The sequence below is a fragment of the Streptomyces sp. NPDC028368 genome (assembly GCF_055565615.1).
This window is the reverse complement of sequence record NZ_JBVHTY010000005.1, coordinates 29,687-85,750: the sequence shown is the minus strand read 5'-3', so window position 1 is coordinate 85,750 and position 56,064 is coordinate 29,687. Positions and strand designations below refer to the sequence as shown.

The window sequence follows — 56,064 nt, the reverse complement described above, 5'->3', positions numbered from 1 at the left end:
GCTGGTGGTGAGGGTGCTGCGGCCCAGCGCGTAGTTGATCGTCGAATCCATCTGCAGCGGCATGTTCCTGGCGAGCCGGTTGTCGATGACCCGGGCGACCTTGCCCATATCGGCCGGCCGGTCCGCCTCGGCCTGCACGATGCTGGCGACCACCACCGTGCGGTAGGACGCGATGCGGTCGTCGGCGAGCCGCTGGTTGGCCGTGTCGACCATGTACGCGAGCAGGGACGCCGGGGTGGTGTCCTGGCGGATCGGGTACGTGGCCGGGAAGAGGTAGCCCTCGGGGTTCCCCTTCGCCTCGTCCGGCAGGTTCAGGTGCGCGGTCTTGGCGGCCTTCGCGGTGCTGCCCTTGGCCAGATGAAGCAGCTTGTCGGCGGCGGCGTAGATCTGTGCCGCCCGCTGCCCCTCCGGCACGGTCAGCTGCGCCTCGGGCTGCCGCCCGCGCAGCAAACGCGGCACGAACAGCACGGCGAGAACGACAAGAACACACAAAACGGCAACGATAATGAGCCGGCCGCCACGGGAAAGCCGTGGTCCGGACCGGCGAACGGTGCGCTGAACATCGCTCATGGGGGCACCGTAAGCCAGTCGGCGGGCTTACTGGGACGACCACCCCCGGGATCGCTACCAACGACAGGTACCGGATGCGGACGGGACACCTGATGTTCACCGGGGCGGGCGAGTGCCGGGGGCGGCGAGCACCGGTGCAGGCCGGTACTGGTGCGGGCTGGGACCGGCGGCCGGGCCCGCGGTGCGTGCCCGGCGTGCGCCGCCCCCTGCACCCCCAAGGCCCCAAATATCCCCAAAGGCGCCAAGCGCCCCCTATACCCCCTACACCCCCTACGCCCCCTCCCCGATCCTCCGATCGCGCCCCGCCCCCATGCCCAGCAGGGCGAGACCGGCGCAGACGGCGAGGAGCAGGAGGATCGGGACGGTCCAGCCGTCGGTGGCCTGGTGGACGGCGCCGAGGACCAGAGGGCCGGCCGCGGCGAGGAGGTAGCCGCCGGTTTGGGCCATGCCGGAGAGACGGGCGGCGGTGTGGGCATCGCCGGAGCGCAGAACCATCATCGTCAGGGCCAGGCCCAGCGCGCCGCCCTGGCCGATGCCGAGGAGCGCCGCCCACAGCCAGGCGCCGGCCACCGGGGCCACCAGCAGTCCGACGACACCGCAGGCCATCAGCGCGGAGACGGCCACGCCCAGCAGCCGCTGACGGCGCATCCGTCCCGCGAGCATCGGCACCACGAACGAACCGGCCATCTGCACCAGCGTGCTGAAGGCGAAGACCAGTCCCGCCTGGCCCTTGCCCATCCCGTGATCGGTAAAGATCGTCGGCATCCAGGCGATGGAGACGTATGCGATCAGCGACTGCGAGCCCATGAAGAGGGTCACCTGCCAGGCGAGCGGGGAGCGGCTGAGCTTCGGCCCGTTGTCGACGGCATGGACGGGTGTGGCCGCGGCCGCGCCGTGCCGGCCCGGCATTGCCTGAACGGCATGGGAGGTACCCCCATCCCGCCGTGCGATGACCGTCTGCGGGATCCACACCACCGCGGCGACGGCGGCCAGCAGCGACCAGGAGACCAGCGAGCCCTGCCAGCCGCCGAGCGCGTTCTCCAGCGGGACGGCGGAGGCCGCCGAGACCGTGGCGCCCAGGATCATCGCGGTCGAGTACAGCGCCGTCATGCCCGCCGCCTGCTCCGGGAAGTCCCGCTTGATCAGGCCCGGCATCAGGACATTCAGCAGGGCTATGGCGGTGCCGACCACCGCGCAGCCGGCGAACAGGGCGACGACGGGCGGCGCGATCCGGAGCACGATGCCGCCGCAGAGCAGGACCAGGGCGCCGCACAGCACCGCCTCGGTCCCCCATCGGCGGGCGAGTTTCGGGGCGGCGATGGAGCCGAGGCCCATGAAGATCAGCGGGATGGTCGTCACCAGGCTGCCGGCGGTCGCGGCGAGGTGGAAGTGCGCGGCGATCTCGCTGAGCAGCGGTGAGACCCCGGCCAGCGCCGCCCGCATATTGAGCGCGGCAAGAACGATCCCGGCCAGGAGGAGGACCGGGTGGGCCCGTAGCCGGCGGCGGGCCGCGGCGACCGGCGGCGCGGCGGCCAGGTCCTCCTCGGCGTCTATCAAGGGTGCTTCGGACAGGGGCCCTGACATGCGTGTGTACCTCGCCAAGCTTGGTGTTTTACAAGGGAGTTGAAGGGGGCCAAGGGAGTTGAAGGGGGCTGAGGGAGCGGGAGGGGGCTGGGGGAGAGGGAGGGAGCTGGGGGGAGAGGGAAGTGCGCCCCTAGCGGGTGGCGAGCAGGGCTTCCACGGCGCGCTTCGGCTTCTCCAAAAGCGCGCGGGTGGCGCGCTCGGCGCCCTCCGGATCGCCTGACGCGATGGCGTCCAGCACGGCACGGTGATCGCCGTGCACGATCTTCGGCATCTCGTGATCGTCGAGCGCGCTGACCAGGGCCTCCCGTACCGAGCTGCTGAACCACCCGTAGGTGGCGGTCAGCGCGGTGTTGTGCGCGGCCTCGACGACGGCCCGGTGGAAGGCGATGTCGTGATCGGCGTACAGCTCGAGGCTGCCGACGTCGGGCTGTCCCTCGGCGTCCGCCAGCTCGGCCTGGGCGTCCAGTGCGGCCCGCATCCGCTCCAGGTCGGCGGGCTCGTGCCGCAGCGCGGCCAGCCGGGCGGCCTCGGCCTCCAGGGCGATCCGCAGTTCCAGGACGTCACGGATGCCCGCCCGCTGGACGCCGCGCATGATCTCGCCGGGGTCCGCGGTGGAGACCACGAAGGTGCCCTCGCCCTGTCGGGAGCGCAGCATCCCGGCGTGTACGAGTACCCGGACCGCCTCGCGGACGGTGTTGCGGCCGACCTGGAGCTGTTCGGCCAGGGCGTGCTCGGTGGGGATGCGGGCCCCGACCTGCCACTCACCGGCGGTCAGCTGGGACCGCAGGGCCTCGACGACGGTGTCCACCAGGGATTTCCGTCCCGCTGCCTGCAGCGCCATGTTCGTCCGACCGTCCTTCGCGTTCGCTGCCAGTTCCCGGCCCGGCTCAAGGCCAGTTGCCCAGTCATCCTACAACTGATGGATTCACTGTACACATACCCGGTCGTGGAGCCACGGCACGGATACGGATACGGATACGGGCACGGGCACGGGGGTGGGGCGGGTGCGGCCACCGCCCCGCGACCGTTCCGGCAGCTCCGCACCCGCCTCGCGCGATACGGCGCGGCGCCCACCCCGCGCGACGCAGCTCCGCCCCCGGAGAGCGAGTGGAGAGCCGAAGCGGAGCGAAGCGATGGGGGTCCCTCCCGCGCCTCAAGGGCGGGGGGAGGAGAGAGAGCGCCGGACGCCGCCCCCCACGCTCACAGCCCGATATCGCGCTCCTGGATGTCCGCCAGCGACTCCCGCCGTACGAGCAGCCGGGCGTGTCCCCCGGTGACCGCGACGACCGGCGGGCGGCCGACCAGGTTGTAGCCGGAGGCCATGGAGAGGTGGTAGGCGCCCGCAACGGGGACGGCCAGGAGGTCGCCGGGGCGGATGTCCGCCGGCAGGTGGACGTCCGAGGCGAGGATGTCGCCCGCCTCGCAGTGCCGGCCGACGACCGTGACCGGCTGCGCCGCGGCGGATGAGCGGCGGCCGACCAGCCGGGGCGCGTAGCGCACCCCGTACAGCGCGGGCCGTGGGTTGTCGCTCATTCCGCCGTCCACCGCCACGAAGGTGTGCCCGCCGGTCTGCTTGACGGCCAGCACCCGGTAGAGGACGACGCCGGCCGGTCCCGCGATGGCGCGGCCCGGTTCGATGGCGAGCCGGGGCACCGGGAGTCCGGCCGCCGCGCAGCCGCCGGTCAGTTCGGCGCGGATCTTGGCGCCGAGGCCGACGATGTCGAGGGTGGGCTCGCCGGGGCGGTAGGCGATGCCGTGGCCGCCGCCGAGGTCCAGTTCGGGCAGTGTGATGCCGTGCTGTTCATGGATGCGGGCCAGCAGTCCGACCAGTCGCCGTACGGCCGACAGATACGGCTTGACGGTGGTGATCTGTGATCCCAAGTGGCAGTGCAGGCCCACCAGTTGGAGGCGCGGCTGGCCCAGCACCCGGGTGACGGCGTGCTGCGCGGAACCGTCCGCGAGCGACAGTCCGAACTTCTGCCCGTCGGTCCCGGTACGGATCTTGGCGTGGCCGCCCGCGGCGATCCCCGGTACGACCCGGATCAGGACCTTCTGGCGGGTGCCCGCCGGGACCGCGGCGGCCAGCCGGGCGATCTCCGAGGTGCTGTCGATGACGATCCGCCCGACGCCCAGCCGCAGCGCGGTGTGCAGGTCGTCCGGGCTCTTGGCGTTGCCGTGCAGCACGATCCGCTCGGGCGGGAAGCCGGTGGTGACGGCCAGCTCCAGCTCGCCCGCCGAGCAGACGTCCAGGCCCAGGCCCTCCTCCCGGACCCAGTGCGCCATGGCGCGGCACAGAAAGGCCTTGGCCGCGTAGAAGACATCGGTGTCGGGGAAGGCCCGCAGGTAGGCGCGGCAGCGGCGGCGGACCTCGTCCTCGTCCAGGACGTACGCGGGCGTCCCGTAGCGGTCGGCGAGCTCGGTGAGCGGGACGCCGCCGACGGCGAGATCGTCGTCCAGCAGGGGGGTGGTGGACGACGGCCATATGGTCGGCGCGGCGGCCGGCGGAGCGGTGCGCTCCGGTACGTCGGGCTCCGGTACGCCGGGCTCCGTTACGCCGGGCGCCGGTACGGCGGTCAGCGGGGGTGCCGTGTGGCTCAGGGTGTGGCTCATGATCGGGTGCCCTCCCTCAGACGGCCTGCAGGGACCGGGTACGGGACATTTCCGGGACGAACCGCGGATCGACGGTCAGACCGGCCGCTCCGACGGGTTCGGCCAGCGCGCGCAGCGCGGGCTCGGAGAGCCGCACCCAGGGCTGGTCGCTGCCGAGGGCCGCGGTGAGCCGCTGGGGCGAGGTGAAGGCGACGGCGGTACGGCAGCCGAGCGGGGTGCGGAACAGGCGGGCCGTGCAGCCCGCGGGGCCCGACCGGACGGGGACGAACAAAGGCCCGGCCGGGATCCGATCGGAGGGCTCGGGGTCTTCCGCGTAAACGGGGTGGGGGTGGGACACGGCGTGCTCCTCGGGCAGAACAGCGGCCCCGGACCGGTGGAAAACGCTTACGCCGGGGCTCGGCACTGACGCTATGCCCGGCATACGGGCGTCCTTCCCGGTCACTGACGCATCATTGACGGCTTGTCGACGGGACTTGACGCGATGCTGCCGTTGGGTGGCCGGGAGGCAGACGAAAGGCCCTGGGAGAAGGCGTACGGATCCGCTGTCCCCCCTCCGTGTACTGCGGCGCTTGACCTTGACACTGTGGAAAGGCATCCACTGGAGGACGTCATGTTCACCATCGGAGATTTCGCCCGGTACGGCCGCGTGTCGGCCCGCATGCTGCGGCATTACGACGCCATCGGGCTGCTGCGCCCGGTCCGTACCGACCCGGTCAGCGGCTACCGCTTCTACGAGGCCGCCCAGCTCGCCCGGCTCAACCGCATCATCGCGCTCAAGGACCTCGGATTCAGCCTTCAGCAGGTGCGGGCGATCCTGGACGAGCAGGTCAGTGTGCCGGAGCTGCGCGGCATGCTGCGGCTGCGGCGGGCGGAGCTGGAGGCCGCGATGGCGGCGGCCGGGGCGCGGCTGGCGCGGGTCGAGGCGAGGCTCCGGACGATCGAGAGCGAGGGACACATGTCTGCCGTCGATGTGGTGGTCAAGCGCACCGGAACGGTTCTGCTGGCCGAACTGAGCGGGACCGCGGCCGGCTACGGGCCCGAGGACATCGGGCCGGTCATCCAGCCGCTGTACGCGGAGCTGTGCCGGCGTCTGGAGCGGGCGGGCGTGACGCCGGCGGGGCCGGGGCTGGCGTACTACGAGGATGTATCGGCAGAGGCGGCAGAGGCGGCAGAGGCGGCGGAAGCGGAGGAGGCGGTGGAGCCGGAACCGGCGGCGGAGACGGAGAGGGCGGCGCAATCGGCGGCGGGCGGCGATGCCATCGTCGTCCACGCCGGGTTCGTGATCACGCCGGAGGCCCTGGCCAAGGCGGGGGTGACGGCCGGTGACCCCGGCCTCGGCTTCGACGTCGTCACCCTCCCCGGCCTGGACCGCGCCGCGACCGTGGTGCACCGCGGCCCGATGAGCCGGATCATGCCGACCGCCCAGAACCTGGCGCACTGGATCGACGCCAATGGCTACCGCTCCGCCGGCTACGCCCGTGAGCTGTATCTGGAGTGCCCGCCCGACCAGGAGAAATGGGTCACCGAGATCCAGGAGCCGGTGGTCGAGGCGGCGCCCGGCGCCTGACCCCTGACGCCGCCCAGCGCCTGACGCCGCCCGCCGCCCGGAAACCTGTCGGCGGTCCGCCACCGACCGGCGGACCGACAGCGGGCCGTACGGTCCCCGGCCGTACGGCCGCCGTACGGTCCCCAGCCGTACGGCCCGTCTGCGCGGCCTCGGCGGCCTCGGCTTTTGCACCCCGCCCGCTACACCCCCGCCTCCACCGAAGCCGCCCCCGCAACCGCCTCCGCCTCCGCCTCCGCCTTCGCGTCCGCCGGGGCCGCCACCGCCGTCTCCCGCTCCGAGCGCCGTACGACCGCGAGCACCAGCACCCCGGCCGCCACCCCCACCAGCCCGGAGATCAGCGCGATGTCGGTCAGCCCCGAGACGTACGCGGCACGAACGGCGGACAGCGGGGCGCCGGGCGTCAGGCCGTGCAGCGCATCGGCGAAGACCGTCCCGAGGACCGCGACGCCCAGGGCGAAGCCCAGCTGCCGGAAGGTGTTCACCGCGCCGCTCGCCATACCCGCCCGCTGCGGGGGCGCCGCGCCGAGCGCCGCCGAGACCAGTACCGGCATGGCCGCCCCGACGCCCAGCCCGCTGACCGCGAGTCCGGGGACCAGCGCGGCCCACCCGGCGCCGTCACCGAGCAGTGCGGTGTGCAGCAGCGCGCCCGCGCCCACCAGCAGCAGGCCGATACCGACCGGGAGCTGTGGCGCGATCCGCTGCAGCAGACGGCCGCCCGCCGCGCCGACCACCAGGGACATCAGCGCCAGCGGCAGCACCGCCAGCCCCGCCTGCACCGGGCTCAGACCCAGCACGTTCTGCGTCCACAGCCCCACGAACGTCAGATACGGGAAGGCCGCCGCCTGCAGCAGCAGGGCCGCCGCCATCAGGGCGGCGAACGAGGGGCGGCGCAGCAGCCGCAGATCCAGCAGGGGCTGCGGTACCCGCCGCTCCACGATGACGAACACCAGCAGCGCCACCGCCGCGGCCGCGAGCGAGGCGAGCGTGCCGCTCTCCGTCCAGCCGTGCTCGCCGCCGCGCATCAGCCCGTACGTCAGCGCGGTGGCGGACACGGTGAAGGACGCGGCGCCCGGCCAGTCGATGCGCGCCGTCCGGTCGCCGTGGGACTCGCGGAGGTGGCGCACCGTCAGGTACGCGGCGATGGCGGTCAGCGGCAGATTGACGAGGAAGATCGCCCGCCAGTTCAGATATTCGGTGAGCAGACCGCCCAGTACGGGGCCGACCGCGGCCGCCGCGCCGCTCGTACCGCCCCAGATGCCGAACGCCACGCCGCGGTCGCGGCCCTGGTAGGCGGCCATCAGCAGCGGGGTGTTGGTGGCGAACATCGCCGCCGCGCCGATGCCCTGGACGGCGCGGGCCGTGATCAGGACGCCCGCGCCGGGCGCCAGCCCGCAGGCCAGCGAGGCGAGGGCGAAGAGGGTCAGCCCGGCCACGTACAGCCGGCGCCGCCCGAGGAGGTCCGCGGCCGAGCCCGCCACCATCAGCAGCGCGGCCAGCGACAGCGCGTAGATGTCCAGCACCCACTGGAGTGAGGTGAAGGAGGTGCCCAGGCCGTCGGATATCCGGGGCAGTGCGGTGTTCACGATCGTCACATCGACCAGCAGCATGAAATTGCCGAGGGTGATGGCGACCAGCGGCCACCACTTCCCGCGCGAAGGGCTCGCGCCCATGATTTCCTCCGTTGAAGCCTGCAAAAGGGACTGGGTCACGGTCCGCTGTTCACCCCCCGGGCTCCCAGCCAGCGCGCTTCCGGCGGCGCAATCCGACACGCGCTAGCCTCGAACGGTGAAAACCGACGCGACGGCCGCGGGCCCCGCCACCGGATTCGACGCCCTCGACCGGCAGCTCATCCACGCCCTGCAGCTCGACGGCCGGGCGCCCTTCAGCCGTATCGCCGCCGTGCTCGGCGTCTCGGACCAGACCGTCGCCCGCCGCTACACCCGGCATCGGGGCACCGGGGCGATCAAGGTGCTGGGGCTGGCCGACGCGCGGGCGCTGGGCGAGATCGAGTGGCTGGTACGGGTGCAGTGCGCGCCGGATGCCGCGGTGCCCGTCGCCGAGGCGATGGCCCGACGGTCGGACACCGCCTGGGTGAGCCTGATGTCCGGCGGTACGGAGATCGGGGCGGTCTGCCGCGCGGCGAGCAGCGAGCACAGCGACGCGCTGCTGCTGCAGAAGCTGCCGCGGACGCCCAGCGTCGTCGGCGTCACCGCGCACTGTCTGCTGCACGAGTTCTTCGGCGGCTCGCAGAGCCTGGTCAGCAAGTCGGGCGCGCTGAGTGACGAGCAGATCGCCCGGCTGAGTCCGCCGCCGCCGGATCCGTCCGCCGCCCCGGTGACGCTCTCCGACGCCGACCGACGCCTCTTCGACGCGCTCGGCCGCGACGGCCGTACCCCGCTGGCCGAGCTGGCCGACACCACCGGCTGGTCGCCCACCACCGTCCGCCGCCGCCTCGCCGAACTGCGCGGCGACGGCGTCCTCTACTACGACATCGACTACGACCTGCGGCTCTTCGGATACGGCGTGATGGTCGCCCTGTGGCTGTCCGTCAAACCCGCCGAACTCGACGCCACCGGCCGGGCGTTGGCGTCCCATCCGGAAGTCGCCTTCGCCTGCGCCACGACCGGGCCGAACAATCTCTTCGCGTCCGTGCTGTGCGAGGACGTCCGCGCGCTCTACACGTATCTGACGACGCGGGTCGCGGCGCTGCCCGGCGTACGGACGATGGAGAGCGCGCCGCGGATCCGGCACATCAAGGGCGCCGGGCCGGTCATGGCCGGCGGGCGGGCGGCGGGGCGCCGCCGATGAAACCCGTACTGCCCGGAAGACGGCTGCGATGGCCGGCCAACGCGCTACGCCGGTCGACGGCCTGGGTGCTGGGCTGGGTACGGAGCACCCCAGGAACCCACATCTGGCTGCTGATCATCGGCATCACCAGCCTCGTGATCGCCTCCGCCTCCGAAGGCCTGGAGCAGTTCCTCCTCCACCGCACCAGCAGCAACATCCACGAGCTGAACGAACATCCGCTCCCCTCGCTCCTCATCAGCGGCTTCTGGATCGAGCGCCCGGAGTCGTTCCTGCTGTATGTGGTGATGTTCGAGCTGCTGCACGCCAACGTCGAGCGCTGGCTGGGCAGCTGGCGCTGGCTGCTGATCGTCGGCGCGGCGCATGTCGCCGCCACGCTCGCCAGCCAGGAACTCGTTCTGCTGGCCATCGAGGGGCACCGGCTGCCGCGTTCGATGACCCATGTCGTGGACATCGGGGTCTCCTACGGGCTGGCGGCCGCCGCCGGTGTGCTGACGTACCGCCTGCGGGCGCCCTGGTGCTACGGATGGCTCATCTGCGTGCTGCTCTTCTTCGGCGTTCCGCTGCTGACCGGGGCGACCTTCACCGACTTCGGTCATGCCATCGCCCTCGTCCTGGGGCTGGTGGCCTGGCCGCTGACCCCGGCGGGCAGGTTGGCGCCGTACGAGCCCTCCGAGGAGCCCGAGGAACCAGAGACGCCTCAGGAGAAGGCCGGGGAGAAGCCTCAGGAGAGGTAGAGCCGCTCCAGCACGACCGCGATCCCGTCGTCCTCGTTGGAGACCGTGATCTCGTCCGCGACGGCCTTCAGTTCGTCATGGGCGTTGCCCATCGCCACGCCGCGCGCCGCCCAGGCGAACATCGCGATGTCGTTGGGCATATCGCCGAAGGCGACGGTGTCGACGGCCTTGACGCCCAGCCGGCGGGCGGCCAGGGACAGGCCGGTGGCCTTGGTCAGGCCCAGCGGCAGCAGCTCGACGATGCCGTGGCCGGACACCATCACACCCACCAGGTCCCCGGCGACCGCGCGGGCGGCCCGCGCCAGGGCGTCGTCGTCGAGGGTGGGGTGCTGGATGTAGACCTTGTTGAGAGGGGCCGTCCACAGCTCGCGCGGGTCGTCGATCATGACGTTCGGCAGCGGGCCTTCCTGGATGCGGTAGCCGGGGCCGACCAGCACCTCGCCCTCCAGGCCGTCCCGGCTCGCCGCCAGATACAGCGGGCCGGTCTCCGCCTCGATCTTGGAAAGGGCCAGGCCGGCCAGCTGGCGGTCGAGCGTCACCGACGTCAGCAGCCGGTGCTCCCCGGCGTGGTAGACCTGCGCGCCCTGCCCGCACACCGCGAGGCCCCGGTAGTCCAGGGCGTCGAGGATGTGCCGGGTCCAGGGCACCGACCGGCCGGTGACGACGATGTGCGCCGCGCCCGCCGCGGTGGCCGCGGCGAGCGCCGCACGGGTGCGCTCGGAGATGGTGTCGTCGCGGCGCAGCAGCGTGCCGTCGAGATCCGTCGCGATGAGCTTGTAGGGCAGGGGTGGAGTGCTCACCGTTCGACGGACTCGGGGCCGTTGTTCACGGGCTCGAGCCGGGTGCGGCCGCCCAGGTAGGGACGGAGCACCTCGGGGACGTGCACCGAACCGTCCGGCTGCTGGTGGTTCTCGAAGATCGCCACGATGGTGCGCGGTACGGCGCAGAGCGTGCCGTTCAGCGTCGCCAGCGGCCGGACCTTCGCCTTGCCGTCGGCGTTCTCACGCATCCGGACCGACAGCCGGCGCGCCTGGAACTCGTCGCAGTTGGAGGCCGAGGTCAGCTCGCGGTACTTGCCCTGGGTCGGGATCCACGCCTCGCAGTCGAACTTGCGGGAGGCCGAGGAGCCCAGGTCACCGGTGGCGACGTCGATCACCTGGAAGGGCAGCTCCAGGGCGTTGAGCCACTGCTTCTCCCAGTCCAGCAGGCGCTGGTGCTCGGCCTGCGCGTCCTCCGGGGCGACGTAGGAGAACATCTCCACCTTGTCGAACTGGTGGACCCGGAAGATGCCCCGGGTGTCCTTGCCGTACGTACCGGCTTCGCGGCGGAAGCACGGCGAGAAGCCGGCGTAGCGCAGCGGGAGCTTGGCGGCGTCCACGATCTCGTCCATGTGGTACGCGGCGAGCGGGACCTCGGAGGTGCCGACCAGGTAGAAGTCGTCCTTCTCCAGGTGGTAGACGTTCTCGGCGGCCTGGCCGAGGAAGCCGGTGCCCTCCATGGCGTGCGGGCGCACCAGGGCGGGGGTCAGCATCGGGATGAAGCCGGCCTCGGTGGCCTGCGCGATGGCGGCGTTGACCAGCGCGAGCTCCAGCAGCGCGCCGATGCCCGTCAGGTAGTAGAAACGCGAGCCGGAGACCTTGGCGGCGCGCTCGACGTCGATGGCGGCGAGCGCCTGGCCGATCTCCAGGTGGTCCTTGGGCTCGAAGCCCTCGGCGGCGAAGTCGCGGATGGTGCCGTGCGTCTCCAGGACCGTGAAGTCCTCCTCGCCACCGACCGGGACGTCGGGGTGGACGAGGTTGCCGAGCTTGAGCAGCAGCTGCTGCGTCTCTTCCTTGGCCTCGTCCTGGGCGGCGTCGGCGGCCTTGACGGCGGCGGACAGCTCGCCGGCCTTCTTCAGCAGCACGGCCTTCTCGTCGCCGGTGGCCTTGGGGATGAGCTTGCCGAGTGCTTTCTGTTCGGCACGCAGCTCGTCGAAGCGGATGCCGGACGACCTGCGCCGCTCATCGGCAGAGAGAAGCGCGTCGACGAGTGCGACGTCCTCTCCACGGGCACGCTGGGAGGCGCGCACACGGTCGGGGTCCTCACGAAGCAGGCGAAGGTCAATCACCCCACCAGGCTACCGGGGCCGTGCCCGGCCCTTCGACGTGATATTGCTGCGCGTTGCAATTTGTCCGTTTTAGGGTTGTTTATTCCATGACGGAATGCGGACCGTAAACCCTCGCGCAATTCCTCCACCGCCTTTGTCCACAGGGGTTGAGGGCTCGGCGCCCTTTATCCACAGGCTGTGTGCAAGATCTGTGGAAGTCGGAGGTGATCATTCCGCTCCCGGAATGTTCGGCTATGGATTCCTTGTCCAAACCCTCTTCTCGCGCTCTTTCGTGTGGGATTGCCTCGCTCTAAAGGATTGATCGTGGGAATTGTGCTGACGAGGCCGGAGTTGGGCGGCTGTGCAGCGATGTGGAGCACTGTGGAACGCCGTGAGATCGGTAGAGGGATTTGTCGACTCTGCCCGAATCGCGATACGGCTCGTGTCGACTTACCCACAGGTCGAGAACCGGCCCTGTGGATAACTTTGTGGACAGTGCGGCGGGCGCAGGAGCGGGCGCAGAAACAGGCGGAGAAAGCCGCGCGGAAACGGGAACGGCTTACGACCACGTCGTGGGTCGGGTCAGCCGCGCCCGTCCAGGCAGCGCGCCAGCCAGTCCGACGCCTCGGTGAACGCCGAGTCCGTCATCGCCGGCCGTACGGTCGCCGTGACCTCGTCCGCCCGCGGGTACGAGCCGAGGAACCGCACATCGCGGCAGATCCGCTTGAGGCCCATCAGCACCTCGCTGACCCGGCGGTCGGTGACGTGCCCCTCGCAGTCCACCGAGAAGCAGTAGCGGCCGATGCCCTCGCCGGTCGGCCGGGACTCGATCCGCATCATGTTGACGCCGCGGACCGCGTACTCCTGGAGCAGCTCCAGCAGCGCACCGGGGTGGTCCTCGCCCAGCCACAGCACGACCGAGGTCTTGTCCGCGCCGGTGGGCGCCGCGGGCCGGGCCGGGCGGCCGACCAGTACGAAGCGGGTCGCGGCGTTCTGCGCGTCGTGGATGTCGGTGACCAGCGGCTCGAGACCGTACGTCGCCGCCGCGAACTCACCCGCGAACGCGCCGTCGTACCGCCCCTCCTGCACCAGCCGCGCGCCATCGGCGTTGGAGGCCGCCGACTCCCATACGGATTCCGGGAGTTGGGACGCCAGCCACCTGCGCACCTGCGGCTGGGCGACCGGGTGCCCGGTCACCGTCTTCACATCCGACAGGGGGGTGCCGGGGCGCACCAGCAGTGCGAAGGCGATCGGCAGCAGCACCTCGCGGTAGATCATCAGCGGCTCGCCGGAAGCCAGCTCGTCCAGGGTGGTGGTCACCCCGCCCTCGACGGAGTTCTCGATCGGCACCAGCGCGGCCGCCGCCTCACCGCCGCGCACCGCGTCCAGGGCGGCCGGCACCGACACCATCGGCACCAGCTCGCGGGTCGCGGCTTCCGGAAGAGTGCGCAAGGCGGCCTCGGTGAACGTGCCCTCGGGCCCGAGATAGGTGTAGCGACTGGCCGACATGCAAAGGACTCCTCGCGTCATCGCGGGGGCGCCCCGCCGATCTCTCCCTGTCCTGCCACGATACCGAGCCCGTACAGGGCCCGGCGGGCGGTTTCACCGGACCGCCGGACGGGCCCGGCTCAGCCCTCCAGCAGCGGCCGGCCCACGTAATCGCCGGGCTCCGCCGCCGGCGGCACCGCATACAGTCCGCTCGCCTCGTGCCGCAGGAACGCCGACAGCGCGTCGCCGCGGTCCAGCTTGCGCTGGATCTGGGTGAAGGCGCGCAGCGGATCGGCCTGCCAGCAGATGAAGAGCAGCCCCGCGTCCGGTGCCCCGTCGTCGCGGAACCCGTCGTGGAAGGAGAACGGGCGGCGCAGCATGGCCGCGCCCTGGTTGGACTCCGGTGCCGCGACCCGGGCGTGCGCATTGGCGGGGATGACCGGCAGACCGTCGGCGCCGGTCGCGTCCAGCCGCATCGGGGTGGTCTCCGAACCGCCGGTCAGCGGCGCACCGTTGGCCTTCCGCCGCCCTATGACCTTCTCCTGATCGCCCGGCGAGCGCTTCTCCCACTCATCGAGCAGCATCCGGATCCGCCGGACGACGGCGTACGACCCGCCGCGCATCCACTCCTGGTCGGCGTCGCGCCCCACGAAGATCCGCTCGTCGAAGTCCTTGTCGGCGGGCTTGGGGTTGTTGGTGCCGTCGACCTGCCCCATGAGGTTGCGGGTGGTCATCGGGTGCGCCGTGGCACCCGGGGTGCGGTGGAAACCGTTCATCTGCCAGCGCAGCCGGGCGCTGCCGGCCGCGTCCTTCTGCAGCGCCCGCAGCGCATGGAAGGCGACCAGCGCGTCGTCGGCGCCGATCTGGATCCACAGATCGCCGTTGCTGCGTTTGGGGTCCAGCGCATCGGCGGAGAAGTCGGGCAGCGGGTCGAGCTGCACGGGGCGCCGCTTCGTCAGGCCCGTACGGCCGAAAAAGCTGTGGCCGAGGCCGAAGGTGACGGTCAGCGAGGACGGGCCCGCGTCGAGTGCCACCCCGGTGTCGGCGTCCGGCGCCCGCCCGGCCATCAGCTCCTCTGCCGTCCGCGACCAGCGGCGCAGCAGTGCGGCCGCCTCCTTGCGGCCGGTGCCCGGGGCCAGGTCGAAGGCGACGAGATGCCCGCGGGCCTGCAGCGGAGTGGTGATCCCCGCCTGGTGCCCGGCGCGGGCCGGCCGGAACGCGACCTCGGTCGAGCCGATGGTGGTCAGGTCCTTGGGGGCGGCATCCTCCGCGGCGGACCGCGCGGCCGAGACGCCGATGGCGCCACCGGCCCCGCCGACGACGAGCCCGGCCGCGCCCGCCGCACCGACGGTGCCGAGCAGCCGGCGGCGGGAGAACCCGGGGGGGAGCGAACCGTCGGCCTCCGGGGCGGCGGCGGGGGCCTCGGCGGGAGTGGGTGCCGGCACGGCGGCCTTGGGAGCCTTGGGGGACTTGGCGGCCGTGGAGGACTTGGCGGCCTTGGGGGTCTGCTTGCTCATCAGCCGATCTTCACGTTCCTGAACTCGGTCACCTGGTCGATGTCGGAGGTCCGTACGAGCAGCGAGAGCTGCCATTGCCCGGGAACCGGCAGCTGTACGCCGCTCGCGCTCCAGTGGCCCTTGCCGATGTGCCGGGGGACGACCGGGAGCGGGCCCAGCTTCCTGGCCTTCAGGGTGAAGGAGACCTTCACCTCGGGGACGTCCAGGGTCTTGCCCGACGGGTCGGCGATGCGCAGCCGCAGGGTGTTGCCGCTGCCGCTGCGCCCCGGGTCGAGGTCGAGGCGGGCGGTGCCCTTGCCGTGTGCGCCGCCGGTGTCGAAGGGGACGGTCAGCACCTGCGGCTGGTTGGCCGCGGCGGACTGCCCGGCCCCGCTCGCCTTGACCGCCTCCGCCGTGCGGGCCGGTTCGGTGGCGGTCAGCACCGTGGTCACCGCGAGCAGCACGACGGCCACCGATGCCTCGGCCAGCACGGACCGCCGCAGCCCGAGCCGCTCGGGGTCGGCGTCCCGGTTGCGCTTGGTGCGGGCGGTGCGCAACGCGACCTGCTGGCGGGCGAGTTGGACGGCTCGGGCGGGGTCGGGGGCCGGAACGCCATCGGTGCCGGCAGCGACATCGGCATCGGCATCGCCATCGGTGTCCGTACCGCTGTCGGCACCCGTACCGGTGTCGGCACCCGTACTGCCCTCGGCGTTCGTACTGCTCTCGGCGTCCGTACCGCCCGTACCGGCATCCGTGTCCCTGTCCTCCTCCGTCGTCCGGACCTCCCCCAGCCGCCCGGTCCACCGGCGTGACACCGACGCGATCCCGACGAGCACCACCACCAGGCCCGCCTTGAGCAGCAGCAGCCGCCCGTAGGAGGTGTCGGTCAGCGCCTGCCAGGTGCCGACCTGCCGCCAGGACTGGTAGATGCCGGTGGCCACCAGGACCAGCACGGAGCCGAACGCGATCCGCGAGAAGCGGTGTACGGCGGCGCGCTCGACGGCCGGGCCCCAGTACAGGGACACGACCAGGGCCGCCAGCCCGCCGAGCCAGGTGGCTACGGCCAGCAGATGCAGCACATCGACCGGCATCGCGACGGCGGTCTGCAGCCCGGTCGAGGCGTGCTCGGCCATCGCCCAGGTGGCGGCGAGCCCGGCGGCGACGATCACCCCGCCGATGGAGAGTCCGAGCGTGAGGTCGCCCCGCCGCTTGGCCTCCTCGACGGCGTCCCTCGTGCCCTCCCCTGTGTCCTCCCCCGTGTCCTCCCCCGTGTCGTCCTCCGGTTCCAGCGTCCGTGCGTACGCCCCGAACAGCACCGCGATGAACAGCGCCGCGGCCGCCAGCAACAGCAGCCGGGAGACCAGCGCCGCGCCCGGCTTGGTCAGCAGCACTTGCTGGAGGCCGCCGAAGTCGAAGATGTCGGCGAGCTTGCCGGACCCGGTGTACGGGGCGCGGAGCAGCAGCATCGCGATGGTGGTGCCGGTCAGCAGCGCCCAGCCGTAGACGACCAGCCGCTGTACGGACCGTACGAGCGCGGCGGCCGGACGGCAGCCGACGACGAAGGCCGCGCCGCCGGTCAGCAGCACGAAACCGGCGTAGGCCAGATAGCGGGCGATGCCGTAGAGCGCGCCCACCAGGCCGCCGCCCGCCTCCTGTTGGGGGAGGGCGGCGGAGGTCTTGGAGGGCGCGCCGACGGAGAAGGTGAAGGCGCCGGAGACCGGGTGGCTGTCGGCGGAGACCGCCTGCCAGGCGACGGTGTACGTCCCGTCGGCGAGCCCCGGCGGCAGCCCCGCCCCGTACTTGACGACGCTCCCGCTGCACAGATTGCGCAGCTTGCCGCGGTCCACCCGCTTGCCCTTCGGGTCCAGGACCCGGATGGAGTCGTCGCCCATCGCCACGCCCTCGGAGAAGGTCATCGAGACCTGTTCGGGGGCGCGGTCCACCACCGACCCCTGCGCGGGGTCGCTGCCGGTCAGCGCGGCGTGCGCGGAGGCCGGTGCGGCGCCGCCGAGCAGCGCGCCGAACAGCACCGCCACGACGGCCAGCAGGCGCAGCGCGGCGCCCCGTCGTGGTCCGGAGCCGGTGATGGCCACAGCCATGGTGATCGCTCCCTAGCTCGGTACGTAGTCGCCGGCCTTCACCGGGACCTCCACCTTTATCGGGTCGGAGGTGGCGAAGTGCAGCTCGATGGTGACCTTGTCGCCCTTGGCCGGCTTGTTCTTCAGGCCCATGAACATCAGGTGGTTGCCGCCGCGGCCGAGCCGGAGTTCGCCGTTGGCGGGCACGTCCAGCGAGGGGACCTGCTCCATCTTGTTGCCGGTCGTCCGGTGGATCGAGATGTCCTTGGACAGGCCGCTGGTGACCGAGGTCAGCTTGTCCGCGCCGCCGCCGGTGTTCTTTATGACGAAGAACGCGCCGGCCATGTTCTGGGTGACCGGCTGCGGCATGTACGGGTCGGCGACCTTGAGCTTCGGGGCGGTGTCACCGGCGCCGCAGCCCGCCAGTGCGAGGCTTGCGGTGAGGGCGAGGGCGGCGGCGAGGGTGGTGCGGCGGTTCACGGGTTCTGCCCCTTGATGATCTTCGGAAGTGCCTTGGTGTAGTTGTCGGAGGTCGCCTCCTGCATGCCCATCCAATGGATCTTGTCGTCCTTGGGGGAGCTCAGCAGAACCTGCGCGCCGTGCGTGGAGACGACATCGCCGTTCTTCTTCTTGACCGGCTTCTCGATGCCGATGTTCACGCTGCGCGCGCCGGCCTGAATGGCGGAGAACTTGCCGGTCAGGCCGATGAAGTTCGTGTTGATGCCGCCGAGCCACTTCTTGAGGGCGGCCGGGGTGTCGCGCTCCGGATCGGACGTCACGAACACCACCCGGAGATCGTTCTGTTCGGCCTTCGGCAGCTGCTTCACCGCGACGGCGATGTTGGCCATCGTCAGCGGGCACACGTCCGGGCAGTTGGTGTAGCCGAAGTAGACCAGGGTCGGGTGGCCCTTGGTCTTCTCCAGCAGGTCGTACTTCTTGCCGTCGGCGTCGGTCAGGACGAGATCCGGCTTCTCCATCGGAGAGTCGAGCGTGACGATCGGCTTGGCGGTCGAGCCGGAGACATCGGCGACGGGCTTGCCGCCGTCATTGCCGCAGGCGGTCAGGGAGAGGGCCGCGGCCGCCGCGAGGGCGGACGCGAGCATGGTCCTTCTGCGCATGAGTCCTTCTGCAAAGGGAGTGGGTGCGGGCCGGCGCGGGTCGGACGCCGGCCCGGTCGGTGTGATCAGGCGCTGCGGCGACGGCCGGCGAACAGGCCGAAGCCGATTCCTACGATGCCGACGACGATGCCGATGACGGCCAGGATGCGCGCCGTGGTGTCGCTGTCGGCCGCCTCCTGGCTCGCGGCCGTGGTCTTGCCGTCCTTGGCGACGTTCTTGGCACCGCTCTTGGCGTCCTCGCCGTGGCCGTCCCCGGTCGCCGCGGTGAGCTTGAGCACCGGCGCGGGGTTCTCCGGCTCCGGGGCGCCGTCCTTCGTCGGCTCGATCCAGCGCACGACCTCCTTGTCGTCGTACGTCTGCAGCGCCTTGAAGACGAGCTGGTCGGCGTCGTCGGGAAGCTGCCCGACGGAGAGCGGGAACTGCTGGAACTGGCCGGGCTGTACGCCCTTGCCCTCGGCGGTCCAGGTGATCTTCGAGGGGGCCTCGGTGATCTTCTCGCCCTCCATCTCGATCGGCTTGGCGAGCTTGGCCTTCTTCACCTCGACCTTCCAGCCGGGCACCGGCTCCGGCATGACGGACGCCAGCGGGTGATCGGTGGGCAGGGTGACCTCGAGCTTCACCGTCGAGGAGTCGTCGCGCTCATTGGGGACCTTGAAGTTGACGGTCGCGAAGCTGCCCTGCTCGGCGGTGCCGGGCTGCACGCTGACGTGCGCGAAGGCCGGGCCGGCGAGCAACAGCACGCTGCCCGCGGCGATGCCGCCCACGATCGGCAGCCGGCGGGCGAGGCGGCGGGAGGAGACGGCGGCGGGACGCGACATCTTCGACATAACGAAAACACTCCACAGGAAGGAAAAGGCACAGGTAAGTGCGGGTAACGGGTGCTGACCGGTGCGCATGCGGCGACGGCGCGAGGGCCCGTCCCCGTCCTGTGGGAGCGTGCTTCGCGTACGTCAGGCCGCGAGGGCAAGGGCGGGGGGCCCTCGCCTGACGACACTGTGGTGGAGCGTGAGGTGCTGCGGACCGGGTTTGTCATCCCCGTACGAAAGGGGGGCGCGCCGCGTTTCGTCGTGCGCGGCGCCGAGCCCGGTGAGCAGGGCGCGTACCAGCGTGAGCGCCGAGCGCAGAGCACCGGCCAGCGCCTGCGCCGCGATCTCACACGCCGCCGGGGCCGACAGCCGTACCAGCCGCCACAGCGCCGCCTCGCCACGCCGCAGCAGCCACCCGGCGGCGAGCGCCGCGAGCAGGTGGCCCAGCAGCATGGGCAGCGACGGCAGCAGACAGTGCGACATCACCGGGTCGCCGACCGCGCCTCCGGCCATCTGATGCCCGACGGAACCGGCCGGGCCGGCCGTACCGCTCATGCCGGCGGCGCCGCCGGAACCGGCGGGCGCCAGAGCCCCCCTGGCCACCGCCGTATCGAACCCGCCGGAGCCCAGGATCCGCCGCGCCTGCGAGCCGTCGAGCCGGCCGGTGCCCAGCCCGCAGGTGAGATGCCGTGCGAGGGTGACCGCCGCCTGATCGGACAGCCCCCGGAGGCCGCCGGCCTTCAGCGTCGCGGGCATCGCCATCGGGTGCTGCCCCATCGCGAAGAGCGCATGCAGCGCGAGCTGGCCCACGGCCAGCCCGGCCGCGATCCCCGGCAGCGAGCGTTCCCGCCCGGCCAGCGGGGCCGCGACGGCGAAGACGGCGGCGAAGGCGACGCCCAGCGTCCACAAGGGGACGGCGGCGAACGAGGCCATCATGTGCCCGGCCGCGGACAGCGCGACGCAGACCGCGGTGAAGACCGCGGCCCTCAGCAGCCGCAGATCGACGGCTGCGCGCGCGGTGGGGACGTGCGGGGCAGACATGGCGGCGACATCATCCCACTGCCGTCGCCCGCCGCCTACGGCAGGGCGCCGCTCAGCGCCGCGTCAGGGGGCGGCAACGGCGCCCGCCGGGGCGCGCGGGAGCGCGTGGGGGTCGGTACACCTCTGCCCATGCGCTCGTTGCCCGCATCCGCCGAATGAGCGGCGTCACGTCCTGGGCAGGCTTACGGACCTTGGGGTGCGGCAATAGGTATCGGTATGTCTAGCGGTGGCCAGGAGGCTGGAGCGATGAGCATCTGGTGGTCCCTCCAACTGCGACGCGAGGCCGCGAGCGTGCCGCTCGCCCGCCGTCTGCTGCTGGGCACGATGGAGACGGCCGGCGTCGACCCGGACATCTGTTACGACCTCTCGGTCGCCCTCTCCGAAGCCTGCGCCAATGCCGTGGAACACGGCGGCGACGCCGCCACCGGGGACTACCGCGTCACGGCCTTCATCGACGGCGACACCTGCCGCATCGAGGTGACCGACTCCGGCCCCGGCTTCCGACGCCCGCAGACCCCGGCCCCGCCCCATACCCCGGCGGACCGCACCCCGGCCCCCGTACCCACCCCCGCGCAGGCCCCCGCAGACGCTGAGGACGGCCGGGGGCTCTTTCTGATCGAGGCCCTCACCGACCACGTCCGCTACCGCAACCGCACCGGCAGACGCGGCGCCGTGGTGAGCTTCGACAAGATCCTCAAGTGGCGGGAGGGCGCGGCGCTTCCTCTGGCGTCGTGAGGCACACCCGACCACGGCCCGGCCCGGCCAACGGCCGCCCGCAGCCGGGCCCCGTGCGTGCGTTCAGGTCAGGAATGCGAGCAGATGCCGGTTGACCTCTTCGGCGTGCGTCCACAGCAGTCCGTGTGGGGCGCCGTCGATTTCGACGTACCGGGCGCTCGGCAGCATCGTGCGCAAGGGGCGGGCGGCGGCAGTGACCGGCAGGACGCGGTCCGCGGTGCCGTGCACGATCAGCGTCGGTACGTCGATGGCAGGCATGTCGCGGCGGAAGTCGGTGCGGCAGGCCGGGACGGCGTGCAGGCACACCTGCGTCGGCACGCTCTGCGCGGCGGTATGCGCGGCGCTCACCTCCTCCGCGCCGATCCGGCTGCCGAGCGTTTCGTCGAGGTTGTAGAGGTCGTGGAAGAAGGCGGCCAGATAGGCGTCCCGGTCCTCCTTGACCGCGGCAAGGACCCGGTCGACCAGCGCGCCGTCCACACCGGACGGGGCGTCCTCGGCCTTGAGGAGGTGCGGCCCCAAGGGAGCCAGGAACGCGGCCTTGGCGACCCGGCCGGAGCCGTAGGAGCTCAGATAGCGGGCAATGTCGCCGGTCCCCATCGAGAAGCCGACCAGCGCGGCACCCGTCAGGTCGAGGGCGGTCATCACCGCGTCGAGGTCCCTGGCCAGGGTGTCGTAGTCGTAACCGGACGGAGGGCGACCGGACTTCCCGAACCCGCGCCGGTCGTAGCTGATGACGCGGAACCCGGCTTCCAGCAGCGCGGCGGTCTGCCTCGCCCACGAGCGTCCGTCCAGCAGGTACCCATGAAGCAGAACAACGGGCACGCCGGCCCCTTGGTCCTCGTAGAAGAGCTCGACGGTGGAGCCTTCGTCCCCGCCCACGATGATGTACGGCACGGCCTGCCTCCGCTTGATCCGTGGCGGCCGGCTGACGGGACGCCATGTGTGTGTGCCGGGCGGCTTTCGTGTGCGGTGCCCAAGTCCCCGCGGCACACACGCTGTTGGCTCGCCCCCTGCCAGGCCCCCCTGCGTTACCCGGTGCCGCCCCGAGGGTCAGCCCGGCGGAAAGCCTGCCAGGTAGTGGGTGCGGAGGGCCTGGTGTCGGGCGGGGGTGGCGAGGCGGTCGGCGGTCCAGCGGAAGAAGTCGTCCTCCAGGGCGTCGATCGCGTCGTAGGCCGGGTCGAACGGATCGGGGACCGGTGCCCCGTAACGGAGGGTGAGTTCGCGGCCGTAGGGACGGGTGACCGTGAAGTGGCAGGTGCCGTCCGGCGATACGCCGAAGCGCACCGTCACCGTCGCGCAGTCCCAGTGCCGGTTCCCGTACTGCAGCCACAGCCTCCCCGATTCGGCGAAGAGGGCCGCCACGCGGCGGCCCTCTTCGGCCGGAGGGGCCGCAGGAGGCAGATGGACGAAACCGTGGCAGCGGCCGGTGGCCGGTGTGACCTGCCCCGTTCGGGGGTCCAGCGCCCACCGCCGGTCGTGCCGGTCGTAGTCCTGGAGGGTGAGGGGGTTGAGAGGGGCGTCGGGGGCGTCGCGGGGGGCTATGTGTTCGTCCGTCACTGATGTGGCTCCAGGCCGAGTTCACGGTCGACGGCCGGGCTGGTCCTGGTGGTGGCCTTGATGACCTCCTCCCAGCTGCCGTACTTGGCGTACAGCTGGTCCGCCGTGGGTCCCAGCGGGTTGCCGTACTTCTTCATATTGCGCTCCTCCAGGACCTTGACCGCCTCCGGCGACATCCCGGCCCGGGTGATGTCCTTCGCGTCATTGCGCATCGGCACCAGCACCCTGGCGATCTCCTCGTCGGACTCGCCCGCGGCCCGCATCTCGCTCTCCACCCGCTCCATCCGGTCCAGCAGGTGGTGGTAGCGAATCCGGACCTCGCGCGCCTCCGCCCGCTCCTGCGGCGTCATCTCGCGGATCCGGCACACGACGGGTTCCGGGCTGGTGCACGGTTCGGTGCCGGCGGCGTACGCGGAGGCGGCGGGGGTGTGGACCGTACCGGCCGCGAGGGCGGTGGAGGGGGAGAACAGTGCCGCGGTCAGCGCCGCGAGGAGGGTGAAGACGAGGAGGGCGGAGCGGCGCCGGCGCTCAACTGGCGGCGCGGAGGGGGGAGTTACTGGCATACCAGCATCTTTGCGGTGTGCGGCACGGGGGCGGGGGAGGCGCCGCGGCCACGTACGGGTGAACCTTGATCACCGGCAGGCGAACTCCCGTCGGGTGTCCGCCACTACGTACGACGGGGGACGGGTGCCGGACCCGGCCGTGGGGGCCGGAGCCGGAGGCGGGGGCGGCGGGGGAGAAAACTGGCCGTAGCGTCAAACCGGGCGAACATCGGCAGTCGACTATCTGGCCGGAAATCGCCCCTGCGCGGTGTTGTGCAGCGCCGTCTCGCAGCGTGAGGACCTCCCCCGCGGCGTCCCCTGTACCTGCGAGACCGGCGTGCACCAGGATTAACGCGAAGTTGCTCGCGTTAATCTGTCTCGGACAATACTTGGCGTGAACGCGCACTGCAATACGGAGGTGCCGTGACCACTGCGCACCAGGCCTCGGGGGAGACCCGCCCCGGGGGACGTACGGCGCGGACCCGACAAGCCGTACTTGCCGCCGTCTTCGAGGAGTTGGGCGAGGGCGGCTTCGCCGCGCTCAGCATGGAAAAGATCGCCCAGCGCTCGGGAATTCACCTCGCCACGCTCTACCGGCGCTGGCGCGGTGTCGAGGGACTGGTCTGCGATCTGCTGACCGGGCTGAGCGCCGGTGTGCCGCTGCCCGACACCGGCACGCTGCCGGGGGACCTGCGTGCGCTGGCCCGCTCGATAAGCGCCTTCTACGGGGACGAGCGGATGCGCAGCCTGATAGAGGCGGTGGTCTCGGCCGCGGCCCGCGACGCGCAGGCGGCCACCGTGCTGCGGAATTTCTTCGAGGAACGGCTGACGCTGGCCGGCCGGATGGTGAACCGGGCCGTCGAGCGCGGCGAGCTGCCCGCCGATACGGACCCGGAGATGGTGATGACGGGCCTCGGCGCGCCCTTCTACTACCGGATCCTGATCTCCCGCGGCCCCATCGACATGGCGCTGGCCGATTCCGCCGCCACCGCCGTCTGGGCGGCGGCCCGAGCGGGCGCGTACAAGAAGGCGGACACCCCGGACAGCCAGGAGACCCCGGACAGCCAGGAGACCCGGGATGACCAGGAGGTCGGCGACGGCCACGAGATCCCGGCCACCCCGCCCACCCCGGACACCCCGCAGACCGGGCACACCCCCCACCCCCCGGAATCGCACAACGGCCGGTGACCCCGCTCAGCGGGGCCACCGGCCGTCATCGCCGTGCGGCGGCTACTTCGCGAGCAGCCCCGCCATCCACTCCTCGACCTCGTCCGACCGCCGCGGCAGCCCGGCCGACAGGTTCCGGTTGCCGTCCTCCGTCACCAGGATGTCGTCCTCGATGCGGACGCCGATGCCGCGGTACTCCTCGGGCACCGTCAGATCGTCCGCCTGGAAGTACAGGCCGGGCTCGACGGTGAGCACCACGCCCGGCTCCAGCGTGCCGTTCACATACGCCTCGGTGCGGGCCGCGGCGCAGTCATGGACGTCCAGGCCGAGCATGTGGCCGGTGCCGTGCAGGGTCCAGCGGCGCTGCAGACCCAGCTCCAGGACGCGCTCGACCGGTCCCTCGACCAGACCCCACTCGACCAGCTTCTCGGTGAGCACCCGCTGCGCCGCGTCGTGGAAGTCACGGTAGGCCGCTCCCGGCTTGACCGCCGCGATGCCCGCCTCCTGGGCCTCGTACACCGCGTCGTAGATCTTGCGCTGGAGGTCGGAGTAGCGGCCGTTGATGGGCAGGGTGCGGGTGACGTCCGCGGTGTAGAGGGTGTGGGTCTCCACGCCGGCGTCCAGGAGGAGCAGGTCACCGGAGCGGACCTGGCCGGTGTTGCGGACCCAGTGCAGGGTGGTGGCGTTCGGGCCCGCGGCGCAGATGGAGCCGTAGCCGATGTCGTAGCCCTCGACACGGGCGCGCAGGAAGAACGTTCCCTCGATGTAGCGCTCGCTGGTGGCCTCGGCCTTGTCGAGGACCTTCACGACGTCCTCGAAGCCGCGCACCGTCGAGTCGACGGCCTTCTGCAGCTCGCCGACCTCGAACTCGTCCTTGATCACCCGGGCCTCGGACAGATACACCCGCAGCTCTTCGTCGCGCTCGGCGGTGACCTTGTCGTTGAGGGCGGCCTCGAGGGCGGCGTCGTGACCACGGACGACCCGGACCGGGCCGGTGGCCTCGGCCAGATGGCCGGTGACCTCGCGTACGTCCTTGCAGGGGACGCCGAGCAGCGCCTCGGCCTCGGTCAGGCTGTGGCGGCGGCCGACCCACAGCTCGCCCATGCCGTCGAGCCAGAACTCGCCGTTCTCGCGGTCGGAGCGGGGCAGGCGGTAGAGCGTCGCCTGGTGGCCGTCGGCCGCGTTCTTACGGGGTTCCAGGACCAGCACGCTGCCGTCGGTCTGGTCGCCGGTGAGGTAGACGTACTCCGTCGCGGCGCGGAAGTTGTACTCGGTGTCGTTGGAGCGGGTCCTGAGGGTGCCCGCCGGGATCACCAGGCGCTCGCCGGGGAAGCGCGCGGACAGTGCGGCGCGGCGGCGGGCGGCGTTCGGGGCCTGCTCGATCGGCTGCAGATCGTGCAGCTCGGTGTCGGCCCAGCCGCTCTTCATGCTCTCCGCGAGCTCGTCCGATACGCCCGGGTAAAGGCCGTTCTTGCGCTGCTTGATCGGCTGCTCGTCCTCGTCCGGGGTCTCCGGCGTGAGCTCGTCGGTCACAATGCCTCCTTTTAAGACTGAACCGTCATCCATCGTATGTGCGGACGGGAAACGGTCCAGGGGGCGGCGGGTGTGACCTCCGGCTACTCCTCCGGCTACTCCTCCGGCTACTCCTCGAAGCGCGCTGCGAGCAGCACCACATCCTCCTCCGACGTCGGATCCTCCAGCCCGCCGTGCGGCAGCATCGTGCGCAGGATGTGATCGGCGACCGCCTCCGGATCATGGCGGCTCGCCTTGGGCACGCTCGCGGCGGCGGCATGCAGCCGGGCGAACGCGCGGTCCATGGCCTCGCCGGTGCGATGCAGCAGCCCGTCGCTGTAGAGCAGCAGGGTCTCGCCGGGGGCGAGCTCGATCTCCACGCTCGGCGCTTCCCAGCAGGCGAGCATGCCCAGCGGCGCGGACAGCGTCGTCTCCACGAACTCGGTCCGCAGCTCGCCGAGCAGCAGCGGCGGACAGTGGCCGGCCCCGGCGATCACCAGCTTGCGGGGGAACGGGTCGTCGAGACCGGACGGCATCGGCGGCGCGGGCGGTCCGCCCGGTGCGCCGGGCGGCGGCTCGGTGAAGGCGAACAGCGCGGTGGCGCTGCGGGCGGGCTCGGTCAGCCGCAGCAGCAGCTCGAGATCGGAGAGGACCGCCACCGGATCCTCGCCCTCCATGACCGCGTACGCACGGAGCGAGGCGCGCAGCCGTCCCATGGCCGCCACCGCGCTCGGCCCGGAGCCGGTGACCGACCCGACGGCCAGACCCAGCGCGCCGTCCGGGAGCGGCAGCGCGTCGTACCAGTCCCCGCCGCCGCGCGGCCCGGTGCTGTGCCGCACCGCGAGCCGTACGCCGGGAACCCGCGGCAGCCGGCTGGGCAGCAGCTCCTCACGGAGCGTGGCGGTGTCCTGTTTGCTGCGGTGGAGTTCGAGGAGCCGGGCGAGGTGCTCGGCGGCGTGCGCGCGGTAGAGGCCGATGAGGTGGCGCTGGCGGTCGGTGGGGGCGGCGGGTTCGTCGTAGAGCCAGACCGCGGCGCCGGTTCTGCCGATGGGGGCGGCGGTGAGCGGGACCGCGTAACTGGCGGCGTACCCGAGCCGGGCGGCGACTTCGCGCAGACGGGGGTCGAGGTCCTTCTCACCGGGGATGTCGGGTTCGGAGATCTCGGTACGGGCGTCGCCGGCGGCATCCGTACGGGCGTCATCGCCGGCGCCCGGCTCCGGGAGGCCGTCCAGTATCCGCGCGTACGACAGGGCGCGGCGCGGGATGGTCTCGATGTGTCCGATGTCGGCGTGGCCGAGGCCGAGGCCGATGGTGGTCTCCGGGCCGAGCCCGTCGGCCGGCGCGAGCACGACCAGACCGCGGCGCGCGCCGACCAGGGAGGCGCCGGCCCGCAGCACTTCGTGCAGGGCCTCGTCCAACGTGCGGGTGCCCGCGAGCTGTTCGGTGAGGTCGTGCAGCGTACTGAGGTCCGAGATCCAGCCGGCGAGCCGGTCCTGTACGGCGGCGATGCGATCGACGCACGAGACGTCCGGGGAGCCGGGGCCGGAGCCGTCCGGACGGCCGCCCCGGGGGGATCCAGCGGCTTCGCAGGAGTCGCGGGGGTCGGGGGAGTCGGGAGAGTTGGCGGTGGTGTCCGAGGAGGTGTCCGCGGCGGCCTTCGGCGTGAGCGGATCGGCAGTGTGCGCGGGGGCGGGAAGTGCTGGTTCGATTCCAGCCACTTTCGGTACGTGAGGGATAGTCATGGCCGACGGCTCATGTCCGGCCAGGTATAACACCAGGTCAGGCCGCAACTTGTGAGGGAGTGCGGCATTTTGTTGAGTGATACTGCGCGGTACGTTTGGCCGCTCAATTTCCTCAATAGCATCGCAAACCCCCATGTCATGCTGCTCCGCTATCAATGCCTCCACATGTACACGCACCAGCGATGTGATGTCCAGCATTGTCCCGATGGGGTTTGTGGTGTCAACGAGGTCTGTAGATTGGCCTGAAAATAGCCCCCCAGGTGTCAATTTGAGGTCGACTGGCGGCCATCGACAGCGCGTCATATGCACGATGGCGGGTACGTACTCGGAAAGGTGCGGGGTCAGTTGAGCCTGCACCGGAACCCTCCAGCGGGCGCGGGCGTCTCATACGACGACGACCGCGACGCACTCCCAAGTGGCGGGATTGCACCACAGAACCGCAAGCGCCATACGTGCGCCACCCTCCGCCACGTTCCACGCTCGATGTACGGCGTGATGCGCTGCCTTGGTACACGCGGTGACAAGAGATCCACGTGACGTGATCGGCCCCGGGGTGCAGGACCAGGTAGTCAGGACCAGGCAGTCAGGACCAGGCAGTACGGGCCCCGACCCGGCCGCTTGAACGCCACACAGCGGCATGCGTGAAGCGGCACGTGAACCTGCGTGAAGTGGTACGTGTGCCGCGGCCTGTAGTGCGATGGACATAGCCCTCGGCGTTAACGGAAAGGAACGAGCGCTCATGCGCGAGATCCTCGGAAGGCGACGCAAGCCCCTGTTTCGGCGCGGTGGAAGGTCGGCACTGCTCGGTGCGGCGCTCCAGTGCGCCACCGAGTGGCGGTGGCCCGTACTCCCGGGTGTCGGTCTGCGGTCCGGCGGCCGGGGCGCCCGTCAGTGCAGCTGTCCCGATCCCGACTGTGTGGTGCCCGGCGCGCACCCCTTCGACCCCGGGCTGCTGGCGGCCACGACCGATGAGCGGATGGTGCGTTGGTGGTGGGCGAACCGCCCGGACGCCCCGATCGTGCTGGCCACCGGCGGCCGCGCGCCGTGCGCGGTGAGCCTGCCGGCCGTCGCCGGGGCGCGGGCGCTGGCGGCCCTGGACCACTTCGGCGTCCGGATCGGCCCGGTGGTGGCCACGCCCACCCGCTGGTCGCTGCTCGTATCGCCGTACGACCTGGCGGAGTTGGGCGAGCTGCTGCACTCCCAGGACTGGGTGCCCAGCTCGCTGCGGTTCCATGGCGAGGGCGGCTATGTGGTGCTGCCGCCGTCCGGGATCGCCGCCGGAAAGGTGCGCTGGGAGCGGCCGCCGGCCGCCGGACCGGCCGGGCCCTGGCTGCCGACGGTGACCACCGTCGTCGACGCCCTGGTGGCGGCGAGCACCGGTACACCGGACGGCGGCAGCCGGCTCGCCTATTAGGCAGCGGCCGGCCTCCGGCAGGTGGCCCAGCGGCAGGCCCCTGGCGGGTGGCTGGAAAGAACGCTCGGAGGGTTCACCCGTACGGGTGTGAGCGGCGCGGCCGACTACGGGAAACGGGTGTCCGGGAGCGCGGGGGCACCCTCGCGGCCCGATAGGTTCGGCGCACCGTCAGGCCGTCGTCGACGGCACTTCAATCGCTCCGCAGGTGAGTCCCATGCAGCGTGCGCCAAAAATCCGCCTGATCTCTCTCGCGGGTACAGCGGTGCTCGCCGCCGTCGTACCGCTGGCCGCCGCGTCGGCAGGTCCGGCGGAGACCGCCGAACGGGCCGGCGACGCGTTCCCCAAGCGTGCTGCCGGGCCCGCTGCCGTGGCCGGCAACAAGGTCGCGCACCAGGCCGCGAACAAGGTCACGAACGCATTCGCCAACGAGGCCGGCGGCAAGGCCGGCAACGGGGCGGCCGCTAAAGTCGGTAACGAGACCGAAAAGGCCGAAAAGGCCGCCGACAAGGCCGAAAATGAGGGTAATTCCCGCGACCCCCTCGCCGGTCTCGGCCTCCCCCTCCTCTCCGACGGCGGCCGTACCGCCCGCTGCGGACCCGAACTCGCCTCCCCCCAGGGGATCGAAGCGCAGACCTGTGTCCTCGCCGAGAAGGGCAAGACCTGGGCGCGGACGTACTACCGCAATCCCACCGGCGACCCGCTGCGGGCCGTACTGACGCTGCTGCGGCCGGACGGCCGGACCGTGCAGGTGCACTGCGAGGTGCCCGCGGCGGACGAGCCGGGGGTGTGTGAGACGCCGACCGGGGCGAGCGTGCGCGGGGGCCGGCTGCGGTACGGCGCGGTGGCGGAGATCGCGGACGCGGCGGGGGATCGGCTGCTGCTGCGCTCGGGGGGCAACTCGACGCCGGAGGCGGAGGGTTAGGACCTGCGGCGGCGGACTGAGCGCCGACCGGGTCCGGGCATGGAAGCGCCCGGTCGCTGGCGACGGGGGATGCACCAGCGACCGGGCTTTTAGAACCGTAACAAGAGATCGGCGGTTCGCAAATTCGATCGTGGATTTCCGGACGCCTATTTACCGGCGCGTAGAGGTAGTTGTGACCGGTGTCACTTCTGAGGCGTCCGGGGTTGCCACGGTCGGGGGCGGAGTCAGCTCAGGGTGATCTGCCGGTTGGTGAGGCCGCCGCGCGCCCGGCGCTCCTCGGGGGTCAGCGGGGCATCGGAGGCCAGCGCCTTGGCCAGCCGCTCGGCGAACGCCGCGGCCGGTCCGGCGACCTCGTCGGCGCCCATCGAGGACGGCAGGTCCCAGACCGGGACGACCAGGCCGTGGGCGCGGAACGAGCCGACCAGCCGGGTGCCTTCGCCGAGCGAGGCGGTGCCCGCGGCGTGCAGCCGGGCGAGCGCGTCCAGCAGCTGCTCCTCGGGGTGCGCGGTGACCCAGCGCAGATGGTTCTTCTCCGGGGCCTCGCACCAGTAGGCGCCCTCCAGGTCGGGGATCCGGGCGGTCGGGATGGCCGCGGCGTTGGCCCGCTCCAGAGAGGCGGCGACCTCGCCGGTGGCGTTCTCGGCGTTCTCCACCCAGAACTCGAAGCCGGTGTGGACGGCCGGCTCGAACGGCGCGTCCGGGTCGAGCAGGTCCTGCAGCCGCGGGCCGTCGGCGGCGGGCCGCCCGGCGGCGACCGGGCTGCCGGGCTCGGCCGTCAGTGCGCGCTGGAGGGTGTCGGCCAGGTCGCGGCTGATGTCGCCGGAGGAGGTGTCGTTCTGCAGGCCGAGCAGGACCGCGCCGTTGTCGCGGCGCAGCGCGGGCCAGGCCATCGGAAGCACGGTCGCCAGCGTCACCGACGGGACTCCCTCGGGCAGCCCGCCCTTGAGCGTCAACTCGACCGTGGCGGCGGGCACCAGCTCGCGCAGCGCCACCCAGTCGCATTCACCGGTCAGGCCCTCGAAGGGGCGCTGCACCAGCTCGGTGACGGCGTGCGCCGCCTGTCGGCCATGACAGGCCTTGTAGCGACGGCCCGAACCACACGGGCAGGGCTCGCGGGCGCCGACGACCGGCACCTCGCCGCCCGTTGTCTTCGGTGCTGCGGCCTGGGGCTGGGGACGGCGCTTCTTGGCCATGGCGGCGGTGTCTCCTGGTCGTTCCTGGGCGTCCGGATGCGCCCGGAGCCATGCAGAGACATGAGTCACGCACAGACATGCGCGGGCGCGTTTCGGCGCGAGCCTAGAGGAGCGCGTCCGAAATTGCGCCGCTTATGGCGCTGGGGCCGCCGCGGTGCCGCACTGCCGGTCGCCGCCCGCACCGGTTGGCCCAACGTCCCGGCCACGGATGATCCGGGGCCCGTCAACGGCGGGTCCGAAGCCCGTCGGCCCGTCCATGGTGGGTCCGAAGCCCGGTCGGCCCGCCCACGGCCCGCCCACGGCCCGCCCACGGCCCGTCTACGGCTCGTCGAAGTCCGCGAAGGCCAGCCCCGGTGGCAGGCCGCCGCCCAGACCCCCCGGGAATGCGGGCGGCAGGTCCACGCGCGTAGCGAACGAATCCTGAAGCGGCAGGGTCGCCCAGACCGTTACCTCGCCGTTGGCGGTGTCGCGGACCCCCCAGTCCTTGGCCAGCGACCGGATGATCGCCAGTCCGCGGCCGCCGTGCGCGGTGACCGAGGGAGTGGCCGGAAGTGGCCGGGTCGGGCCACCGCCGTCCGTGACCGCGACGGTCAGCCGGCCCTGGGCGTCGATGCGCCAGGATGCCCGGACGGACTCCTGCAGGGCGCCCCGTGAGGCGCCGCCCGATGCCCCGTTTCCGTAAATCGGTGAGCCGTTGTCGTATATCGGACGTGCATGCCGACACGAATTGCTCAATAGCTCGGAAAGGATAAGAACCGCGTCATCGACGACCGTGTCCTGAACTCCACTTGCCAACAGTTCGTCACGCATGCGCCGCCTGGCCATGCCCACACCCGCTGGACCATGGGGTACGGCCATGATCGACGACGTCGGCACCTCTTGTGCCACCACCAACGCCACCCCCGAGACCTCCTTTGCCCCACGCCACGGGTTGAATGCCCCAATGGACTGGACCGGAAACCGGCCAAGCGGCACACAGTGACGCACTCGACATCTTCGAATACGGGTCGAATGCGCCGGTGCACACCCTGTGAAGGGCTTTAGGTAAGGCCGAGTTGAGTTCGCACCAGTTTGGGGCGATTTGTAATCACGGCATCCACGCCCAGGTCGCGGCACAGCTCAACATCCGCCGCTTCATTGACCGTCCATACGTGCACGCGATGGCCCGCACGGTGCGCCTTGGCGACGTACTCCGGGTGCGCGCGGAGGATCCGGATGCCGGGGCCCGCGATGCCGACGCCGGGGGGCAGGCGGCCGTCGCGGTGCCGCGGGGTGAGGAACTGCATCAGGTAAACGCCGGGAATGTCCGGCGCGGCGGCCCGTACGCGGTGCAGTGAGCGGGCGGAGAAACTCATGACCCGGACCGCCGGCGTCTCATCGGCCGCCCTGGCCGGTTTTGTATGCCCGAACCGGTCGAGCAGCTCGACCAGACGCTCCTCCACCTGTCCGGCCCAGCGCGTCGGGTGTTTGGTCTCGATGGCGAGCTCGACCCGGCGGTCCGCGTCGGCGACCAGCTCCAGCAGCCGCTCGAGGGTCAGTACGGAGGTCCGCTCGGGATCCTCGTGCTGCCGGTCGGGCGCCTCGTTGGGGTCCAGCGTGTCCGGGCCGTCCGCGCCCTCTTTCCAGGACCCGAAGTCGAGGGTGGCGAGATCGGCCAGCTCGAGGGCGGAGACGGCGCCGCGCCCGTTGGAGGTGCGGTTTACCCGGCGGTCGTGCACGCACACCAGCTGCCCGTCGGCGGTCAGCCGGACATCGCACTCCAGGGCGTCCGCGCCGTCCTCGATCGCCTTGCGGTAGGCGGCCAGTGTGTGCTCCGGAGCGTCCTCGGAGGCGCCTCGGTGGGCGACGACGGAAATGACCGGCGGACTCGAACGGGCGTCCTGGGCGGGGCGTGCATAGTTCACCGAGTTATCGTGCCATCCGCCACCCGGGGGACGGTTGCGCGGTGCCCGACGGGCATCGCAGCGGATGCGCCCGAATTGTCCGGCATAAAGGATGAGGGGATAGTCACAGCCTCGGCTTACGGCGCTCTGACGCGCCGTGGGAAAGGCTGGAGACGGTGTCGTAGTGGTCCGTGCTGCCCGTACGGGCCGAATGGCCCCGTATGGCCCGTATGGCCCGCGTCGGCGGGATCCTTGATGCTGGGGGTCCGGGCCTCGCGGTTCGGGCCCTTGGGTTCCGTATCCCGGGGCATCAGCAATCCCAGGGCATCCGTATCCCCAGGACAGAAGAGGAACTGCCGGACAGCGAGACCACCGGACGAAGGAACCACCGGACACCCCGGACCCAGGAACCGCCGGACCGGGACGTCATGGCCCCCGAGGGCCCGTGGTCCGGCACAGTCGTGAAGCTGAGGAGAGAGCTGTGAGCACCGAGAACGAGGGAGCCGACGTCCCGTCGGAGGCCAAGCCGCCGACCGGGCCGCAGGCGTCGGACAGCGCCCCCGCGTCCGCCTCCGGCGCCCAGACTCCGGACGTCCCGCCCGTGCCGGCCGCTCCGCCCGCGGCACCCCCGCCGCCGGGCTTCGAGCCGGCCACCGGCGCGGGCCGGCCGGACGACACAGCCAGGATTCCTCCGGCACCCCTCGCGTCCGCGCCCGGCGGCAGCCCCTGGGAGCAGTCCCATGCACCCGGCGGACCGGGGCCCTCCCACCCCGACGCGACCGCGCAGATCCCTGCATATGCGACGGCCGGCCACGGCTCCTCCGGCGGCGGCTGGGGCCTCCACGGTGGCGGCGGTGACCCCTGGGGCGTTCCGGGCGGCCCGGCCCCCAAGCGGCGTAATGGCGGGCTGATCGCTGCCGTCGTGGCGGCCGCGCTGGTCGCGGGCGGTATCGGCGGCGGCATCGGCTTCTGGGCCGCGGGCCAGAACGACAGCAGCTCGACGACGGTCACCGCGACCGGCAACCCCGAGGCGCTGAACCGTAAGCCCACCTCGGTCTCCGGGATAGCGCAGAAGGCGCTGCCCAGCGTGGTGACGATCGAGGCGCAGGGCGCGACCGGCGAGGGCGGCACGGGCACCGGCTTCATCTACGACAAGCAGGGCCACATCCTCACCAACAACCACGTCGTCTCCAGCGCGGCCGACGGGGGCAAGCTCACCGCGACGTTCTCCAACGGCAAGAAGTACGACGCCGAGGTCGTCGGCCGCGCCCAGGGCTATGACGTCGCCGTGGTCAAGCTCAAGCACGCCTCGGGCGCCCCGCTCAACCCTCTTCCCCTCGGCAAGTCGTCCCAGGTCCAGGTCGGCGACGCCACCATCGCCATCGGTGCGCCTTTCGGCCTGTCCGGCACGGTCACCACCGGCATCATCAGCGCCAAGGACCGCCCGGTGGCCTCCAGCGACGGTGACGGCGCCAGCGCCTCGTACATGAGCGCCCTCCAGACGGACGCCTCGATAAATCCCGGGAACTCCGGCGGCCCGCTGATGGACGCCGGCGGCAATGTCATCGGCATCAACTCCGCCATCCAGTCGGCCGGCAACGGCGGCGGCATGGGCGGTGAGTCGCAGCAGTCGGGGAGCATCGGCCTGGGCTTCGCCATCCCCATCGACCAGGCCAAGCGGGTGGCGCAGGACCTGATCAAGAACGGCCGGCCGGTCTATCCGCAGATAGGCGTCCAGGTCGGCATGAAGGACACCGGCAACGGCGCCACCATCGCCCAGACGGGCAACAACGGCTCCGACTCGGTGACCCCGAACGGCCCCGCCGACAAGGCGGGCCTGCGACCCGGCGACACCATCACCAAGCTCGACAGCACCGTGATCGACAGCGGTCCGACCCTGATCAGCGAAATCTGGCAGCACAAGCCCGGCGACCACGTCACCCTCACCTACCTGCGCGGCGGCAAGGAGCACACCGCCCAAGTCACCCTGGGCCAGCGCACGGGCGACAAGTGACGCGCTAGTCTGATCCCGCGACACCGCACACCGGTGCCGCGAGGAGGCTTGCCCGAGCGGCCTAAGGGAACAGTCTTGAAAACTGTCGTGGCGGCAACGTCACCGTGGGTTCAAATCCCACAGCCTCCGCAGAGGTCGGCTATGTAGCTGGTCGAAAGGGGCGCCCTGTTGATACGGGGCGCCCCTTTCGCATGGGCTCAGCCGACGATGTCGCGGGAGTGGACCCAGCCCTTGGCACCGTTCTTCTCGGTGACGGGGTGCTCCGACTGGCCGTAGTGCCAGCGGTTACCGGAGGAGTTCTTCGTGCTGCACGTCACGTAGAAGCTGTCGCTGTTGTCGCCGCCCAGGGTAATTTCTTAATGTGCGGCTTGTGGGAGTTAGGTTTATTTCGCCCGGTTCCGTGGCCAGTGACCTGGCCTCGTCAGATATTGGGTTGCGGGATATCCGGTTGGGCTGGATGGTGCGATGGCGTCGGCTTCGATGTGGGCTCGGGGTCAGGATTTTCCTGGCAGGGTGGGTGTTCTCTTTTGGGGGAGGAGGTAAATGGATGAGTGAGTGAAGCGTGTGCGGTTCATAGTGCATTTGGGGCGGTGGAGTACTGTCTTAGTAAGAGGAATTGAGTGGGTTCGGGCGGAAGGGTGTGGGGTGGGGGTCATGGTGGTGATTCGGCGGGCTGGGGCGCGGGATGTCAAGAGGATCAGCCGGATGGTGCGGAGTTCCGGGGCCTATCAGGGGCCCTATGCGTCGATGGTTGAGGGATATCGGGTGGGGCCCGATTATGTAGAGGCGCATCGGGTGTTTGTGGCGGTGGATGAGGCGGACGCCGACCGGCTGCTGGGGTTTTATTCATTGATCGTGGATCCGCCGGAGCTGGATTTGATTTTTGTGGCGGACCATGCCCAGGGGGCGGGTATCGGGCGGCGCCTTATCGAGCATATGCGGGCCGAGGCGCGGCGGGCGGGAATTGACAGTGTGCGGGTGGTGTCGCATCCGCCTGCCGAGGGGTTTTACCGGAGTGTGGGAGCCCAGCGGAGCGGCACGGAATGGGCGAGGCCGCCGGTGGTGATGTGGGATCGGCCGGAATTTATGATCCCGGTGGGGAGTAATGAGGTGGGGAGTAATGAGGTGGGGAGTGGCGAGGTGGGGGAGAAGTAGGTCGGTGGGGGAGATTAGGTCGACGGGGAGGAGCGGACAGGTGGGAGTTATTCGGTATGGGTGTGTCGCGTTCGTTTGAGGAGTTGGTGGCCGAGGCTGACGCCGTATCGGTCGCGGGCTGGGACTTTTCGTGGCTGGCGGGGAGGGCTACCGAGGAGCGGCCTTCGTGGGGGTATCAGCGGGCGATGAGCGGGCGGTTGGCGCGGGCGTCGGCGGCGCTGGATGTTCAGACGGGGGGCGGCGAAGTGCTCGGGGCGGCGGAGACAATGCCGCCGGTGATGGTCGCCACGGAATCCTGGCCGCCGAATGTCGCCAAGGCCACCGCGCTGCTGCATCCGCGCGGCGCCGTTGTGGTGGCCGATGCGGACGAGCCGCCGCTGCCGTTCGCCGATGCCGCGTTCGACCTGGTGACCAGCCGTCATCCGGTGACCGTGTGGTGGGAGGAGATTGCGCGGGTGCTGCGGCCGGGGGGCACGTATTTCTCCCAACAGGTCGGCCCGGCCAGCGTGTTCGAGCTGGTGGAGTACTTCCTGGGACCGCAGCCGGAGGAGGTACGGCGGGTCCGTCATCCCGAGGACGCCAGGCGGAATGCGGAGGCGGCCGGTCTGGAGGTGGTCGATCTGCGTGCGGAGTCGCTGCGGACGGAGTTCTTCGATATCGGGGCGGTTGTCTACTTTCTGCGGAAGGTGATCTGGATGGTGCCGGGATTCACCGTCGAGCGATATCGGGAACGGCTGCGGGAACTGGACGAGTTGATCAGGCGGGAGGGGCCGTTCGTGGCCCATACGACGCGGTTTTTGATCGAGGCGCGTAAGCCCGCCGCTTCCGTGTGAGCCCACGCGCCCCCTCCCGCCCCCCTTCCCCTCGCCGCAGGTGAGCGGCCGTGCACCTCACCGCCGAGCCGCGGATGCGAGGGTCGCGAGCGCCTCCGGTTCGGACAGTCCCGTATGGCATGCGGCCTCGACGAGCCGGGCGGCCAGCTCCTGGCCCAGGCCCGCCTCGTGGGCGCGGCAGGCGGCCCAGAAGAGGCGGGCGTTGCGCTGGCCCCGGGGGGAGGTGCGGACGAAGCGTACGAGTGCCGGGCCGGGCTGCGGCGGGACGGCGGGCCGGGTCTCGCGGCGCTCAGGGGGCGTGGGCGTGAGGAGGGCGAGCAGGGCGTGCGGGGCGGGTGCGGGCACGCGGGGTGCGCCGGGTGCGAGGACGTAGCGGCCGCGAGCCGTGAGGGAGCCGGGGCCGACCAGATAGCCGCCGGCCCCGCGGATGTCGATGCCCGGGGCGAGCCGTCCGACGGAGTTGGGGACGGGGGGCGCCGGTGGGCCGGTGTACCAGAGGTGGCGGCCGCCGCTGGGGGTGCGGACCGTCACCGTCGGCGGCAGCGGGAAGCGGTGCTGTTCGGCGAGGAAGCGGAGGGCGGTGAAGGCGTCGGCGCCGTTCTTGGTGTCGAGGTCGACGCCGATGAGGTGGTGCGGCGGCAGGCCGCAGGCGATGCCGTATCCGGTGGCCCAGGGGGCGGCGGCGAACATCCGGCGGATGTCGAGCGGGTCCGTGCTCGCGTCGTGGACGCCGTGCCCGATCCGGCCGCAGGCGCCGCGGCAGGGCGGTGTCTCGGGGTGGCCGCGGTGCGGTGAGCGGACGGCGGGGTGCTTGGTGCGGGTCAGCGGGATGACGGCGTAACCGTGCGCGGCGGCGTGCAGGGCGTCGGCGAGGGCGGCGGCGTGAGCGTCGGGGTGCGGGCGCGATAGCGGGCGCAGGGGGGTCCGGAGCCCGGTGGGCGGTGGTTCGGCGGCGTTGCTTCGTGGCGTGCCCATGGCTCTATTTTCGTACGAATGTTCGAGAAAAGGAAGGGGGGAAGTGCGCTGGGTGGGGGGAAAGGGGCAGGTCACAAGGGTTTGGGGGCGCATGTGGGGGCGCTGGGGCGTGGAGATGGTTTATCCGATGTTCCTCATACTTGCGAGGGAATCGACCCTTCATGACGGGTTCGCCGGGGATTCGGTGGGCAATTCTGAGGTCGCGACGTCGAGGCACGCGCCGGGTGGTCGGCCAACCACCCGGTGAACAAACGGAGTTGGCGAACAGGTCAGATCCGGCACGTAGCAGATCAGATCCCGAAGTTGTGTTCCGTAGGAGGAATAAACATGGCAAGCACCCGTACTGCCCGCGTCATCGCTGTCGCCGCCGCCCTGCCCTTCGCGGCCGTTCTCTTCAGCGGCGTGGCGCAGGCCGACAACGGCAGCCTTGCGAACAACGGGTCGAACGCGGCCTCCGCCAGCCAGCAGGGGACCGGCGTCCTCGGCGACAACCACGGAAATTCGACCACCGGTCAGCAGGTTGCCAACGGTGCCGGCGCCTCCAATCAGAACAACACCGCAAGCGTGAACGGCTCCGGTTTCACGGCCATCGACCAGAGCAACGCCAGCGTCAGCTTCGGCAACAACATCGGCTGACCCTTCTCCGGGCTCCGGGAGAGCAGGGGATAGTCCGTCGCCGCCATGGGGAGCGGCGGCTGACCGACAGGTGATGCGAGGTCGGCGCGGCGGTTACGGGCTGCGCCGGGGTTCACTGCGCCGACCTTGACAGCGAGCGGGTTTCTGACGGACAGTCAGAAACCCGCTCGCTCGTTTCGTACGCCCGGACCCCTGCGCGCCGGCGTACGGCCACCAGAAGGGGAGGCCGCCGACGTGCACCTCGCCCCCACCGCGCGCCAGCAGCGGCTGCGCACCGAACTGCGCGCCTACTTCCGGGAAGTGCTGCCCGACGGACCGGTCGAGGACGCCGCCGGACAGCGCGCGGTGCTCCGCAGGATCGGAGCCGACGGCATGCTGGGCCTGGGCTGGCCGACCGCGTACGGCGGCCAGGGGCGCGGCGCCGACGAGCAGTTCGTCTTCTTCGACGAGGCCTACCGCGCGGGCGCGCCCGTATCGATGGTCACCCTCAACACCGTCGGCCCGACCCTGATGAAGTACGGCACCCGGCACCAGAAGGACTTCTTCCTGCCGCGCATCCTCACCGGCGAGATCGTCTTCGCGATCGGCTATACGGAACCGGAGGCGGGCACCGACCTCGCCGCGCTCCGCACCCGGGCCGTGCGAGAGGGGCCGGACTGGCTGATCAACGGCGGCAAGAGCTTCACCAGCAACGCCCACCAGGCCGACTGGATCTGGCTCGCCTGCCGCACCGACCCCGACGCCCCCAAGCACAAGGGGATCTCCCTCCTTCTCGTGCCGACAGATGCGTCCGGCTTCTCCTGGACCCCGATCGAAACGGTCGGCGGCCTGATGACCACCGCCACGTACTACGACGGCGTACGCGTCCCGGCCGGCAACCTCGTCGGCGAGGAGAACGCGGGCTGGCAGCTGATCACCCATCAGCTCAACCATGAGCGGGTCGCGCTGGCGGCGATCGGTATGCAGGCCGAGGACGCCTTCGACGCGGCGCTGGCATATGCCCGTACGCCCGGCCCGGAGACCGGCGAGCGTCCCGCGGACCGGCCCTGGGTACGGTCCCGGCTCGCCGAGGCTCACGCCAGGCTGGCCGCCACCCGGCTGCTGAACTGGCGGCTGGTCGGCGATGTCGGCGCCGGAACACTGAGCCCCGGAGACGCGAGCGGCGTCAAATTCGCCGGGACGGAGAGCACCGTCGAGGTCTACCGGATGTGCCAGGAAGTGGTCGGCGACGCCGCCCTCCTACGGGCCGGATCGCCGGGCGCCTTCGGGGACGGCGAGCTGGAGCGGATGAACCGTGCGGCGCAGATCAACACCTTTGGGGGCGGCGTGAGCGAGGTCCAGCGGGAGATCGTGGCGACGATGCGACTGGGGATGCGCAGGGGGCGGCGGTGAGCGGCCTCCAGGAGCGGCTGAAGGCCTTCGAGGGGCGGCCGACCGCCGCCGCCGGCCGCGGCAAGGACCCGGTCAACGAGCCGATGATCCGGCACTGGTGCGAGGCGATGGGCGACACGAACCCCGCCTACCGGGGCCCGGACGCCATCGCCCCGCCGACCATGCTCCAGGCCTGGACGATGGGCGGACTCTCGGGGAACGCGGACCGCTCCGGGGCGTACGGCGAGCTGTCCGGGCTGCTCGACGACGCCGGATACACCTCGATCGTCGCCACCGACTGCGAGCAGGAGTACCGGCGCCCGCTGCGCCCCGGGGACCACATCACCTTCGACGCGGTCATCGAGTCCGTATCGGAGCGTAAGACGACCAAGCTGGGGACCGGGTACTTCGTCACGACGCGGATGGATGTCCGGGTGGACGGGGACCCGGAACCGGTGGGGACGCATCGGTTCCGGATCCTCAAGTACGCACCGGCGGCGGCCCGGAAGCCGGCGGCGCGCCGCCCCCGCCCCGTCATCAACCGGGACAACGCCGGGTTCTGGGACGGCGTGGCACAGCGCCGGCTGCTGATCCAGCGATGCACGCGCTGCGGCACGCTCCGGCTGCCCTGGCTGCCCGGCTGCAACGCCTGCGCCTCCCCGGAGTGGGACACCGTCGAGGCGAGCGGCGAGGGCACCGTCTACTCGTACGTCGTGATGCACCATCCGCCCTTCCCGGCCTTCGACCCCCCGTACGCGGTGGCCCTGGTGGAGCTCGCCGAAGGGGTGCGGATCATCAGCAATGTGGTCGGCGTGCCGTACGACAAGGTGCGCATCGGGATGCCCGTACGGCTGGAATTCCTGCGGGTGGACGAGGAGTGGGAAGTGCCGGTGTTCAACGGGCTCGTGGGGAGCGGCGGCTGATGGACTTCACGCCTACCGAGGAACAGCGGGCCGCGAGCGCGCTGGCGGCGGAGATCTTCGCCGACCTGTCGACGCCGCAGCGCCTGGCCGCGCTGGGCACGGCCGCCGACGCCGAACTGTGGAAGGCCCTGTGCGCGGCCGGCCTGACGGCGGCCGTCGAGGACATCGGCCTGCTGGGGCTGGCGCTGGTCCTGGAGGAACAGGGCCGGACCACGGCGCAGGTGCCGTTCGCCGCGAGCTGCGCGTACGGGGTGCTGGCCGTCGCCCGGCACGGCACGGGCGAGCAACGGGAGCGGCTGCTGCCGGGGCTGCGGGAGGGGACCCAGGTGGCGACCGGTGCGCTTGTGGCGCAGCCCGGCGTACGGGCCGAGGCGGGCCGGCTGACCGGCGTGGTCCGGGCGGTGCCGTGGCTGCGCGAGGCCACCCATGTCCTGGTGGCGGACGCCCGGCGGGCGCTGTGGCTCGTCCGTACCGATGACGCCGGGGTGCAGCGGCAGCCGGTGGAGACGACCGCGCCGTGGTCGGCGGGCCGGCTCGGCCTGGACGGGGCGCGCGGCGAGCGGCTGGGCGGGGACGGCGCGTACGCCGATGTCCTGGCCACCGCCCGTACCGCCTTCGCCGCCCTGCAGGCCGGAGTGTGCGCGGGCTCCCTGGCGCGCGCGGTCTCCCACACCACCACCCGCGAGCAGTTCGGACGTCCCCTCTCCACCAACCAGGGCGTACAGCTGCGCGCCGCCGATGCGTACATGGACACCGAGGCGATCCGGGTCACCACGTACGAGGCGGCCTGGCGCCGTGACGAGGGGCTGGACGCCGCCGCGCACGCGCTGACCGCCGCCTGGTGGGCCTCCGAAGCGGGCCAACGCGTGGTGCACGCGGGCCAGCATCTGCACGGCGGCATCGGCGCCGACGTGGACCACCCCGTACACCGGCACTTCCTCTGGGGGCGGCAACTCGACGCCTACCTCGGCTCCGGCGCCGAACTCCTGGAAGAACTGGGTGCCTTGATAACCGAGGAGGACCGGGCATGAAAGCCGGTGACGAGCTGCCGCCCCTGGAGATCCCGATCACCCGCACCCTGATCGTCGCCGGAGCCGTCGCCTCCCGCGACTACCAGGATGTGCACCATGACGCCGAGCTCGCCAAGGCGAAGGGCTCGCCCGACATCTTCATGAACATCCTCACCACCAACGGCCTGGTCGGCCGGTACATCACCGATCACTTCGGCCCCACCGCGGTGCTCCGCAAGGTGGCGATACGGCTGGGCGCCCCCAACTATCCGGGCGACACGATGACGTTGACGGGAACGGTCACCGAGGTCGACGGGGACACCGCGCGGGTGCGGGTCACCGGCGCCAACGCCCTCGGCAAGCACGTCACCGGCACGGTGACCGTCAGCCTTCCGGAGGGTCCCGCATGAGCCTGCGCCGCCCCGACTCCCTCTCCGGCCGGGCCGCCATCGCCGGCATCGGCGCCACCGAGTTCTCCAAGGACTCCGGCCGCAGCGAACTCAAGCTCGCCGTCGAGGCCGTCCACGCCGCACTGGACGACGCCGGGCTCACCCCCGCCGACGTCGACGGCCTGGTCACCTTCACCATGGACACCAACCCCGAGATCACCGTCGCCCAGGCGGCCGGCATCGGCGAGCTGTCCTTCTTCTCCCGTGTCCACTACGGCGGCGGCGCGGCCTGCGCCACCATCCAGCAGGCGGCCCTGGCCGTCGCCGCCGGCATCGCCGACGTCGTCGTCTGCTACCGCGCCTTCAACGAGCGCTCCGGCCGCCGCTTCGGCTCCGGCGTACAGCAGCGCGAGCCGTCCGCCGAGGGCACGGCGCTCGGCTGGAACCTCCCGTACGGGCTGCTCACACCCGCCTCCTGGGTCGCGATGGCCGCCCAGCGCTACCTGCACACCTACAGCCTGACACCGGACGCCTTCGGCCATGTCGCCGTCACCGACCGCCGCCACGCGGCCCGCAATCCGGCCGCGTACTTCTATGGCAAGCCCATCACCCTCGCCGACCACGCCGCCTCCCGGTGGATCGTCGAGCCGCTGCGGCTGCTGGACTGCTGCCAGGAGACGGACGGGGGACAGGCGATCGTGGTGACGTCTCCGGAGCGGGCCCGCGATCTTCGTCATCCGCCGGCGCTGATCACGGCCGCGGCGCAGGGCGCGGGCCGCGCCCAGGAGCAGATGACCAGCTTCTACCGCGACGACCTGGCCGGACTTCCCGAAATGAACGTCGTGGCACGGCAGTTGTGGGCAACCTCCGGCCTCGCTCCCGCCGACATCGACGTGGCGATTCTTTACGACCACTTCACGCCGTTCGTGCTGATGCAGCTGGAGGAGTTCGGCTTCTGCGGGCCCGGCGAGGGCGCCGGTTTCGTGGCCGCGGAGGCGTTGCCGCTGAACACCCATGGCGGGCAGCTCGGCGAGGCGTATCTGCACGGCATGAACGGCATCGCGGAGGCGGTGCGGCAGCTGCGCGGCACTTCCGTCAATCAGGTCCCGGATGCGGGGCGGGTGCTGGTGACGGCGGGAACCGGGGTGCCGACGTCGGGACTGGTGCTGGGCGGGGACGGCTGACGGGGGCGCCGGCGTCCCTCCGGTCATGATCCAAACGACAGGCCCTAGGGGTAATGGCCGGCCCGTCCGCCCTAAGGAGGTGCCGTGTGCACCACCCGTACAACTTGAGGGGGATGGGCCTTCGGCACCTTGGGCCGATCCCTCACCCCCCGCCCCGCTTCTAGCGTGGAAGACATGACCACGCCAGTGTGCAAGGGCGCTTCGGCCGCCGCTGTGTTCCCGACGTTCTCGTCCTATGTACGGGCCCGGGGGCCGGTCCTGCTGCGCGCCGCGCGGTCGCTGTCCGCCAACCCGAACGACGCCGAGGACCTGCTCCAGACCGCACTCACCAAGACGTATGTGGCCTGGGAACGGATCGAGGACCACCGTGCCCTCGACGGCTATGTCCGCCGGGCGCTGATCAACACCCGCACCTCCCAGTGGCGCAAGCGCAAGGTCGAGGAGTTCTCCTGCGAGGAACTCCCCGAGCCGGACCCGACCCCGGCCCCCGACCCGGCCGAGCTCCAGGGGCTGCGGGACGCCATGTGGCGCGCGGTGATGCGGCTGCCCCCGCGCCAGCGGGCCATGGTCGTCCTGCGCTACTACGAGGACCTCAGCGAGGTCCAGACCGCCGAGGTGATGGAGGTCTCGGTCGGCACGGTCAAGAGCGCCGTGTCCCGCGCCCTGGCCAAGCTCCGGGAGGACCCGGAGCTGGCGATGATCGGGTAGGGCCGGGGGCGGCGCTCTCGCCGGTGGCCGGTGGTCGCCGCCCGATCACCCGCCCGCTACGTTGGCCCGATGGCCACACGCGAACTCCGAACCGACCGTCTGCTGCTTCGCCACTGGCGGGAGTCCGATCTCGCCCCCTGGGCCGCGATGAACGCCGATCCCGAGGTCCGCGCCTACTTCCCGGCTGTGCTCACGCGCGAGCAGAGCGAGGCATCGGTGGCCCGCTTCCAGTCCGATCTCGCGCAACGGGGCTGGGGCTGGTGGGCGGTGGAGGTCCTCGCGACCGGCGAGTTCATCGGGTTCACCGGGCTGGATCCGGTGGACGAGGGCCTGCCGTTCACGGGAGTGGAGGCCGGCTGGCGCCTGGCCCGCCCGGCCTGGGGCCACGGTTACGCCACCGAGGCCGCCACGGCCGCCCTGGCCTACGGCTTCGAGACCCTCGCCCTCCCGGAGATCCTCGCCGTGACGACCGCCACCAACCTCCGTTCCCAGGCGGTGATGCGCCGCCTCGGCATGACCCACGACCCCGCCGACGACTTCGACGACCCGGACGTCCCCGAGGGCCCGCTGCGGGCGATCGTGGTGTACCGGATCGCGGCCGAACGGCACCGGGCCCTCACCCGCGGGTGAACCGGCCGGTCACGTCCCGCAGTTCGACACGATCTGGAGCCTGCCCCATTTCGTCGAGGTGCGGGAAAAGGCGACTGACGCGCCGTCAACCGATCGACAGGAAACGGTACTTCGGTGAGCCGGGCGCCGGTATCCCGGGCCGTAACCAAACCCATAACCAAGCCCATGACCAGGTACGGAAAACCCACCCAACCCCACCAAACCCCAGCCGCCGTCACTCGCTCGGGTGATCCCGCGCCTCTGGGCTGGCTTTTGGCGAAGTCGCCGGTGCAGGCTCGGCAACGACAACCCCAGACATGCAACGGCCCCCGGCCGGGAGTGGCATCCCGATCGAGGGCCTGACCACCGAGGAAGTGAACCCTTCCGGATGGCTGAGAAGCAGCTTAACGCGCCCACGTCCGCGCAGTACGCAGTTCGTCGATCCCCCGGCGGGGTACGCAAGGTGACCGAATTCCAGGAGTCGGAATCCACGGTCATCGGCAATCACCTGGCCCAGCACAGTGCGCTGTCGGCGACCGCGATCGGGATCGCGACGCACATCCAGTCGCTGCCCGAGGGGGAGCCGGTCGACATCAAGACGCTCGCCGGGAAGTTCCATGAGGGGCGGGTGCGGATCGCTTCCGCGCTACGGGAGTTGGAGACGTACGGGTATCTCGAGCGGGTCCGGCAGCGCGTCGAGGGCGGGAAGTTCGTGACCGTGACGTTCTCGTACAACAACCCGGTGGCCACGCGGGCCCGGCGGGCCCGGGATGCCGCCGTGCAGGCCAAGTCGGCGGCCCGGTCGGCCCCGGCTCCCCAGGCAGCCCCGTCGACCCCACCGGCTCCGCCCCGTACGCCGGCCCCGACCGCCCAGGCAGCCCCACCGGCCCCAGCCCGTACGCCGGCCCAGGCCGCCCAGGCCGCCCCACCGGCCCCGCCCGCCGCACCCCGCCCCTTACGCCCCACAGCGGCGCTCCCCCGGCCCCGCACCCCCGAGCACCACGCCACGGCCTCCGCCCTGCTCGCCAACCTGCGCCGTGACGATCCCCGGCTGCTGCTCTCCGTACGGGACATCGACCGGCTCGCCCCGGCCGTGGCCGCCTGGCTGGAGCGTGGGGCCGCTCCGGATGCCGTACGCCGGGCCCTCACCACCAGCCTGCCCGACCCGATGCACCATCCAGCGGCCCTCGTCGCCCACCGCCTCACCGCGCTCCTGCCACCACCCCTCCCAACTCCCGCCCCAGCGGCGGCCACGACCGCGCGTCCGCACCCCCTCCAGACCTGCGACGGCTGCGACCGGGCGTTCCGGGCGCCGGAGCCGGGGCGTTGTCGCGCGTGCCGGGAGATGCCGGCAGCAGCGGCCACCGTCAGGGAGTGAGGGCGGCCCGGCGGCGCCGTCCTTTCGGATCCCGGAGCAGGAGACCGGCCACGATCACGGCCACGGCGGCCACCGCGGCCCACACGGGCCGGGACGGTCCCCAGGCCGGGGACCGCGGCGGGGGGAAGAGTTCCCAGCCGTCGGGGAGCGGGAGCAGCATCGCGGTCAGGATCAGCAGCAGCGCTCCCGGCGCGGCGACCATGCCGCCGCCGGAGCCGGCCGTGACCCGCAGCCCCGCCGAGGCAAGGGCGAGGACGACGAGGAGCAGCGCCCCGGCTTCGAGGGCGAGTCCGGATTGCGGCAGCAGGACGCGTTCCTCGGGGGTGACGGCGTGCCGGCCGAGAAGGAGCACCACGGTCCAGGCCGCGCCGGCGATGACGAGTGCGGCCGCGCTGCGCAGCGCGTGCAGCAGCAGGCGGGGCGTGGGGACCACCTCGGTCGTGCGGGCCGCCGGGTCGTCCAGCATGAAGGCCGCGCCGAGCACGATCAGGACCGTGGCCACGCGCAGCAGGAGCACGCCGTCGGTGAGGTGCAGCTGCGCGGACAGGGCGGCGGGCACACCCACCAGGAGGACCGCCGCGAGTGCCGCGCTCAGCAGGGGCGTCGTCCGTGCCGCACGCAGCAGCGGCGGGAGGAGGCTGAGGGGGAGCGGCCGCGCCCCCGGTGTCGTCGTGGGGCCCGATGTCGTGATCGGGCCTGGTGCCGGACTCGGAGCCGCCGTCGGCCCCTGGCTCGTCATCGGCACGCCCGGTCCGCCGCGGGCACCTGTGCCGGGGTGGGTACCCCGAGCAGCTTCGCGGCCCGGTCGGTCGAGGTGCGGGGGTCGGCGAGCTCTTTCCAGGAGGCCTGCACGCGGGCACCGATCTCGTCGGCGGGGCGTTGCAGCAGCCCCATCGCCAGTTCCTGTTCCCGGGTGTCAAAGCTGATGCCCGTGGCGGATTCCAGCACGAGGAAGCTGAAGCCGCCGGTGGAGCGGGTCGCCAGGTCCTGGAATGCCTGGTACCCGCCGTCGGTCGCCTGGCCCGCGAGCCAGAGAACGAGTACCCCGCGCGAGCCGCACACCATCCCCGTCGTCGCGGTGTGCGGTACGGAACCGGTGACCACCCGATAGGCGAACAGAGCGGAGAACTCGGCCACCGCATCGCCGGCCGCGTCGCCCCCCGCGCCGCCCTCGCTCCACCACGTACCGACCGGAACGGCGCGCTGTGTGCCGGCCCGCAGGTCGTCGGCGTCCCAGGCCGCCTGGGGGAGCGGCGCATTGCGGTGGGAGTCGGTGCCGCCGCGGAAGATGCGCTGGCGGACGGCGTAGCGGGCTTCGGCGATCTGGCGGGGAGTGCGGGCGAGGACGCCCCGCACGACCTTGTCCCAGTCCCGGGCGCGGCCTTGGAACTCGGGGAACGCGCAGTACGTGAGGGTGGTGTGGAGGGTGGTGCACAGCTGCTGGGCCGCCGGATGACCGGTGGCCTCGGCACGCGCCTGGACGACGTCCGCGGGGACGGGCTGTGCCTGCAGCGTGCCCGCGAGGGCGGCGAGCGCCGCGGCGGCCGCGGCGCACAGCCGCAGCGGCCCCGGGCCCGGCTGCGCGGCGGCCGGCGCATCGCGCGGGGTGCGCCGTAGCAGTGCGAGTGCCGCGCAGAGTCCGGCGAGGGCGAGCAGCCACAGCAGATGCCACCCGGCGGGCCGTCCCACCAGGTCCGACGGCAGCGGTGCGGCGAATTCGTCCTCGATGGCGACCACCGCGAACCAGCGCCAGGCGGCCGTGTTCTGCACCGCCGCGACAAAGGTGAACGCGGCCAGGCCGGCCAGGACGAGCGGCGCCACCGCGGGGGATGTGGTGAGCCGGGCGAGCAGGACGCCCAGGGCTCCGGCCAGGAGCACGGCGGCGGGAGCGGTCGCGATCTCCAGCCACTGGAGGGTGCCCACGGCGCCCGGCTTCGCCGCCAGATAGGCGATCCGGGCGAGGGCGAGCGCGGCGGTGAGTGCCACCGCGGGGAGCAGGGCCAGGAGATGGGCCGCGGTACGGGCGCGCGGGCCGAGGCCGAGCACCTCGTAGAGCGGCTCGACGCCGTGCCGGTGGCCGCGCAGTACGCCGAGGTTCGTGGCGAGCAGGGTGCCGATCGCGAGCAGGAGCAGCGGGATCTGCACAGAGCGGGACTCGTCCTGGAGGACCGGATAGCGGTTGGCCGCGTCGCCGGTGGCCGCCGCGTACGCCCAGAAGCCGAGGTAGGCGGCGAGGGCGGCGAGCAGCGCGGGATGCCGGAGCAGGCGCAGCGCTTCAACGCGGGCGAGGGGCAGGACGGCGGCCGGGCCGGGGCGGGAGCCGGCCGGGCGGGCGGCGGGGTCGCGAGGGCGGGTACGGGGGGCGGGCGCGGGGGAGCCGGACGCGCCGGTCGTGTGGGTGGTGCCGGTCGTGCCGGTGGTCTCGCTCATGCCGCTGTCTCCCGTGCGGCCGTCGCGTCGAGGAGCAGCAGGTAGCCGTCCTCCAGGGTGGGTTCGAGCAGGGGGACGCCGGGCGGCGGGGAGCCGATGTTGCGTACGGTGCCGACGCCGGTGCGCCAGCCCGCCAGCGCGCGGGGGTCGCGCTGCTCGCTGCTCCACACCCGGCCGTCGGCGACGGCGGCGAGCGCGGGCGGTTCGCCGTCGAACTTGACGGTGCCGCTGTCGAGGACGATGACCCGGCGGCAGAGCGCGGCGACATCCTCGGTCTGGTGCGTGGAGAGCAGGACCGTCCGGCCGTCCCCGAGATCGGCGATCAACTCCCGGAAGCGCAGGCGCTGTTCGGGGTCCAGTCCGACGGTCGGTTCGTCGAGGATCAGCAGCTCGGGGTCGCCGACCAGCGCGGCGGCGAGTGCCACGCGCTGGCGCATGCCGCCCGACAGCTGCTTGATCTTCTTGCCGCGGCGGTCGGGCAGCCCGACGGCATCGAGCACCCTCAGGACCTCGCGGTGCCGGGCCGTCCGGTCCTTCAGCTCCTTGAGGATGGCCACGTAGTCGACGAACTCAAAGGCCGTGAAGTGGGGATGGAAGCCCGGGTCCTGCGGCAGATAGCCCAGCCGGCGCCGGATCCCGAGCCGGCCTTCGGGGCTGCGCGGGTCCATGCCGAGGACGGTGAGCTCGCCGCCGTCGGGCAGCGCGGCGGTGGCCAGGGCGCGCAGCAGGGTCGTCTTGCCGGCGCCGTTGGGGCCCAGGAGGCCGGTGACGCCCGGCTCCAGGGTGAACGAAATGCCGTTCAGGGCGCGGAAGGAACGGTAGGCGACGGTGAGGTCCTGGGCGGATACGGCGGTTCGGGTCATGGAGCGGTCCCCCTGTTGTTGCGGTGGTCAAGGCCGGGCGGTCTTCGGGGCGAGCGGGTTCCGTGGGTGCGAGTGGGTTCCGTGAGTGCGAGCGGGAGCGGGGCGGGCGTGGCTGCGGGCGCTACGGAGGCCGGCGTTACGGAGGCGGGAGGCCGCGGTCGAAGCCGGCGCGGGTCAGCGCGATGACGGCGGCGGCGGCGAGGGAGGCCCCGGCCGCGGCCCACTGCCCGGTGCCGGAGAGCAAGGGGCTGTCCCCGTTCCCGTAGGTCAGCACCAGGGCCAGCGTCCAGCCGCCGCAGGTCACCCCCGCCGCCACCGCGGGGTCGAGCCGTGCGGACAGCGCCAGTGTGATCAGGGTCAGGGCCAGGGACGGCAGCAGCCAGCCGAGCGCCGTGAGCGCGGGACCGGGCAGCGCCACGGCGGCCGCACTCACCAGGGTGGCCGTCGTGCCGGCCACCGCGGCCGTGCGGATGAGCAGCAGCCGGAGCCCGTGCATCGGGGCGACCAGCGTCATCTCGTACATCGGATCCGAACGCGGCCCGAACGACGCGGCGACCCCGACGACCGGCAGGGCCGGCGCCAGGACGAAGAACGGCAGCGGTGCGGAGCCGGCGTGCCCCCACCAGGCCACCGCCACGGTCAGCAGCAAGGTCACCGCCGCCCCGATCAGCCAGGAGCGGCGCAGGGCCGGAGTGGCCGCGATCAGCCGGGCGGTGTGATCGGGGACCTTGCACCACAGCAGCGCGCGTTCGACGGGGCCGGGCCGCGGCACGTCCATGGTGGCGCGCAGCCGGGCCCACCCCGCATCCGTACGCGCCCGCCCGCCGAGGCCGCCGAGCCGGGAGCGGCAGTGCCCGCAGTCCGCGAGGTGCGCATCGGCGGGGGACAGCCAGGGCTGCGCCAACTCCCCGCGCGCGTAGGCCCGTAGCTCCCGGTCCTCGACGTGCGGGCCGTCCGGCGTCCGTGCCGCGCCGCTGCCTTCATTCATGTGAGTTCCTTACGGAGCCGTCGACGGGCCCGCATGGCGCGGGTCTTCACCGTGCCCGCCGGAATGCGGAGCACCGCGGCGGCTTCGGCGGTGGTCAGCCCGTCCACGACGGTTGCCTGCAATACGGCGCCGAGCTCGGCGGGCAGCCGGGCCAGCGCTTCGGCCAGTTCGCCGTGCGGCAGCCCCGCCAGCACCTCGTCCTCGGCGGACGGCTGGTCCGCGAACCGGAACCGGCCGAGGGCCTGCAGCAGCCGCTGCCGCGTGCCGTGACCGCGCAGCGCATCGGTGAGCCGGCGGGTGCCGATGCGCCACAGCCAGCCGGCGGCGTCCGCGCCGGGCTGTTCGCGGTAGCGCGCGGTGCCGCGCCAGATGGCGAGGAAGGTTTCCTGTACGACGTCGTCGACCACCGCGGCGTCGGAGCAGCGGTATTGGAGCCGGGCGACCAACCACGGCTCGTAGCGCCGGTAGAACAGCTCAAAGGCCCGGCTGTCGCCGTCCGCCACCGCGCACAGCAGCTCCGCGTCGCTGCTGTGCCGCTCGTCCATACCTGCCACATCCCTTCATCGGATGGGCGGCGGCGAACGGTTCACGGTGAGAGAAAAAATCTTGTACGGGTCACCGCCGCAGCGCGCCGTCCGGGCCGTGCGCAGGGCACGCATCGTTCCACATCGGATTCGCCGCGCGGCAGCCGGAGCGGAAATGGATGTGATCCGTCCGCAAAACCCCTCTCCAGGGAGTCATGGAGCCATCGATTCCGCTCATCGAACATATTCGCCGGAATACTTTCGTCCTCACCTTCTTCCTGAGTAACGTCCGTTTCAACTTGGGTCCGAGCAGCCCGAGTTCGGGCCCGACCAACCCGAAAACAAGGGGACGATCATGACCATTGACCGGAGAAATCTTTCCCGTTCCGCCGCTGTTCTGGTGGCGTCCGGAGCCATATTCGGGGGGATGGCCGTTGCGCCGGCGAGCGCGGCCTCCGCCTCCCCCGCGATCCAGGCACCTTCCTGCGTGAAGCTCAAGAGCACCTCGAGCTGGGCCACCACCACGACCCGCGCCACCAACAACTGTTCCTACACGGTCCGGGTGTACTTCAAGTGGGACCGGCACGTCGATGGCCCCTGCACGACCCTTGCCGCCTATGGCGGCTGGCGCTCCGAGACGGTAGCGATCACCGCGCGATTCGCGGGCCTCGGCGACTGCTGACCGGCGTCACAAAAAGATGCGGTGCGTTCCCCGAACCGCAATTTCGGGGAACGCACCGCACTGCCCCATCCAACCGTTCTTCTACCCGCGTGCGGGGTGGGCAATCAAATTGACCGGTGGCTCGTTGCGGTCGTTGCGGCCATTCAGTAAAGGTCGTCAAGTGCGGTGATGAGGAGCCTCAGTTCGCGGCCGCTGCGGCGGGACATGCCGAGTATTACCGCTTCCAGGAATTCCCGCGCTTCCAGAGGGCTGCCGCAGCATTCCCACACACCACATCCCGCGTCGTCGACCCAGAGTCGGTGGTAGGGATTGCGGACGAAATTCCGCCATTTCCGTACGGAATCCGCGGTGACGCCTGGCCAGAGGTAGCTGCGGGTCAGCTCGATCCTGCTGATCTGCGCCAATGCCGATGAGGAAAGCCCGTCGACAACGGGCCGGTAGGTGAGGTGACGGTGCCGGAGCCGCTGCTCCGTACGGACTCGCCCGGGGCGCCTACGCGGCATGGGCCTTTCTGTTGAAAGTCATGGGGCGATTCTGTCAGGGGGTCCCCGAGTCCGCTACGTCCCCCGGTTCACCAGCAGTCTGCCCACGGACTGTTCCAGCTCCGCGATGCGGTCGGCGAGGCCGGTGGGCTGGGCGCCTCCCGTGTCGCGCAACAGGACCTCGAGCTCGGTGAGCTGGCCGACGATCTCGGCGAGGCGGGCGGCTTCGCCGGGGGCGGTGGTGGCGAGGGCGTCCTGTCCGTGGGGGAGGTCGGTGTCCGTCGGCGGCGGGGGTTCCGTGGACTCCGATGCGGCAGGGGGCTGTGCGAGGGTCAGGGCCTCGGTGGACTCCGACGGCTCCGCGGGCCGCTCGCCGGCCGGGGGCACGGCGTCGCCCGCCCCGCCCGCGGTGTCCGCCCCGCCCGTAGTGCCCCTCGCGCCCGTCGCGCCCGCCGCGCCCGCCGCGCCCGCCGCGCCCGACATGTCGTCCTCCGATGTCAGCAGACGCTTCAACTGCTCCGCCTGCGCGGCCAGTTGGCGGTTCTTGCGATGCAGTTCCAGAAAGACATTGACCTTGGTGCGCAGCAGCCATGGGTCGAAGGGCTTGATGAGGAAGTCGGCCGCGCCGACCGTGTAGCCGCGGTAGGCGTAGTTGGGATCCACGGAGGCACCGGTCAGCAGGATGACCGGGACGTCCTTGGTCTGGTCGAGACCCTTGATGTTGGCGGCGGTCTCGAAGCCGTTCATGCCCGGCATCATGACGTCGATGAGGACGACCGCGAACTCCTCGCGCAGCATCGCCTTGAGCGCCTCCTCGCCCGAGCGCGCACGCACCACATGCCTGCTGAGCGAGCTGAGGACGGCCTCCAGGGCGACCAGGTTCTCCTCCATGTCGTCGACGATGAGGATGCCGGCGGTGCTGTCGGGTGTGGTGGTCATGTGGCCTCCCCCGTCGTGTCCCCGGCGTCGGCCCCACCGGCCGGCGTCTCGCGGGCGTCGTCTCCCTCGGCCGCCGTCTCGACCGCCTCGGCCGCCTCGGCCGTCTCAACTGTCTCGACGGCCTCGGCGTGCTCCGTTCGTACGGCTCCGGTACGGTCCTGCGGATCCAGCAGGCGGCAGATCACCGCCAGCAGCTGGTCGACATCGACCGGCTTGGGGATGTAGTCGTCGGCCCCGCTCTCGATCGCCTTTTCGCGGTCGCCCGGCATGGCTTTGGCGGTGAGCGCGATAACCGGCAGGTCCGCGAAGCGGGGTGCGTGACGGATCGCCTTGATCATCTCATAGCCATCCATTTCAGGCATCATGATGTCCATCAGGATCAGCGATACGTCGGGCGTCCGGTCCAGGACCTCGAGGCCTTCGCGGCCGTTCTCCGCGTACTTCACGCTGATGCCGACCCGGCCCAGTACATGCGTGAGGGCGAAGACGTTACGGATGTCGTCGTCGACGATGAGGATGCGGCGGTTGGCCAGCACCCGGCCGGGGCGGCCGCTCAGCCATTCCCGGAGCCGGGTGGTCTCCGGCCAGGTGATGTCCGAGCCGTCGGGGCGAAATGCGGTCCGGGGTGCCGTACGGGCCGCGGCTTCGGGCTTTTCGAAGACGTCCCCGATATCCCTGACGTCGATGCCCCCGGCGTCCCCGGCGTCCCCGGCGTCCGCGGCGTCCCCGGCGTCCGCGGCGTCCGCGGCGTCCGCCGGGGGTTTGGCGGGTGTGTCGGCGTCGGGTTCGGTGTCGGCCGGCTGCTCCGCGGCGAGCCTGGTCGGGGCGGGAACTTCACGCACGGTAGTGACGTTGTCACGTGCAGTGGGGAGGGTGGCCGGGGTCGAGGAGAGAGGGGAGGAGGTGCCGGTGTAGCGGGCGGGGACGAAGAGGGTGAAGGTCGAGCCGATGCCGGGCTCGCTCTCGGCGATGATCCGGCCGCCGAGCAGGGCAGCCATGTCGCGGCTGATGGAGAGGCCGAGGCCGGTGCCGCCGTACTTGCGGTTGGTGGTGCCGTCGGACTGCTGGAACGCCTCGAAGATGCCGTCGAGTTTTTCCGCCGGGATGCCGATGCCGGTGTCCTTGACCGCGAGGGCGATGACGACATCGGCGGTGCGCAGGGACTCCTCCTCGAAGCCTTCGGAGGGGACGCGCTCGATGCTGAGCTCGACGCCGCCGGTGGAGGTGAACTTCACGGCGTTGGAAAGGAGGTTGCGCAGGATCTGCTGGAGGCGCTGCTCGTCGGAGAACAGCTCGCGTGGCACGTTCTCGCCGACCTTGACGTCGAAGGACAGGCCGCGGTCGAGGGTGAGCGGGCGGAAGGTCGCCCGTACGTAGTCGACGAGCTTGTTCAGCGGCAGGGCCTTGGGGTGGACGTCCATCCGGCCCGCCTCGATCTTCGACAGGTCGAGGATGTCGTTGATGAGCTGGAGGAGGTCGGAGCCGGCGCGGTGGATGGTGACCGCGAACTCCACCTCCTGCGCGGAGAGCCGGCCGTCGGGATTGTCGGCCAGGAGGCGGGAGAGCACGAGCAGGGAATTGAGGGGGGTGCGCAGCTCGTGCGACATGTTGGCCAGGAATTCGGACTTGTACTGGGACGAGGTGGCGAGCAGGGCGGCCTTTTCCTCCAGCTCGGCGTTGGTGAGCTGGAGCTCGTCGGAACGCTGGCGCAGCTCGGCGGTCAGCCGCTGGGATTCCGAAAGGAGGGATTCGGTACGGGAGTTGGCGATGATGGTGTTGATGGAAACGCCGATGGTGTTCACGAACTGGTCGATGAAGGCGAGGTGCACCTCGCTGAACCTGCTGAACGACGCCAGTTCGATGACGCCGAGCACCTGGTCCTCGAAGAGGATGGGGAGGACGACGATGCTGGCGGGAGCCGCGGCGCCGAGGCCGGAGCTGATGGTGATGTAGTCCGCGGGGACGGCGTCGACGAGGATGCGCTTCTTCTCGATGGCGGCCTGGGTGATCAGCCCCCACCCGGGCGTGCCCATACGGAGCCGGGGCAGCGAGCGGCGGCCCTCGGGTTGCCCGGTGCCGTAACCGGCGATGAGCTCCAGCCCTTCGCCCGGCTCGGCGCCCGCCTCGGCCAGGAAGAACGCGCCGAACTGCGCGTTCACCAGAGGCGTCAGCTCGCGCAGGATCAGATCCGCGACCTCGACCAGGTCACGGTGGCCCTGCATCAGGCCCGCGATACGGGTGAGGTTGGACTCCAGCCAGTCCTTGGCGCGGGTGGTCTCGCGCAGGTTGGCCACCATGAGGTTGATGTTGTTCTTCAGCGCGGCGACCTCGCCCTGGGCCTCCACCGAGATGGAGCCGGACATATCGCCCTGGGTGACCGCGCTGGCGACCTCGGCGATCGCGCGGACCTGCGTCGTCAGATTCAGCGCCAGCTCATTGACGCTGGTGGTCAGCTTCTTCCAGGTCCCGTACACGCCCTCGACCCGGGCCTGGCCGCCCAGCTGCCCCTCGCTGCCCACCTCACGCGCCACCCGGGTCACCTCGGAGGAGAAGGAGGAGAGGGTGTCGACCATGGTGTTGATGGTGGTCTTGAGCTCCAGGATCTCGCCGCGGGCATCGACGTCGATCTTCTTCGACAGGTCGCCCTTGGCGACCGCGGTCGCCACCTGGGCGATGTTGCGGACCTGGGAGGTGAGGTTGTCGGCCATGGAGTTGACGTTGTCGGTGAGGTTCTTCCACACCCCCGACACGCCGTGGACCTGCGCACGGCCGCCGAGGCGCCCCTCGGTGCCGACCTCGCGGGCCACCCGGGTCACCTCGTCGGCGAACGCCCGCAGCTGCTGAACCATGGTGTTGACGGTGTCCTTCAGCTCCAGGATCTCGCCGCGGGCGTCGACGTCGATCTTCTTCGACAGGTCGCCGTTGGCCACGGCCGTGGTCACCTGGGCGATGTTGCGGACCTGGCTGGTCAGGTTGAGTGCCATGGAGTTGACGTTGTCGGTGAGGTCCTTCCAGACCCCGGATACGTCGCGGACCTGCGCCTGGCCGCCGAGGTTGCCTTCGGTGCCGACCTCGCGGGCGACGCGGGTGACCTCGTCGGCGAAGGCGGAGAGCTGGTCCACCATCGTGTTGATCGTCGACTTGAGCTCCAGGATCTCGCCCTTCGCCTCCACGGTGATCGTCTTGCCGAGATCGCCCTCCGCGACGGCGGTGGCCACCAGGGCGATGTTGCGGACCTGGGTGGTGAGGTTGTCGGCCATGAAGTTGACGCTCTCGGTGAGGTCCTTCCAGACCCCGGAGACGCCGCGGACCTGCGCC

52 protein-coding genes and 1 tRNA gene (1 of these 53 running past the window's edge) are annotated in these 56,064 nt (G+C 71.5%); 21 read left to right on the top strand and 32 right to left on the bottom strand.

The features are described from left to right. From mltG to ACZ4S3_RS13180, 5 genes are all read right to left on the bottom strand, one after another. On the bottom strand, positions 1-570 hold the 5' portion of the coding sequence (gene mltG, locus ACZ4S3_RS13200; RefSeq protein ID WP_467931817.1) for an endolytic transglycosylase MltG. Its footprint begins 255 nt before the window's first position; 570 of the gene's 825 nt are visible here — the first part of the coding sequence; its start codon is at positions 568-570; the stop codon falls past the left edge of the window. A 270-nt stretch (positions 571-840) separates the two neighbouring features. Next, entirely contained in the window at positions 841-2,154 is a 1,314-nt protein-coding gene (locus tag ACZ4S3_RS13195) for a CynX/NimT family MFS transporter (RefSeq protein WP_467931816.1), read from the bottom strand. 130 nt (positions 2,155-2,284) lie between these two features. Further along, the gene (locus ACZ4S3_RS13190; protein WP_467931815.1) at positions 2,285-2,995 is read right to left on the bottom strand and encodes a FadR/GntR family transcriptional regulator; all 711 of its coding nucleotides are present in this window, start codon (positions 2,993-2,995) and stop codon (positions 2,285-2,287) included. A 359-nt stretch (positions 2,996-3,354) separates the two neighbouring features. Continuing rightward, a complete protein-coding gene (gene lysA / locus ACZ4S3_RS13185; protein WP_467931814.1) occupies positions 3,355-4,764 on the bottom strand; it encodes a diaminopimelate decarboxylase in 1,410 nt (469 codons plus the stop codon). A 16-nt stretch (positions 4,765-4,780) separates the two neighbouring features. After that, positions 4,781-5,101, bottom strand: a complete 321-nt coding sequence (locus ACZ4S3_RS13180) for an SAV_915 family protein (protein ID WP_467931813.1) — start codon at positions 5,099-5,101, stop codon at positions 4,781-4,783. A 273-nt stretch (positions 5,102-5,374) separates the two neighbouring features. Here ACZ4S3_RS13180 and ACZ4S3_RS13175 point away from each other — a divergent pair, with 273 nt between their 5' ends. Beyond that, on the top strand, positions 5,375-6,331 hold the full coding sequence (locus ACZ4S3_RS13175; RefSeq protein ID WP_467931812.1) for a MerR family transcriptional regulator: 957 nt from the start codon (positions 5,375-5,377) through the stop codon (positions 6,329-6,331). Positions 6,332-6,510: 179 nt separating this feature from the next. On the opposite strand, the gene ACZ4S3_RS13170 is transcribed toward ACZ4S3_RS13175, so the two are convergent. Then, positions 6,511-8,001 carry an MFS transporter gene (locus ACZ4S3_RS13170; protein WP_467931811.1) on the bottom strand — a complete coding sequence of 497 codons (1,491 nt, stop codon included), beginning with the start codon at positions 7,999-8,001 and terminating at the stop codon, positions 6,511-6,513. Between the two features lie 115 nt (positions 8,002-8,116). Here ACZ4S3_RS13170 and ACZ4S3_RS13165 point away from each other — a divergent pair, with 115 nt between their 5' ends. Together ACZ4S3_RS13165 and ACZ4S3_RS13160 are read left to right on the top strand one after the other, a co-directional pair. After that, positions 8,117-9,139, top strand: a complete 1,023-nt coding sequence (locus tag ACZ4S3_RS13165; RefSeq protein ID WP_467931810.1) for an Lrp/AsnC family transcriptional regulator — start codon at positions 8,117-8,119, stop codon at positions 9,137-9,139. Then, positions 9,136-9,873: a rhomboid-like protein gene (locus ACZ4S3_RS13160; protein ID WP_467931809.1), complete on the top strand. Its 738-nt coding sequence runs from the start codon at positions 9,136-9,138 to the stop codon at positions 9,871-9,873. Before ACZ4S3_RS13165 ends, ACZ4S3_RS13160 begins: the two co-directional genes overlap by 4 nt. On the opposite strand, the gene ACZ4S3_RS13155 is transcribed toward ACZ4S3_RS13160, so the two are convergent. The 9 genes from ACZ4S3_RS13155 to ACZ4S3_RS13115 all read right to left on the bottom strand — a co-directional run bounded on the left by ACZ4S3_RS13155 (position 9,861) and on the right by ACZ4S3_RS13115 (position 19,986). After that, complete coding sequence (locus tag ACZ4S3_RS13155; protein WP_467931808.1) at positions 9,861-10,673, bottom strand: HAD family hydrolase; 813 nt, start codon at positions 10,671-10,673, stop codon at positions 9,861-9,863. The two genes, ACZ4S3_RS13160 and ACZ4S3_RS13155, sit on opposite strands and share 13 nt — an antisense overlap. Then, complete coding sequence (serS, locus tag ACZ4S3_RS13150; protein WP_467931807.1) at positions 10,670-11,980, bottom strand: serine--tRNA ligase; 1,311 nt, start codon at positions 11,978-11,980, stop codon at positions 10,670-10,672. Before serS ends, ACZ4S3_RS13155 begins: the two co-directional genes overlap by 4 nt. Positions 11,981-12,541: 561 nt before the next feature. Next, positions 12,542-13,468: a prephenate dehydratase gene (gene pheA / locus ACZ4S3_RS13145; protein WP_467931806.1), complete on the bottom strand. Its 927-nt coding sequence runs from the start codon at positions 13,466-13,468 to the stop codon at positions 12,542-12,544. Positions 13,469-13,587: 119 nt separating this feature from the next. Beyond that, positions 13,588-14,964 (bottom strand): iron uptake transporter deferrochelatase/peroxidase subunit, encoded by a 1,377-nt coding sequence (efeB, locus tag ACZ4S3_RS13140; protein WP_467931805.1) that lies wholly within the window; start codon positions 14,962-14,964, stop codon positions 13,588-13,590. Further along, positions 14,964-17,042, bottom strand: a complete 2,079-nt coding sequence (locus tag ACZ4S3_RS13135) for a copper resistance CopC/CopD family protein (protein ID WP_467931804.1) — start codon at positions 17,040-17,042, stop codon at positions 14,964-14,966. Before ACZ4S3_RS13135 ends, efeB begins: the two co-directional genes overlap by 1 nt. 12 nt (positions 17,043-17,054) lie before the next feature. Continuing rightward, a complete protein-coding gene (locus tag ACZ4S3_RS13130; RefSeq protein WP_467931803.1) occupies positions 17,055-17,501 on the bottom strand; it encodes a copper chaperone PCu(A)C in 447 nt (148 codons plus the stop codon). Then, the gene (locus tag ACZ4S3_RS13125; RefSeq protein WP_467931802.1) at positions 17,498-18,139 is read right to left on the bottom strand and encodes an SCO family protein; all 642 of its coding nucleotides are present in this window, start codon (positions 18,137-18,139) and stop codon (positions 17,498-17,500) included. Before ACZ4S3_RS13125 ends, ACZ4S3_RS13130 begins: the two co-directional genes overlap by 4 nt. A gap of 65 nt (positions 18,140-18,204) precedes the next feature. Continuing rightward, positions 18,205-18,966, bottom strand: a complete 762-nt coding sequence (locus ACZ4S3_RS13120; protein WP_467931801.1) for a YcnI family copper-binding membrane protein — start codon at positions 18,964-18,966, stop codon at positions 18,205-18,207. A 123-nt stretch (positions 18,967-19,089) separates the two neighbouring features. After that, positions 19,090-19,986, bottom strand: a complete 897-nt coding sequence (locus tag ACZ4S3_RS13115) for a hypothetical protein (RefSeq protein WP_467931800.1) — start codon at positions 19,984-19,986, stop codon at positions 19,090-19,092. A 246-nt stretch (positions 19,987-20,232) separates the two neighbouring features. Here ACZ4S3_RS13115 and ACZ4S3_RS13110 point away from each other — a divergent pair, with 246 nt between their 5' ends. After that, on the top strand, positions 20,233-20,721 hold the full coding sequence (locus tag ACZ4S3_RS13110; RefSeq protein WP_467931799.1) for an ATP-binding protein: 489 nt from the start codon (positions 20,233-20,235) through the stop codon (positions 20,719-20,721). 63 nt (positions 20,722-20,784) lie between these two features. Here ACZ4S3_RS13110 and ACZ4S3_RS13105 read toward each other — a convergent pair whose 3' ends face one another. The 3 genes from ACZ4S3_RS13105 to ACZ4S3_RS13095 all read right to left on the bottom strand — a co-directional run bounded on the left by ACZ4S3_RS13105 (position 20,785) and on the right by ACZ4S3_RS13095 (position 22,841). Continuing rightward, positions 20,785-21,615, bottom strand: a complete 831-nt coding sequence (locus ACZ4S3_RS13105) for an alpha/beta fold hydrolase (RefSeq protein WP_467931798.1) — start codon at positions 21,613-21,615, stop codon at positions 20,785-20,787. Between the two features lie 156 nt (positions 21,616-21,771). Further along, on the bottom strand, positions 21,772-22,278 hold the full coding sequence (locus ACZ4S3_RS13100; protein ID WP_467931797.1) for a hypothetical protein: 507 nt from the start codon (positions 22,276-22,278) through the stop codon (positions 21,772-21,774). Continuing rightward, a complete protein-coding gene (locus ACZ4S3_RS13095; protein WP_467931796.1) occupies positions 22,275-22,841 on the bottom strand; it encodes a hypothetical protein in 567 nt (188 codons plus the stop codon). The genes ACZ4S3_RS13100 and ACZ4S3_RS13095 overlap by 4 nt, the downstream gene beginning before the upstream one ends. A 402-nt stretch (positions 22,842-23,243) precedes the next feature. Between ACZ4S3_RS13095 and ACZ4S3_RS13090 the strand changes: the two genes are divergently transcribed. Continuing rightward, entirely contained in the window at positions 23,244-24,008 is a 765-nt protein-coding gene (locus ACZ4S3_RS13090; RefSeq protein WP_467931795.1) for a TetR-like C-terminal domain-containing protein, read from the top strand. A 42-nt stretch (positions 24,009-24,050) separates the two neighbouring features. Here the strand turns inward: ACZ4S3_RS13090 and ACZ4S3_RS13085 are convergent, their stop codons facing one another. Together ACZ4S3_RS13085 and ACZ4S3_RS13080 are read right to left on the bottom strand one after the other, a co-directional pair. Further along, a complete protein-coding gene (locus tag ACZ4S3_RS13085) occupies positions 24,051-25,520 on the bottom strand; it encodes an aminopeptidase P family protein (protein ID WP_467931794.1) in 1,470 nt (489 codons plus the stop codon). A gap of 107 nt (positions 25,521-25,627) precedes the next feature. After that, complete coding sequence (locus tag ACZ4S3_RS13080) at positions 25,628-27,439, bottom strand: PP2C family protein-serine/threonine phosphatase (protein WP_467931793.1); 1,812 nt, start codon at positions 27,437-27,439, stop codon at positions 25,628-25,630. A gap of 541 nt (positions 27,440-27,980) precedes the next feature. Here ACZ4S3_RS13080 and ACZ4S3_RS13075 point away from each other — a divergent pair. Together ACZ4S3_RS13075 and ACZ4S3_RS13070 are read left to right on the top strand one after the other, a co-directional pair. After that, positions 27,981-28,655, top strand: coding sequence for a bifunctional DNA primase/polymerase (locus tag ACZ4S3_RS13075; RefSeq protein ID WP_467931792.1), 675 nt, complete (start codon positions 27,981-27,983; stop codon positions 28,653-28,655). Between the two features lie 214 nt (positions 28,656-28,869). After that, positions 28,870-29,577 (top strand): hypothetical protein, encoded by a 708-nt coding sequence (locus ACZ4S3_RS13070; RefSeq protein WP_467931791.1) that lies wholly within the window; start codon positions 28,870-28,872, stop codon positions 29,575-29,577. A gap of 224 nt (positions 29,578-29,801) precedes the next feature. On the opposite strand, the gene ACZ4S3_RS13065 is transcribed toward ACZ4S3_RS13070, so the two are convergent. From ACZ4S3_RS13065 to ACZ4S3_RS13055, 3 genes are all read right to left on the bottom strand, one after another. Continuing rightward, complete coding sequence (locus ACZ4S3_RS13065; RefSeq protein ID WP_467931790.1) at positions 29,802-30,770, bottom strand: DUF5926 family protein; 969 nt, start codon at positions 30,768-30,770, stop codon at positions 29,802-29,804. A gap of 318 nt (positions 30,771-31,088) precedes the next feature. Beyond that, positions 31,089-31,670 carry an ATP-binding protein gene (locus ACZ4S3_RS13060; RefSeq protein WP_467931789.1) on the bottom strand — a complete coding sequence of 194 codons (582 nt, stop codon included), beginning with the start codon at positions 31,668-31,670 and terminating at the stop codon, positions 31,089-31,091. A gap of 140 nt (positions 31,671-31,810) precedes the next feature. Beyond that, positions 31,811-32,674 (bottom strand): glycerophosphodiester phosphodiesterase, encoded by an 864-nt coding sequence (locus ACZ4S3_RS13055; protein ID WP_467931788.1) that lies wholly within the window; start codon positions 32,672-32,674, stop codon positions 31,811-31,813. 460 nt (positions 32,675-33,134) lie between these two features. Between ACZ4S3_RS13055 and ACZ4S3_RS13050 the strand changes: the two genes are divergently transcribed. The 4 genes from ACZ4S3_RS13050 (at position 33,135) to ACZ4S3_RS13035 (ending at position 36,655) form a co-directional block, all read left to right on the top strand. Further along, positions 33,135-34,667, top strand: coding sequence for a S1C family serine protease (locus ACZ4S3_RS13050; RefSeq protein ID WP_467931787.1), 1,533 nt, complete (start codon positions 33,135-33,137; stop codon positions 34,665-34,667). 42 nt (positions 34,668-34,709) lie between these two features. Beyond that, a tRNA-Ser gene (locus ACZ4S3_RS13045) sits at positions 34,710-34,796 on the top strand. A 576-nt stretch (positions 34,797-35,372) separates the two neighbouring features. Beyond that, positions 35,373-35,822, top strand: coding sequence for a GNAT family N-acetyltransferase (locus ACZ4S3_RS13040; protein WP_467931786.1), 450 nt, complete (start codon positions 35,373-35,375; stop codon positions 35,820-35,822). Between the two features lie 56 nt (positions 35,823-35,878). Next, positions 35,879-36,655, top strand: coding sequence for a class I SAM-dependent methyltransferase (locus ACZ4S3_RS13035; protein WP_467931785.1), 777 nt, complete (start codon positions 35,879-35,881; stop codon positions 36,653-36,655). A gap of 57 nt (positions 36,656-36,712) precedes the next feature. On the opposite strand, the gene ACZ4S3_RS13030 is transcribed toward ACZ4S3_RS13035, so the two are convergent. Next, positions 36,713-37,723, bottom strand: a complete 1,011-nt coding sequence (locus ACZ4S3_RS13030; protein WP_467931784.1) for a bifunctional DNA primase/polymerase — start codon at positions 37,721-37,723, stop codon at positions 36,713-36,715. A gap of 234 nt (positions 37,724-37,957) precedes the next feature. Between ACZ4S3_RS13030 and ACZ4S3_RS13025 the strand changes: the two genes are divergently transcribed. The 9 genes from ACZ4S3_RS13025 to ACZ4S3_RS12985 all read left to right on the top strand — a co-directional run bounded on the left by ACZ4S3_RS13025 (position 37,958) and on the right by ACZ4S3_RS12985 (position 45,838). Beyond that, positions 37,958-38,266 carry a hypothetical protein gene (locus ACZ4S3_RS13025; RefSeq protein ID WP_467931783.1) on the top strand — a complete coding sequence of 103 codons (309 nt, stop codon included), beginning with the start codon at positions 37,958-37,960 and terminating at the stop codon, positions 38,264-38,266. Between the two features lie 234 nt (positions 38,267-38,500). Next, positions 38,501-39,658: an acyl-CoA dehydrogenase family protein gene (locus ACZ4S3_RS13020; RefSeq protein ID WP_467931782.1), complete on the top strand. Its 1,158-nt coding sequence runs from the start codon at positions 38,501-38,503 to the stop codon at positions 39,656-39,658. Then, complete coding sequence (locus ACZ4S3_RS13015) at positions 39,655-40,560, top strand: bifunctional MaoC family dehydratase N-terminal/OB-fold nucleic acid binding domain-containing protein (protein WP_467931781.1); 906 nt, start codon at positions 39,655-39,657, stop codon at positions 40,558-40,560. The genes ACZ4S3_RS13020 and ACZ4S3_RS13015 overlap by 4 nt, the downstream gene beginning before the upstream one ends. Then, entirely contained in the window at positions 40,560-41,591 is a 1,032-nt protein-coding gene (locus ACZ4S3_RS13010; protein ID WP_467931780.1) for an acyl-CoA dehydrogenase family protein, read from the top strand. The genes ACZ4S3_RS13015 and ACZ4S3_RS13010 overlap by 1 nt, the downstream gene beginning before the upstream one ends. After that, a complete protein-coding gene (locus ACZ4S3_RS13005; RefSeq protein WP_467931776.1) occupies positions 41,588-41,980 on the top strand; it encodes a MaoC family dehydratase in 393 nt (130 codons plus the stop codon). Before ACZ4S3_RS13010 ends, ACZ4S3_RS13005 begins: the two co-directional genes overlap by 4 nt. After that, entirely contained in the window at positions 41,977-43,143 is a 1,167-nt protein-coding gene (locus ACZ4S3_RS13000) for a lipid-transfer protein (RefSeq protein ID WP_467931772.1), read from the top strand. The genes ACZ4S3_RS13005 and ACZ4S3_RS13000 overlap by 4 nt, the downstream gene beginning before the upstream one ends. A gap of 174 nt (positions 43,144-43,317) precedes the next feature. Then, positions 43,318-43,851, top strand: a complete 534-nt coding sequence (locus tag ACZ4S3_RS12995) for a SigE family RNA polymerase sigma factor (RefSeq protein ID WP_467931768.1) — start codon at positions 43,318-43,320, stop codon at positions 43,849-43,851. A gap of 69 nt (positions 43,852-43,920) precedes the next feature. After that, entirely contained in the window at positions 43,921-44,481 is a 561-nt protein-coding gene (locus ACZ4S3_RS12990) for a GNAT family N-acetyltransferase (RefSeq protein WP_467931764.1), read from the top strand. A gap of 367 nt (positions 44,482-44,848) precedes the next feature. Beyond that, positions 44,849-45,838, top strand: a complete 990-nt coding sequence (locus tag ACZ4S3_RS12985; protein ID WP_467931760.1) for a helix-turn-helix domain-containing protein — start codon at positions 44,849-44,851, stop codon at positions 45,836-45,838. On the opposite strand, the gene ACZ4S3_RS12980 is transcribed toward ACZ4S3_RS12985, so the two are convergent. The 5 genes from ACZ4S3_RS12980 to ACZ4S3_RS12960 form a co-directional block, all read right to left on the bottom strand. Continuing rightward, positions 45,828-46,577, bottom strand: coding sequence for a hypothetical protein (locus ACZ4S3_RS12980; protein ID WP_467931756.1), 750 nt, complete (start codon positions 46,575-46,577; stop codon positions 45,828-45,830). The genes ACZ4S3_RS12985 and ACZ4S3_RS12980 overlap by 11 nt on opposite strands. Continuing rightward, positions 46,574-48,268 (bottom strand): ABC transporter permease, encoded by a 1,695-nt coding sequence (locus tag ACZ4S3_RS12975; protein WP_467931751.1) that lies wholly within the window; start codon positions 48,266-48,268, stop codon positions 46,574-46,576. Before ACZ4S3_RS12975 ends, ACZ4S3_RS12980 begins: the two co-directional genes overlap by 4 nt. Then, positions 48,265-49,131, bottom strand: coding sequence for an ATP-binding cassette domain-containing protein (locus tag ACZ4S3_RS12970; protein WP_467931746.1), 867 nt, complete (start codon positions 49,129-49,131; stop codon positions 48,265-48,267). Before ACZ4S3_RS12970 ends, ACZ4S3_RS12975 begins: the two co-directional genes overlap by 4 nt. 136 nt (positions 49,132-49,267) lie before the next feature. Continuing rightward, complete coding sequence (locus ACZ4S3_RS12965) at positions 49,268-50,119, bottom strand: zf-HC2 domain-containing protein (protein ID WP_467931742.1); 852 nt, start codon at positions 50,117-50,119, stop codon at positions 49,268-49,270. Then, positions 50,116-50,664: an RNA polymerase sigma factor gene (locus ACZ4S3_RS12960; RefSeq protein WP_467931738.1), complete on the bottom strand. Its 549-nt coding sequence runs from the start codon at positions 50,662-50,664 to the stop codon at positions 50,116-50,118. The genes ACZ4S3_RS12965 and ACZ4S3_RS12960 overlap by 4 nt, the downstream gene beginning before the upstream one ends. 334 nt (positions 50,665-50,998) lie before the next feature. Between ACZ4S3_RS12960 and ACZ4S3_RS12955 the strand changes: the two genes are divergently transcribed. Then, positions 50,999-51,325 (top strand): hypothetical protein, encoded by a 327-nt coding sequence (locus ACZ4S3_RS12955; protein ID WP_467931735.1) that lies wholly within the window; start codon positions 50,999-51,001, stop codon positions 51,323-51,325. 143 nt (positions 51,326-51,468) lie between these two features. Here ACZ4S3_RS12955 and ACZ4S3_RS12950 read toward each other — a convergent pair whose 3' ends face one another. The 3 genes from ACZ4S3_RS12950 to ACZ4S3_RS12940 all read right to left on the bottom strand — a co-directional run. Then, complete coding sequence (locus tag ACZ4S3_RS12950) at positions 51,469-51,828, bottom strand: hypothetical protein (RefSeq protein WP_467931733.1); 360 nt, start codon at positions 51,826-51,828, stop codon at positions 51,469-51,471. Positions 51,829-51,882: 54 nt separating this feature from the next. After that, a complete protein-coding gene (locus ACZ4S3_RS12945; protein ID WP_467931729.1) occupies positions 51,883-52,746 on the bottom strand; it encodes a response regulator in 864 nt (287 codons plus the stop codon). Next, a partial coding sequence (locus ACZ4S3_RS12940) for a hybrid sensor histidine kinase/response regulator (protein WP_467931725.1) occupies positions 52,743-56,064 on the bottom strand: 3,322 nt, incomplete at its 5' end. The genes ACZ4S3_RS12945 and ACZ4S3_RS12940, both read right to left, overlap by 4 nt.

Coding starts and splice junctions, on each gene's coding strand:
- ACZ4S3_RS13195 (WP_467931816.1), bottom strand. CDS start 2,154: ATGTCAGGGCCCCTGTCCGAAGCACCCTTGATAGACGCCGAGGAGGAC.
- ACZ4S3_RS13190 (WP_467931815.1), bottom strand. CDS start 2,995: ATGGCGCTGCAGGCAGCGGGACGGAAATCCCTGGTGGACACCGTCGTC.
- lysA (WP_467931814.1), bottom strand. CDS start 4,764: ATGAGCCACACCCTGAGCCACACGGCACCCCCGCTGACCGCCGTACCG.
- ACZ4S3_RS13175 (WP_467931812.1), top strand. CDS start 5,375: ATGTTCACCATCGGAGATTTCGCCCGGTACGGCCGCGTGTCGGCCCGC.
- ACZ4S3_RS13170 (WP_467931811.1), bottom strand. CDS start 8,001: ATGGGCGCGAGCCCTTCGCGCGGGAAGTGGTGGCCGCTGGTCGCCATC.
- ACZ4S3_RS13160 (WP_467931809.1), top strand. CDS start 9,136: ATGAAACCCGTACTGCCCGGAAGACGGCTGCGATGGCCGGCCAACGCG.
- pheA (WP_467931806.1), bottom strand. CDS start 13,468: ATGTCGGCCAGTCGCTACACCTATCTCGGGCCCGAGGGCACGTTCACC.
- efeB (WP_467931805.1), bottom strand. CDS start 14,964: ATGAGCAAGCAGACCCCCAAGGCCGCCAAGTCCTCCACGGCCGCCAAG.
- ACZ4S3_RS13135 (WP_467931804.1), bottom strand. CDS start 17,042: ATGGCTGTGGCCATCACCGGCTCCGGACCACGACGGGGCGCCGCGCTG.
- ACZ4S3_RS13125 (WP_467931802.1), bottom strand. CDS start 18,139: ATGCGCAGAAGGACCATGCTCGCGTCCGCCCTCGCGGCGGCCGCGGCC.
- ACZ4S3_RS13120 (WP_467931801.1), bottom strand. CDS start 18,966: ATGTCGAAGATGTCGCGTCCCGCCGCCGTCTCCTCCCGCCGCCTCGCC.
- ACZ4S3_RS13115 (WP_467931800.1), bottom strand. CDS start 19,986: ATGTCTGCCCCGCACGTCCCCACCGCGCGCGCAGCCGTCGATCTGCGG.
- ACZ4S3_RS13110 (WP_467931799.1), top strand. CDS start 20,233: ATGAGCATCTGGTGGTCCCTCCAACTGCGACGCGAGGCCGCGAGCGTG.
- ACZ4S3_RS13095 (WP_467931796.1), bottom strand. CDS start 22,841: ATGCCAGTAACTCCCCCCTCCGCGCCGCCAGTTGAGCGCCGGCGCCGC.
- ACZ4S3_RS13080 (WP_467931793.1), bottom strand. CDS start 27,439: ATGCTGGACATCACATCGCTGGTGCGTGTACATGTGGAGGCATTGATA.
- ACZ4S3_RS13075 (WP_467931792.1), top strand. CDS start 27,981: ATGCGCGAGATCCTCGGAAGGCGACGCAAGCCCCTGTTTCGGCGCGGT.
- ACZ4S3_RS13070 (WP_467931791.1), top strand. CDS start 28,870: ATGCAGCGTGCGCCAAAAATCCGCCTGATCTCTCTCGCGGGTACAGCG.
- ACZ4S3_RS13065 (WP_467931790.1), bottom strand. CDS start 30,770: ATGGCCAAGAAGCGCCGTCCCCAGCCCCAGGCCGCAGCACCGAAGACA.
- ACZ4S3_RS13040 (WP_467931786.1), top strand. CDS start 35,373: ATGGTGCGGAGTTCCGGGGCCTATCAGGGGCCCTATGCGTCGATGGTT.
- ACZ4S3_RS13035 (WP_467931785.1), top strand. CDS start 35,879: ATGGGTGTGTCGCGTTCGTTTGAGGAGTTGGTGGCCGAGGCTGACGCC.
- ACZ4S3_RS13030 (WP_467931784.1), bottom strand. CDS start 37,723: ATGCGCCCCCAAACCCTTGTGACCTGCCCCTTTCCCCCCACCCAGCGC.
- ACZ4S3_RS13025 (WP_467931783.1), top strand. CDS start 37,958: ATGGCAAGCACCCGTACTGCCCGCGTCATCGCTGTCGCCGCCGCCCTG.
- ACZ4S3_RS13010 (WP_467931780.1), top strand. CDS start 40,560: ATGGACTTCACGCCTACCGAGGAACAGCGGGCCGCGAGCGCGCTGGCG.
- ACZ4S3_RS13005 (WP_467931776.1), top strand. CDS start 41,588: ATGAAAGCCGGTGACGAGCTGCCGCCCCTGGAGATCCCGATCACCCGC.
- ACZ4S3_RS13000 (WP_467931772.1), top strand. CDS start 41,977: ATGAGCCTGCGCCGCCCCGACTCCCTCTCCGGCCGGGCCGCCATCGCC.
- ACZ4S3_RS12995 (WP_467931768.1), top strand. CDS start 43,318: ATGACCACGCCAGTGTGCAAGGGCGCTTCGGCCGCCGCTGTGTTCCCG.
- ACZ4S3_RS12990 (WP_467931764.1), top strand. CDS start 43,921: ATGGCCACACGCGAACTCCGAACCGACCGTCTGCTGCTTCGCCACTGG.
- ACZ4S3_RS12985 (WP_467931760.1), top strand. CDS start 44,849: ATGGCTGAGAAGCAGCTTAACGCGCCCACGTCCGCGCAGTACGCAGTT.
- ACZ4S3_RS12980 (WP_467931756.1), bottom strand. CDS start 46,577: ATGACGAGCCAGGGGCCGACGGCGGCTCCGAGTCCGGCACCAGGCCCG.
- ACZ4S3_RS12975 (WP_467931751.1), bottom strand. CDS start 48,268: ATGAGCGAGACCACCGGCACGACCGGCACCACCCACACGACCGGCGCG.
- ACZ4S3_RS12970 (WP_467931746.1), bottom strand. CDS start 49,131: ATGACCCGAACCGCCGTATCCGCCCAGGACCTCACCGTCGCCTACCGT.
- ACZ4S3_RS12965 (WP_467931742.1), bottom strand. CDS start 50,119: ATGAATGAAGGCAGCGGCGCGGCACGGACGCCGGACGGCCCGCACGTC.
- ACZ4S3_RS12960 (WP_467931738.1), bottom strand. CDS start 50,664: ATGGACGAGCGGCACAGCAGCGACGCGGAGCTGCTGTGCGCGGTGGCG.
- ACZ4S3_RS12955 (WP_467931735.1), top strand. CDS start 50,999: ATGACCATTGACCGGAGAAATCTTTCCCGTTCCGCCGCTGTTCTGGTG.
- ACZ4S3_RS12950 (WP_467931733.1), bottom strand. CDS start 51,828: ATGCCGCGTAGGCGCCCCGGGCGAGTCCGTACGGAGCAGCGGCTCCGG.
- ACZ4S3_RS12945 (WP_467931729.1), bottom strand. CDS start 52,746: ATGACCACCACACCCGACAGCACCGCCGGCATCCTCATCGTCGACGAC.